Genomic DNA, 57,671 nt, shown 5'->3' with positions numbered 1-57,671 from the left:
TTTGAACAAAAAGACTTGTCGTCGGCAACGATGCATGACCTTAAAAAATGGGAGTGGCGTTACCTTCTGGGTGCCGTCAGCACGTGCGTACTGCTCGGATTGCTGTGTCTGGTCAGTATTTATGTTTTCGCAGATACTTCGGCTGCCATTACAAGCGTTGCAATTGTTGTTGCTTCTATGGTTGCGCTGGTCACGCGCCACTATGTATCGCCGACGGTTGTCATGGGCATGTCCATCGGGATTCTGGCGCCGCTTTTTCTGACATTTGTCCTGCTTGGCGGTATCTACAACTGGTTGTTGGCACTGCTGATCCTGCCTTACTTCTGGAGCAATATCCGTATCGCCTCCAAGCTGCGTCAATCGCTGTGGGATGCGCTCCTCGGCAAACAGCAATTGAGTGTTGTCGTGAGTCACTTCGATGCCGCGCTCAACGGCATGCCGCAGGGTTTGCTGATGTTCGATCGCAACCAGACCATCACTGTCGCCAATATGAAAGCGGCAAAAATGATGGGCTTTGACGACCCGGAACGGGTTCATGGCCATTCGCTGCAAAGCCTGCTGAGGCTTGCCCGCGTAAAAGCCTATTTCCCGGACGAAACCCATGCGTCGCTGTCGGGCAAAATGCAGGACCTGCTCAGCGGCCGCAAGGAGCGCGATATGTTCGTGTCTCCAACCAAGCGTCATTACGAGTTCACGGCGACGCCGGATCCGCAGCATGGGACGGTTCTCATCTTTCAGGATGTAACCCGCCGCGCGGAGGCAGAGGCGCAGATCAGCCGCATGGCTCGTTATGACAGTCTGACCGGCTTGCCCAATCGCAGCCAGTTTGCCGAAATTGCCAAGACCTATACGGACGGTATCGAGGCCGGAATGCAGGTTGCCCTGATGGTCGTTGATGTCGATGGTCTGAAACGAACCAATGATACGTTCGGCCACCGGATTGGCGATGAACTGTTGCGCGCATTTGCCGACCGGCTTGCTTCGATCGACGTAAAGCATCCGGTCATTTCCCGCTTTGGCAGTGACGAGTTCGTGCTCCTGTTTGCTGCAGGGACACGTGACGACGCGCTGGAGAGCGTTGAACGCATCATGACCGCCATCTCGGGCCAGTACAACGTATCGGGTCATGACATACTGACCGGCGCCCATGCGGGCGTTGCAATCGTTTGTACGGGTGAATTTGACCTTACCGTCATGCACATGAACGCCGATCTGGCGCTCGATGTTGCCAAGAAAGACAGCCAGAAGCATTGGGCTGTTTTCGTTGAAACCATGGACCAGTCCTTCCGCAGCAAACAGCGACTGAAAGGCGATCTGCGCAAGGCTATTGCCGACGGCACCCTGTCGGTCGCCTACCAGCCCATCATCAACGTGCGCACTCTGCGCATGGTTGGCTGCGAAGCATTGTCGCGATGGAATCACCCGGATTTCGGCCCGATTTCCCCGGCGGAGTTCATTCCCATGGCGGAAGAGATGGGATTGATTTCTGATCTGACCCAAAACGTTGTTGAACGGGCCATCAAGGATTGCAGTCTCTGGGGTTGCCGCATTGCCGTTTCCATCAACCTGTCGTCGCACGATCTGCAGAATATGGACATGGCTGATATTATCCGGTCAGCCTTGCTCCGCCACAATGTGGACCCGGCGCTGATCGAGGTGGAAGTGACCGAAGGTGCTATTATCACGGACCGCGAGGCTACAGGCGGCGTTCTCCAGAGCCTGAAGGCCATGGGGCTGCAAGTTGCCATCGATGATTTCGGCACGGGTTACTCCAGCCTGAGCTACCTGAAAGACTTGCCGGTTACCAAGGTCAAGATTGATCGTTCCTTCATCACAGACATTACGGACGAAGGGCGCTCACTGAAACTTCTGCGTGGCATCGTGCAGATGACCCATGAACTGGGTCTGTCGGTAACAATCGAAGGCCTGGAAACGCGCGAGCAGTTTGCCCTGATCAATCGCTGGATCGGGGCTGAATATGTGCAGGGCTTCCTTTATGGCGCGGCCACGACGGCAGAAAATATTGCCAAGAACTTTGATATCGAGATGGTGCAACTTCCGGTCAAATCCAAGAACAGCGAGATTGCCACTGTTCATTGACCGGGGACCAGTTGCACACGATGTTCTGCGTTCCTGCCTTGACCTGACTCGAATCTTGTCGAAAACTCCCCATGTCGACAAAACCAGATTCACTAGGGAAGAACCGCTGTCATGATCGCACAAATCGCCATTGCGCCGCTCGTTGCGCTGATCGCCGGAATCATCATCCTGATCGCACCGCGCCTGCTCAACTATGTTGTCGCGCTCTATCTGATCATCATTGGAGTGACTGGACTTTTCCCGCATTTGCTCAGCTGAGTAATGCGAAGAGAAATACTTGATCGATAAAATCAGCGCAGGCGGCAATTTTATCGATTGAGACGCTTCTCAGCGACTATCTGCGCATTGCACTGATGCAGTGTTTTCGCTATTGCCAATAGGACTTAGACTTTAAGAGGTTTGAAGATGGCTGAACATCACGATACAGCGCCTGCAGAACTGGGCGCACCCATGGATTACACCGAGCACGAAAAGACCTACAATCTGTTTCTGTCGCTCTCCAAATGGGGTGTGGTTACCTGTGTAGGTCTGGTGGCTGCCATGGCATTCGGCTTTTTCGCCGGCGGGTTCTTCTCCGCAACCATTCTGTTTATTCTTATTTGTGTGGCTGCCTGGTTCGTTCTCTGAAACACGCCCATCAGCGTTGTTCATGAACCGGGCGGATAATCCTGTTGAAATCCGCTTGCATGAGCGGGCCCATCATCAGTGGAACGAATTTGACATTCGCAACCCGTTTGACATCACGCGGCACATGCGAATGTCAAATTCAAAGTTCCACTGAAATCGCATACTTGCTAGCGGTCCTTTAATTCTGACATTTGCCCTTTGTTTGTATCAAGGGGTTGCAAATGCCGGAATTGGACCACTAGGATTGCCAATCGTCATGGCGGGGCAGGCGCGCTGGTCTTCGGGCCACTGTCTGCATAGTGACAACATGCTAGGGGGTGAGGGCTTGGCTCAGACACTGTTCATACCGAAAGAGACCGACATTGTTGAATCGCGGGTTGGCGGTTCGGCGGAAACGGTCAAAAAACTTATCGGTCTTGGTTTTTCAGTCGTTGTGGAAAGTGGTGCGGGCGTCCTGTCCCGTATTCCCGACCGCGAATTTGAAGCTGCGGGCGCGACGATCGGCAAGACCGCCGACATCAAGAACGCCGATGTCGTTCTGAAAGTTCGGCGCCCATCTTCGACTGAGCTCAAATCCTACAAAAAAGGCGCTGTCGTTATCGCCATGCTTGATCCTTACGGCAATGATGCTGCCGTCAAGGAACTGGCCGATGCCGGTGTCACCGCCTTCACCATGGAATTCATGCCGCGCATTACGCGTGCACAGGTTATGGACGTGCTGTCCAGCCAGGCCAACCTTGCCGGTTATCAGGCGGTGGTTGATGCTGCGGAAGAATATGACCGGGCCTTGCCGATGATGATGACAGCGGCGGGTACGGTTCCTGCCGCCAAGGTCTTCATCATGGGTGTCGGCGTTGCCGGTCTTCAGGCAATCGCCACCGCGCGTCGTCTTGGTGCCGTAGTGACGGCAACGGATGTACGCCCCGCGGTCAAGGAACAGGTCGCCTCGCTTGGTGCGAAATTCCTCGCCGTCGAGGACGAGGAATTCAAGGCGGCTGAAACCGCCGGCGGCTACGCCAAGGAAATGTCGAAGGAATATCAGGCAAAGCAGGCTGCGCTGGTTGCGGAGCACATTGCCAAGCAGGATATCATCATCACTACGGCGCTTATTCCGGGACGGCCCGCGCCGCGGCTCGTCACACGGGAAATGTATGCGCGTATGCGCCCGGGTTCGGTCATTATCGACCTTGCGGTCGAGCGCGGCGGTAACGTCGAAGGGGCAGTTGCCGGCAAGATCGTCGAGGTCGACGGTGTAAAGATCGTCGGCCATCTCAATGTCGCCGGCCGTATCGCGGCAACCGCATCACAGCTTTATGCCAAAAACCTTTTTGCTTTCGTCGAGACACTGGTCGACAAGGATACGAAGGCCATCAAGCTCAACTTCGAGGATGAACTGGTCAAGGCCACTGCACTGACCCATGACGGCAAGGTCATTCATCCGAATTTTGCGGCCGCTGCAACAAGCACGCCAACTCAGGCGGCAAAGCCTGCTGCCAAAAAGACGGCAACCAAGGCACCAGTTGTAAAGGCAGAAGCTCCAAAGGTCGCAGCCAAGGCAGAAGCCAAACCGGCACCTGTCAAGAAAGCTGCAGCCGCCAAGGCGGCGCCGAAGAAAGCTGCACCCAAAGTGACTGCCCCCAAGAAGACTGAAGGAGAGGCATGATGGCTGATACCGCACTCGATAAAGCGCTTGAGAGTCTCAATCAGGCCGCAGACCTGGTTCGTCAGGCGGCAGAAAATATGCCGGATGCTGCCGGTGCAGCGGCTCACGCCGTGACCGGCGGTGCCGTTGATCCTTTCGTTTTCCGTCTTGCCATCTTCGTTCTGGCGATTTTCGTCGGCTATTACGTGGTCTGGTCGGTAACACCGGCCCTGCATACGCCGCTCATGGCTGTGACCAACGCAATTTCGTCGGTTATCGTTGTGGGTGCACTGCTTGCGGTTGGCCTGTCGGCCAGTGGTTTTGCCACCGGCTTCGGTTTCATTGCCCTCGTACTCGCCAGCGTCAATATTTTTGGCGGCTTCCTTGTGACCCACCGCATGCTCGCCATGTACAAGAAAAAAGAAAAGTGAGACCTGAGCAATGAGCGTAAATCTCGCAGCTTTTCTTTATCTCGTCTCCGGCGTCCTGTTCATTCTGGCGTTGCGCGGCCTGTCACATCCAACCACAAGCCGTCAGGGTAATTTCTACGGCATGATCGGTATGGGTATATCGATCATCACGACACTCACCCTGGCCGAGCCAAGTTTCCGCGGTCTGGGTCTGATCGTCATTGGCCTTGCCATTGGCGGCGGCGTCGGTGCCTATACGGCCAGGCGCATTGCCATGACGGCCATGCCGCAGCTGGTTGCGGCCTTCCACTCGCTGGTCGGTCTTGCCGCCGTCATGGTGGCCGCAGCTGCAATCTATTCGCCCAACTCCTTCGGGATTGGTGAAGTGGGTTCGATCCACGGACAGGCGCTGGTTGAAATGTCGCTGGGTGTCGCCATCGGTGCGATCACCTTCACCGGATCAATCATCGCCTTCCTGAAGCTCGATGGCCGCATGTCGGGCAAGCCGATCATGCTGCCTGGCCGCCATGTGCTCAATGCGGCACTGGCTATCGGCATCGTGGCGCTTGTTGTGGCGCTGGTGATGACCGAAAGCCATTTCGTCTTCTGGCTGATCGTTCTTCTGTCTCTCGCTCTGGGTGTTTTGATCATTGTCCCGATCGGCGGTGCAGACATGCCCGTCGTGGTATCGATGCTCAATTCCTATTCGGGCTGGGCTGCTGCCGGTATCGGTTTCACGCTTGGTAATCTGGCGCTGATCATCACCGGCGCGCTGGTGGGGTCCTCCGGTGCCATCCTGTCCTACATCATGTGCAAGGGCATGAACCGTTCGTTCATCTCGGTCATTCTCGGCGGGTTCGGCGGGGAGACATCAGGTCCGGCTGCCGGCGAAGTTGAACAGCGTCCGGTCAAGCAGGGTTCTGCCGACGATGCGGCCTTCATCATGAAGAACGCGTCCAAGGTCATCATCGTGCCGGGTTATGGCATGGCGGTGGCGCAGGCCCAGCACGCCCTGCGTGAAATGGCCGATAAGCTGAAGGCTGAAGGCGTTGAGGTCAAATACGCCATTCATCCGGTCGCTGGCCGTATGCCCGGTCATATGAACGTGCTTCTGGCTGAAGCCAATGTTCCCTATGACGAAGTGTTCGAGCTGGAAGACATCAATTCCGAGTTTGCGCAGGCCGATGTGGCTTTCGTTATCGGCGCCAATGACGTCACCAATCCGGCGGCGAAGACCGATCCGAAATCACCGATCTTCGGCATGCCGATCCTCGATGTGGACAAGGCAGGCACGGTGCTCTTCATCAAGCGCGGCATGGGCTCCGGCTATGCAGGCGTGGAGAATGAACTGTTCTTCCGCGACAACACGATGATGCTGTTTGCCGACGCCAAGAAGATGGTCGAGAACATCGTCAAGGCGCTGGATCACTGATCCGATTGTCTGTGAGACATAAACTGAAAGCCCGCCAAACTGGCGGGCTTTTTCATTTCAGGATTTGTCGGATGGTTCGGACAACTCTTGCGGCGTAAATCGCGCTGGCATTAAATAGGTCGGTCCCCAAATTTTTAATAACGAATTTTGTTGGAGTTTCTGGATCTACTAATACCAGGATCTTTCGGCCAATTAGGGCCTTATCCCTAATATCAAGAGCCCCGGTATCAAGCGCGTCTTTGGTGAAGGCGATGTTATTGTAACTATATTCAACTGTTACAGCGAATCCTTCAGCATCACCGCCCGTGACAGGATAGATATTTAAAATCCTGCCCTCAACCTCCGCCCAGTAATTCGATCGGAAAACGTAATACGCCTTGATGAACCAAAAGAAGAAGACAACTATGCAGCAAACGATGAACACTTTGAGTAAATCTGGCATTTCTCATCATCCCCCTTGGCTGTGCGTTTCATAATAAACGTAGGGATGACAAAAATCATCATGCCACGAGTTGGATTGATGTTTGGTATTTAGGGACAATACTGCAGGGTGACTTCCGATTTGTTGCCCATTTCAAGTGCGCTACCGGGGCGTCTGCGAACACCAATCACGTTGTGCGGTGTTCGCAAATCGGCTCTTCAAATATCCAATTGAAAAGATGAGGGCAGATCAGGAGCGCGTGCGCGCCAGACCATCAAGAGCAGGCTTGTACTTGGGATCGAGTTGGGCTGCCTTGGAGTAGGATTTCGCGGCGCGGGCCTTGTCACCCCGATGCTCGTAGATCAGTGCCTGATTGGCCCAGCCCTCAGCAATCGTACCGTCCAGCTTGATGGCGTTGTTGAAGTCGTCAAAGGCGTTGTCGTCATCACCCAGTGCAACATAAGAGATGCCACGGCCATTATAGGGCTCGGCCGCATCGGGCTGCAGCGAGATCGCCGTTGAGAAATCCTCGATCGCCTGCTTGTGCTGGCCACGTGCCTGATAGATCAAACCGCGATTATGATAGGCGCGGGGATCTGTCGTGTTGAGCTGGATCGCCTGCTGGAAATCGCTCAAAGCCCGGTCCAATTGCCCGGAGAGGCGGTAGAGATTGCCGCGGCCGATATAGGCAGCGTCATATTGCGGGTTGATCTGGATGGCCTTGCTGTAATCTGCCGCCGCCTGGGCGGTATTGCCCATGTTGCGGTAGACCAGCGCGCGGTTCGCATAGGCCTGATAGAAATTCGGGTTCAATTGCAACGCCGTGTTGAAGTCCTTGATCGCATCGCTGTTGCGACCGGCGCGGCCGAAAGCGGATCCACGCACGTTGTAGGCTTCGGGGTCACGCGGATTGTTGCGAATCACGCTGTCAAGCGAACTGATATTCTCGGAAGAGCCTTGAGCCTTGTCGATTCCGGTCATGTCAGTGGTCGATGTCTGGCATCCGGCAACAGCCAGAGTCAGAACGGAAGCGACCACCAGTCCGGTGATGCGCAACGCCTTGAATGCCGATTGCGGGTCGCGATACGAAACCATTTCAAGTGAATGTGTCATACTCTTGGTACCCCGTTCAATCGAAAACGCAAAAAGGGCGGTGTGACGTTCGTCACTCCACCCCGTTGTTTTATCAAGGCGTCGATAAATTGCTGATCAACGAGCCGCAGAAGCGCGGACCGGTGCCTTGCGTGCTGGCATTGGCAGAAGACCTTCGCGCTGTGCCTGCTTGCGGGCAAGCTTGCGAGCGCGGCTGATGGCTTCTGCCTTCTGGCGGGCGCGCTTGATCGAGGGCTTCTCGTAGTGATCATGCATCTTCATTTCGCGGAACATGCCTTCGCGCTGCATCTTCTTCTTGAGGACGCGGAGAGCCTGATCAACATTATTTTCGCGTACGAGTACCTGCACGTTTTATCCTGTATCTCTTAGAATTTCGTTGAGCCCGGATTCTGGTCCATATCCTTGGTATACGGTCAGACATCCAAACTTCGCGACGGTCATCCATCGCAAACTGACGAGGCCATTATCAGAAAGGCAATCCAATGTCCATGGCAGAGCGCCCAAAATGGCGGATATTCTGTCAATAGGAAGCAGCAGGCTCGAACGCAATTTTAGAATAACCGGCACGGAACGCCAATCTCCGTCGCAAAATGGCAAAAGACCTTTGAACGGATGCGTTACTGATGCATAAAAGTGCGATCCTGCGCCTGGAAATCAATGTCGATTTCAGAACAGGATACTGCTCTCGAAAATCGTGGAACAAAACGCTCTGCCGAGGTCATCTGACGTGACCGGACGCTCTGCAAAGGATTGAATGATGCGGAAATATTCAGTGTTTGCTTTGGCCCGCGAGGCATTGCGTGCCCACAAGGGGTGGGACCAGCAATGGGCCTCGCCCGAACCCAAGTCGGAATATGACGTCATCATCGTTGGCGCTGGCGGACACGGTCTTGCCACCGCCTACTATCTGGCCAAGGAACATGGCATCACCAATGTCGCGGTTCTGGAAAAGGGCTGGCTTGGCGGCGGCAATACCGGCCGCAACACCACGATCATCCGCTCAAACTATCTCTATGACGAATCGGCTGGCATTTATGAGCATGCGGTCAAATTGTGGGAAGGTCTGAGCCAGGATCTCAATTACAACGTCATGTACTCGGCGCGTGGCGTCATGATGCTGGCGCACAATATTCACGACGTTCAGGTTTTCAAGCGCCATATCCATGCCAACCGATTGAACGGCATCGACAATGAATGGCTGACGCCGGAGCAGGTCAAGGAATTCTGCCCGCCGATCAATCTGTCCGCCGACGCGCGCTATCCCATCATCGGCGCGGCTTTGCAGCGGCGCGGGGGCACCGCCCGCCATGATGCTGTCGCCTGGGGTTATGCCCGCGCGGCTGCCGATCGCGGCGTTCACATCATCCAGAACTGCGAAGTGACGGGTATTCGCCGCGCAGCGAATGGCGCGGTTGTCGGTGTCGATACCAATCGCGGTCCGATCAATGCCAAGAAGGTCGGTGTGGTGGCCGCTGGCCATACCTCTGTCATCATGAATATGGCCGGTGTGCGCATGCCGCTGGAAAGCTATCCGCTGCAGGCGCTGGTATCCGAGCCGGTCAAACCGCTGATCCCCTGCGTGATCATGTCAAACACCGTCCATGCCTATATCTCGCAGTCGGACAAGGGCGAAATGGTCATTGGTGCCGGAACGGACCAGTACACCTCCTATTCCCAGACCGGCGGCCTGCACATCATCAACCACACGCTCGACGCGATCTGCGAAATGTTCCCGGTGCTGACGCGCCTGAAAATGCTGCGGTCCTGGGGCGGTATTGTTGACGTGACTCCGGACCGCTCACCAATTCTGGCCAAGACGCCGGTACCCGGCCTTTACGTGAATTGCGGCTGGGGAACCGGCGGGTTCAAGGCGACGCCCGGCTCCGGCAATGTGTTCGCCCACACGATCGCCCGCGACGAGCCGCACCGGATCAATGCGCCGTTTACGCTCGAGCGTTTCACCACCGGACGCCTGATCGACGAAGCCGCTGCCGCTGCCGTGGCGCACTGACAGATTCAAGAAACGAGACGACGACAATGCTTCTCATCAAATGCCCCTATTGCGAAGAAGAGCGCCCGGAACTGGAATTCCGCAATGCGGGTGAAGCGCATCTCGTGCGCTCCCCGGCCATATCGGAACAGTCAGACGACGACTTTGCCGCCTTCCTGTATTTCCGCCAGAACCCAAAGGGGCTCCAGTTCGAACGCTGGCGGCATATCCATGGCTGCGGACGCTTCTTCAACGCGGTGCGCGATTCAGTTTCCGACAAGTTCCTGACCGTCTACAAGGCGGGCGAGCCGCGCCCGGATGTCGAAGCGCTGCTCAATCCGGAAGCCGCTTCCGTGTCTGCCACCGCCGCTGAACCTGCAAAGAAACGCGCGCCCCGCGCCAAGAAAGCGGAGCTGTAAACCCATGAGCACCCCATCCCATTCCGGAAGCAACCGCATTGCTGGCGTTGGCCGTCTGGTCCCGGCGAAAACCGTTCGCTTCACCTTTGACGGGCAGAGCCTGACAGGCCTTGAAGGCGATACGCTGGCTTCGGCGCTGCTTGCCAACGGTATTCATCTGGTCGGCCGCTCCTTCAAGTATCATCGTCCGCGCGGTATTCTTTCAGCCGGCAGTGAAGAGCCGAACGCGCTTGTCGATGTCGAGCGGGACAAATCCCGCAAGCAGCCGAATGTGCGGGCAACCGTGCAGGAGATCTATGACGGGCTGATGGTCAAGTCGCAGAACCGCTGGCCGTCGCTGACCTTCGATGTCGGCGCGGTCAACGACGTGTTCTCGCCCATGCTGCCCGCAGGTTTCTACTACAAGACGTTCATGTGGCCGAAGTTCGCGTGGAAAACCATTTACGAGCCAAAGATCCGCGCTGCGGCCGGTCTAGGCGTTGTGCCCGGTGAAGCCGATACGGATCGCTATTCCAACCGCTTCGCCCATTGCGATGTGCTTGTGGTCGGTGCCGGTGCTGCTGGTCTCGCCGCTGCGCTGAGCGCCGCGCAGACGGGCGCCAAGGTCATCATCTGCGACGAGCAGCCGGAAGCAGGCGGTGCCTTGCGTTATGAGACCGATGTCACTGTCGACGGCAAGCCGGGCTATGACTGGGCGACGGAAACGCTGGCAACGCTGCGCTCCATGGAAAACGTCACGGTTCTCACCCGCACGACGGCGTTCGGTTACTACGCCCAGAACTTTGTCGGCCTGGTCGAGCGGATCAGCGATCATCTGAGCAATCCGGGTTCTGACATGCCGCGTGAACGCCTCTGGCAGGTTCGTGCCAAGAAGGTCATTCTGGCAACCGGCGCCATCGAGCGGCACATGGTTTTCGCCAACAACGACCGTCCCGGCATTTTGCTGGCTTCGGCGGCGCGCACCTATCTCAACCAGTATGGTGTTGCAGTCGGCCGCAACGTCGGGGTCTACACTGCCAATGATTCCGCCTATGCGGCGGCCATTGATCTGAAGCGTGCCGGTGTCGATGTTCCCGTCATTGTCGATACGCGTGACAATCCATCCTCGCCGGTTATCGAGGAAGCCCGTTCTCTCGGCATCGATGTTGTGACCGGCCATGCGGTGTTCAGGGCCGGTGGCAAGCGCCGTGTGTCCTCCATCAGCATTCGCCCGAACAAGGGTGGCAATGAGCGCAAGGTTGTTGTGGATGCGCTGATCATGTCTGCTGGCTGGACGCCCTCCGTGCATCTGTTTTCGCAGTCGCGCGGCAAGGTGGCGTGGGATGCCGCCAATGAGCGGTTCCTGCCCGGTACCTATGCGCAGGATTGCGTCTCTGTCGGTGCCTGCAATGGCAGCGATGGATTGCAGCAGGCGTTGGATGAAGCAGTTGCTGCTGGCGGCAAGCTTGCCGGTGAGGCCGGGTTCAAAGGCAAGGCCAAGGCGATCAAGGCAACCGGTGGTACGGACTGGATACTCGGCATGATCGGCTCGGCGCCGGGTGCCGGTGCCGATACGACGGTCAAGGCTTTCGTCGATTTCCAGAACGATGTGACTGCCAAGGATGTCCGTCTTGCGGTGCGTGAAGGCATGCATTCCATCGAGCACGTCAAGCGCTTCACCACCAACGGCATGGCTACCGATCAGGGCAAGACCTCCAATCTGCACGGATTGGCGATTGCCGCAGAAGCGCTCAACCGGCCGATTCCGGCCGTGGGCCTGACGACGTTCCGCGCCCCTTTTACACCGGTTACATTCGGCGCGATCGTCAATCACGCACGCCATGACCTGTTTGATCCTACTCGACGCACGCCGATGCATGCCTGGCATGCGGCGCAGGGAGCGGCTTTCGAAGATGTCGGGCAGTGGAAGCGCGCCTGGTACTATCCGCAGGCGGGCGAAGACATGCATGCGGCGGTGAATCGTGAATGCGTAGCCGTGCGCAATCAAGCCGGTATCTTCGACGCCTCGACACTTGGCAAGATCGAATTGGTTGGGCCTGATGCGGCAAAATTCCTTGAACTGCTCTACACCAATCCATGGGAAAAACTGGGTGTCGGCCGTCTGCGCTACGGTATCATGCTGCGCGAAGACGGTTTCATCTATGATGATGGTGTCGTTGGCCGCTTGGCCGAGGACCGGTTCCATGTGACGACCACGACAGGCGGTGCACCACGCGTCATGCACCATATGGAAGACTATCTGCAGACGGAATTCCCGCATCTCAACGTCTGGCTGACCTCAACCACCGAGCAGTGGGCGGTTATTGCGGTACAGGGCCCGAAAGCCCGTGAAATCATCGCACCGCTGGTTGAAGGTATTGATCTATCCAATGAAGCCATGCCGCACATGAGCGTACGGGAAGGCAAGATATGCGGTGTGCCGACGCGGCTGTTCCGCATGTCCTTCACCGGTGAAGCGGGCTATGAAATCAACGTGCCTGCCGATTATGGTCAGGCGGTTTGGGAAGCCATTTATGAGCGTGGCAAGCCATTGGGTCTGACGCCCTATGGCACCGAAGCCATGCACGTGCTGCGCGCCGAGAAGGGATATATCATCGTCGGTCAGGATACGGACGGCACTGTCACGCCGCAGGATGCGGGCCTGACCTGGGCTATCGGCAAGAATAAAACCGATTACGTCGGTATTCGTGGCTTGCTGCGCCGGGATCTGGTGGCCGATGGCCGCAAACAGCTGGTTGGCTTGAAGACCAAGGACGCGCATGTGGTTCTGGAAGAGGGCGCGCAAATCGTCGCCAACCCGAACCAGCCGGTGCCGATGACAATGATCGGCCATGTGACCTCATCCTACTGGTCGCAGAATTGCGGCCGGTCGATCGCGATGGGTCTGGTGATTGACGGAACAAAACGGCTAGGCGAAACGCTCTATGTGCCGATGCCAAACGGTGTGATCGAAGTGGAAGTGACCGGAACGGTGTTCTTCGACGAAAAGGGAGAACGGTTGAATGGCTGACCTTGCACAAACAGCGGAACGCGCACATCCCCTCCAGACCGGCTATGCCGGGGTTGGTTCCGTATCGGTGACCCTCGCGGATAATGCTACCCGCGTCTCGCTGCGGGCACGGCCGGATGCGGTGGCGGCGTTGTCCAAGGCGCTCGGACTTTCCCTGCCGCTGAAACCCAAGACAACAGCCGCGAAGGGAAACCGTATGGCCCTGTGGATCGGCCCGGACGAATGGCTGATTATCGATGCGGACGGCAGTTCGCTGGTGGCCGATCTCGCCAAGGTGAAGGTGCTGCATTCCGCCGTCGACGTCTCCCATCGCAATGTCGGGATCATTATCTCCGGCAAGGGCGCTGATGCGGTCGTGAACGGCGGATGCCCGCAGGACCTGTCATTGGGCGTATTTCCGGTTGGAGCGGCTTCGCGCACGGTTCTCGGCAAGATTGAGATCGTTCTGTTGCGGACCGGCGAGGATACATTCCGGGTTGAATGCTGGCGCTCGTTCTCGGGCTATGCTTACAGCTTCCTGCAGGAATCGGCCCGGGATGTGGCTGTCTGATCATAAGACTTACACTGGCTCAACCATCGTGCGTGGTTCGTGGTTCGACAAGCTCACCATGAGGGAGAGTGGTGCTGTAGGGCTAATCGGAAACACAGTGCTACGTTCAATCTTGCAGAACATGACTCCCTGCAGTCCTCACTCTCCCTCATGGTGAGCTTGTCGAACCACGCACGCATAAAATGCAGTGATAATTTTTCCACATGATTGGGTGGTTCTTGACAGCTTCACGTAATAATAGTGTGCAGATTGCTTCCGGGCGGAGCCGTCGATCACAATTGTGCCGTCCTTTGCCATAATGAGGATGCCGATGGCTGCCGATTCGCGCGGTCGCGTCGCGAGAGTGTTCCATGGCCGTCAAAAAGCGCCTTGTCATCAACTTCACAGGCTATGAAGGACTGCACCCCGATGCCGTGCGTGGGCGCTATCTGAACTCTTCGGCTGATTTCAATGCGCTCTGGCATGCGAAGACGAAGGCAAGCCCCATGCAGCCGGAGGGACCGAACATCGCCTCCATGCGGCTGGAGACAAAGGGCGCGAACTGGGACGTCGAAACCGAGTTCTGCCAGTACGGCACGGCCGATGTCTTTGACACCTATTCGGCGCGCAATGTCGTCACGCGTTTTGCCACCGGTCTCATGGCCTTTCTCGATATTCTGATCACGGGCACATTCGGGCGTTATCTCAGGACCAGCTGGCGCTTCTGCATCTTCTTCATGTGGCCCTTTGCGCTGACCTGTTTCATTTCGCTTGTCGCTTTGGGCGTAGGGCTGGGACCATTGTTTGGCGGTTTCAGTGCCTATCATCTGATCTGGACCATTCCTCTTTCCCTCGCCATCGCGCGTTTGCTGATCCGCTGGCCGGGGGAAAAGGTCTTTCTATCCTATCTCCTGGATGATTGGGCAGCCGCTTCTGACCGGATCTATAGCCGCAATCCGGCATTGCTGGAGCGGCGCAAGGCTTTTGCCGAACATCTCGCACGAAAGCTGCGTGAAAGCGATGCGGATGAAGTCGTCATCATCGGGCATAGCCTCGGAACGGTACCGGCGGTGGAGGCGCTTGCCGATGTCTGGCGCAATGCGCCGCAACTCATCAGGCAGCGGCCTGTTTCTCTGCTGGCAACCGGGTCGTGCCTGTTGATGATCGCCTTTCATCCGAGAGCCACGCAGCTGCGCGAGGATATCAGGGTTGTCCTGCAGGAAACGCCGGTTCTCTGGGCCGAGTATCAGACAATTGCCGATATCGTGCATTTCTACAAATCCGATCCTGCGAAAGCACTCGGGATCATTCCACGCAATGAACCCCTGATCCGGCGCATACGCTTCAAACACATTCACAGTGCCAAGCGCTATGCGCGGGCACGGAAAAACTTTTTCAAGATGCATCTGCTGTTTTTGAAGGGCGCCCAGATACGCAATGCCTATGACATGGGCATGTTCGTGCAGGGACCGTTCGCTTTTCAGGGCCTTGTGCTGAATGACAGCGCCGCGCCGCTGGACGATGCTGGCAGGCTCCCGAACGCCGCCTGAGCCGACTATCAGTCCATTTCCGGTGGATGTTCGAGCACTGCAATGGTCAGCCAGTTGGCAACCAGAGCCGGCTTGATCGAACCTTCGATCTCCAGCGTTACTTCGTAGTTGTTGAGGACACGGCCGGAGGGGCGGATATCCGCATCTATCAGCTTGAAGCGCGCACGCACCTGTTTGCCTGATTTGACCGGCGCCATGAAACGCACCTTGTCGAAGCCGTAGTTGATGCCCATCGTGGCACCCTCGATCATGGGCAGGGCTTCGTAAGCCAGTGTGGACAGCAGCGAGATGGTCAGGAAGCCGTGGGCAATGGTGCCGCCAAACGGTGTTTCCCTGGCCCGTTCCGGATCGGTATGGATGAACTGATGATCATCCGTTGCATCGGCAAACATGTTAATCATGTCCTGGCTGACCACACGCCATTCCGAACAGCCCATCTCTGTACCAATGCCAGCCTTCAACTGCTTGAGCGTGATCGGTTCTTTCATGATTTCTGGGCTTTCCGAAAATTTGGGGTCAGATCATCGATCTGGCAGTCGATAGCCTCTTATGCGGCAAAAGTCATCCCTTACACCACCGGACATAGAAACAGCCGCCATTGCACAAGCATGATACGCGGAATTTAAAACATCTGTTTTACAGGGTGGAGGTTCGGATGGTGGGCGTGACAGGGATTGAACCTGTGACCCCTACGATGTCAACGTAGTGCTCTCCCGCTGAGCTACACGCCCATCCGACAGGGGCGCATACACCATATTGATTTCAGTCCGTCAATAGGTGTTGGAAGAAGTTGTCAGGCTTTCTTCACCGGAGCGGGTGGATAGGGCCTTTGATCAGGCCGCTACCAGCATTTTTTCAATTTCATTGACAAGATCACGCAGGTGGAAAGGCTTGGAAAGCACTTTCGCATCCTTCGGAGCTTTCGAATCGGAGTTCAGCGCCACGGCAGCGAAGCCGGTGATGAACATGATCTTCAGATCCGGGTCAATTTCCGATGCACGGCGCGCCAGTTCGATGCCGTCCATCTCCGGCATGACAATGTCCGTGAGCAGCAGTGAAAACGGCTCCTCACGCAATCTGTCATAGGCACTTGCGCCATTGTCGAAAGGCGTGACGTGGTATCCTGCCTTCTCCAGCGCCTTCACAAGGAAGCGCCGCATATCATTGTCATCTTCTGCTAGAAGGATTCTCTTCATCAGTCCGTCCGAATTGTCTATCGCCTGATCATCCCCAGACAGGCGTCCCATCACTGTTAACAAGACGCTTTTTTGGTAAAGATCGCGTGAATGATTTGCTGAAAATAAGGGGGAACCCCGGAAAAGTCGAGGAAGATCGCTGTTACGGCGCTGAAGAATTCAGATCGGGGGATCGCACCATAAAAGTTCCTTCCCTTTGACGGCAGATCAATTCCCTCCGGCGCGAACTTGCTCTAAAGTAGCTGTATATTCAAGCAAACCTTCGAAGTGAATAATGACCATCGAGCGTGATTTCCCTGACAAGCTGCCCTATGAACTGCGGCGACCGGCTGAACAGCGTATTCCGTTTGTTTTCAATTCACCGCACAGCGGTCAGGTTTACCCGCCGGCTTTCCTCCAGCAGTCACAGCTGGATGCACAAACGATTCGCCGGTCGGAAGACTGTTTTGTCGATCAGCTTTTTGCCGCCAGCGTGATGCTGGGCGCGCCGATGCTTGTGGCGCATTTTCCGCGCGCCTATCTCGACGTCAATCGCGAGCCCTATGAGCTGGACGCGAAAATGTTCAGCGATTCGCTTCCTTCCTATGCCAATGCAAATTCTGCCCGTGTTGCCGGTGGCCTTGGTACAGTTCCGCGCCTTGTCGGGGAAGGTCAGGAAATCTACGCGCAGAAACTGCCTGTCGAGGAAGCGCTCGGGCGTATCAACACGATCTACAAGCCCTATCATGCACTCCTCGCCGAGGTGCTGGTGGAAACGCGCAGCCGCTTTGGCTACGGCGTGCTGGTCGATTGTCATTCCATGCCGACGGGGATCCGATTCCCGGAAAGCGGTTTGCGTCCGGATTTCATCATCGGTGACCGCTTTGGCACCAGTTGTTCACCGGAATTGTCCAATGCTGCAATCCACCTGCTGCGCGAGATGGGTTACGCGGTGACACACAACAAGCCCTATGCGGGTGGCTACATAACCGAGCATTACGGGCGCCCGCTCAAGCGGTTCCATGCGCTGCAGATCGAGGTCAATCGCGGGCTCTACCTCAACGAGCACAATTACGAGCGGAAATCGGGATTCAATCAGCTGCAACGCGACATCAGTCAATTCCTGGCCGATCTTGTGTCGCTTCCGGACTTTCATTTCCTCGATGTTCCACTCGCCGCGGAATAGCGACGTGGCGCGTTCACCCGCTTGAAAACAAAAAAAGACCGCGCAAGTGCGCGGTCCAAGTCTAGGGAGGAAACGCCCAAGGAGGGCATAGACAGGTCGCCCCGTCTGTTAACCAATCTATGCTGCATCGCACAAATGTCAAGCGATTTGTGCGGTTTTTTAAGCACGATAATTATGTGCCTAAAAAAAATGCAAAAATTTAGCCGACAATGCAGTTAAATGAGAAAATTTTGATCGTGAGGAACCACTTTGGCCATTGAACTTTCGTTTTTGAGGCAAATTGCACAGGTTGCGGCAGAACAAACGCTACCCCGTTTTCGCACCATTTCGTCCATCGACAACAAATATCAGGTCGGATTCGATCCGGTTACCGAAGCGGACAAAGAAGCTGAACGGGCGATTCGCGCGTTGATCAACAGAACCTACCCTGACCATGGAATCATGGGAGAGGAGTTCGGTTCAGAGAATCTTGCCGCCTCACATGTCTGGGTGATCGATCCCATCGATGGGACCAGGGCATTCATTTCTGGGCTTCCTGTGTGGGGCACGCTTGCGGGTCTGACCATTGACGGCGATGCGGTGGCTGGCGTTATGGCGCAGCCTTTTACCGGCGAACTCTTCATGTGCGACGGTGTAGCCTCCTACTACGAAGGGCCGGGCGGTCCGCGCCAGCTGAAAACCAGGCAGAATCCTGATATCGCTCAGGCGACGCTGTTCACCACGACGCCCGCACTGTTCAAGGACAAGAAGCGCGAGGCCTATGATCGTGTGGAGCGGAGCGTACGCATGCCGCGTTATGGTGCCGACTGTTACGGCTATGCCATGATTGCCGCCGGTTTTGTCGATCTGGTGGTTGAGACCGCCTTGCATCCCTACGATATTGTTGCGCTGGTGCCGATCATCGAAAAGGCTGGCGGCGTGATCACCAACTGGGACGGCGGTCCGGCGGAAAAGGCCGGCGATATCGTGGCGGCGGGTTCGAAGGAATTGCACGAACAGGCGCTGGAGCTTCTCAACCGCTGAGATTGGTCTAGAGCCTATCCTGCTTAAATAGAACCGTTCTGTTTAAACAGGATAGGCTCTAGGTGGCCTGTTCGTTTTCGCTTTCTGTCATATCGCCGCCGGTTCCCGGAATAAAAGCATCGAAAGCCGCAAAAAACTGTTCGCGATAGAAGTCCTTTTCCTGAAGGATTTCATGTCTTGCGCCGTCGATCGTGATCAGCGTGGCATTGCGCAATTGCAGGGCGAACCGCTCAATCGCCGGTGTGGAGACGATTCGGTCTGCGCCGGCCGCAACAACAAGCGTCGGAATGCGTATGGCCTCAATATAATCGGGCTCGGTCACCCGGCGGATCGCCTTGGCAGCGGACGCGATCCAGCCGGCTGTTGCGCCGCCAATGGCAAGTTCCGGAGCTGCTTTGAAGATCTCGTTATTGCGGACATAGCGCGCGGCGTCGGAGGTGACCTCGTTGATCGCGAAGGGTTTGGTGACCGGTTTGCCGCCGCGGATATAGACCCGGCCAAGACCGGTTGAGCGCAAGGTATTGGCGACGGCACTCAGCAGCATTTTGCCGAGGCGGCCGCCATTGACGTCGAGAAGCGGCGCCATGAGCACCAAACGGCGGATACGGTTTGCGAGAGCCGGGGCTGCGAGGAGCGCGACCAGTGCGCCGGTGGAATGCGCCAGGACATAGAACGGCCCGCGACAATCGGGCAGGAGCACACTTTCAAACAATAGTTCCAGATCACTGGCATAGTGATCGAAGCTCCTGATATGTCCGCGTGCCGGATCACGCAGCATGCGGCTTGATCCGCCTTGGCCGCGCCAGTCGAAAGCGGCAACCGTAAAGCCGCGTTTCGTAATATCGCGAACAGTCTCGAAATACTTTTCAATGCATTCGTTGCGGCCCTGCAGGATGACCACTGTGCCCTGAACAGGATGCGTGGTGGCTGGAAAGATCGCATAGCGGAGTTCCTTGCCGCTTTTGAGCGGCAATGTATCAACGCGTGCATCTTGCGGTGTCGGATTGGCGGCTGTTTCGACAAGCGGGTGGGTCATTGGTTACCGGTCAGTCCTTGTCCCGCCTGTGAGGGGATCGCACGGGTGCATTTGCATCTTTTGATAAAATGCATGGCAATAAAGGTCAAACAGGGGTTCTCATAAAAACAAAAAAATGACCGGAAACCCTTGGAAGAGCTTCCGGTCAGTACATTCCAGGCGGAAGGGACGTTACACCTGAAACGATCTTAAAATCAGTAGTCGTTCGCGGGGCGAATCTCGATGCTGAAACCATTGTCGCTGCGGCGGTCGCGGTAGCCGCGACGATCACCCATCACACGGGTATCAAGTATGTCGCCATCGCGGGACACGGTGACCAGCACCGGTGTGCCACGGCGCCATGCCTGAACAAAATAACGGCCGCGCTCAAAGTTCACATCACGGACGCGGTAACCACGGCGTTCCAGCATACGGCTCACTTCGCGGGGTCCAATCTGGTCACGGAAGCGTTCTTCGCGGCGCCATTCTTCACGGCGATCACCATAGAAGCGGCGGTCCTGAACGAGCATGCCGCCAACGTCACCACCATCATCCAGATAGACTGTCCGGTCGCCGCGATAGAACCCGTCATCGGCCATGGCCGAGGCAGAAAAGCCTGTGACCAGCAGGGCGGCGGCAGTCAGTGCAAGAACAGTCTTTTTCATCATCTCGTCCTTTGTGGTGCCGGAGTGTTTCCGGCGTTGGTTGTGTTTATAGTCAGGGACGTGTGAACGTATCCCGAAGGGCGCGTTCATATTGCGTTCATCGCTGCCGAGGGGCATTCGGCCGACTAAAAGCCGCGAAATCCAGCGGCAGAATAGGGCTTGAAATGGCTCTGGCGCCTTACCAAATACCTGATGTGACCGCCATAACGGGGTCACTGGTTCAGCGGGACTTGCCATTGAGGGAGTCTCTTAAAGAGCCAGAACACGCAACATTGTCGCTCTAAAGGAGGGCTTACTATGCGTCACGTGGATTTTTCCCCACTCTATCGTTCGACTGTCGGTTTTGACCGGCTTTTCACCATTCTTGATTCGCTGGCTCAGCCAGACGGTGCTCAGTCCTATCCGCCCTATAATATTGAGCGGACCGGCGAGAACACCTATCGCATCACCATGGCCGTTGCCGGCTTCTCGGAAGATGAAATCCAGATCGAAGCCCATCGCAACCAGCTCAAGGTGACCGGCGAGAAAGGTGCTGAAACATCGGACGACAGTGCTGAAACACTGTATCGCGGCATAGCTTCCCGCGCGTTCGAACGCCGCTTCCACCTTGCCGATTTCGTTGAAGTCAGTGGTGCCAGCCTGAAAAACGGCTTGCTGCACATTGATCTCAAGCGCGAAATTCCCGAGGAAATGAAGCCGCGCAAGATCGCTGTGACTGCCCTGTCTGAAAAGACAGCCAAGCAGATCGAAGCCAAGACGACGAACTAAGTCTTTATGGCTTGAGTGAAAGAAGCGGCGCGTTTGCGCCGCTTTTTTTATGCGATGAGGTCGCCGAAGCGGCTGATCTCTGCAGAGGTCGTGGCAAAGCTTGTGACGAAACGGGTGATTGTCTCATCCTCCGCAACGAGGCTCTTTTCGGCATGGGGCGTGTGCCAGTCATAGAAAACAGCGCCTGCAGCCTGCAGTTTCGCCGATGTCTGCTTTTTCATGATGGCGAACACTTCATTGGCACGCGGCTGCCAGGCCAGGCGCAGATCGTTCGAATTGCTGATCAGCTTCGCCAGTTCCGCCGCCTTGGCATTGGCATGCGCTGCTGTTTCCAGCCATAGCCCGTCGGCAAAATAGGCCTCGAACTGGGCCGCGATGAAGCGGGACTTGGAAAAATTCTGCGCGGACCGCATGCGGATATAGGGCAGCTGCTTTGCCTGTTCAGGATTCATGAACACCAGTGCTTCCGCACACCAGCAGCCGTTCTTGGTGCCGCCGAAAGACAGAATATCGACACCCTGTTTCCATGTCATCTCGGCCGGTGAACAGCCAAGCGAGACAAGCGCATTGGCAAAACGGGCGCCATCCATGTGCAGCGGCAGTCCATTTTCCTTGCAGATTGCTGAGATTGCCGCGATGTCGGCCAGTTCATAAATTGTGCCGCTTTCGGTCGACTGCGTAATCGAAACACTCATCGGTTGGCCAGCATGAACATGGCCCTTGGGGAAGCCGTTCATTGCTGCTTTCAGATTGTCGATAGCAATGTGGCCGGTTGGCCCATCTACTGCCTGGACCCGTGCCCCGTTCGCAAAAAAACCGGGTGCTCCTGCTTCATCCGCTATCATGTGTGCTTCGCGGTGGGCAAAGGTAATACCGCCGGGGCGGACGATGCTTGCCTGCGCCAGCGAATTCGCCGCTGTTCCTGTCCCGACAAAAAAGACGGCGACGTCGCGTTCGAAAATTTCGCTGAATGTTTTCTCGACGGCGCGGTCCAGATCGCTCGTACCGTAGGCGGAAGCGAAGCCGCTGGCATGCTTGTTCAGATTCTCGGCAATTTTCGGATGGGCTCCGGCCCAGTTATCGGATGCAAAATGCATGAAATGACCTCGGATATGGAACTGACGCCGCCACGCTTACGCTTTTCCATTCTGGCTGAAAAGAAGAAGATGGTTGCTTTCTCGCAGTTGGCGCTTGGTGAGCGCGGCGGAACTGCCTGTTTTCTCTCGTATATTTAGGGGAAACCGCCTGTTTCGCAATGAAAGGCATAATTGTGCGTACTTGGCGCAATGATATTTCGTCCAATGCTGTTATTTTTTGCTTTTCCATCTTGTTTGTTTGGAATTATTCTGGCATACGAGGATATGACAGCAATGCTGTCCTAATTTGCATGATCCGAACGTAGGACGGCAAGCAAAGATGCTTCCGTCCTCAAAATGGTGACCGCAGTTTGCTATCGGAAGATATGCCGCACCGGAAGGGGCAGGAATATATGCTATTCCGTCCTGCGAGAAATTGACCGCCCCACGGGGCCTATTTGGAGGAATTGACGATGTCGGATTTGACGCCATCTGTAACGACTGAACTTGCTCAGGCCGTACAGACTCGTGCGGTCAAAACCAATAAATCGTCTGGAATTCCCGCCCGACAAGGCCTGTATGATCCGCGCAACGAGCATGACGCCTGCGGTGTTGGCTTTGTCGCGCATATGAAGGGCGTGAAGTCCCACAAGATCATTGAAGACGGGCTGTTCATGCTCGAAAACCTGACACATCGCGGCGCCGTGGGCGCTGACCCGCTGATGGGTGATGGCGCGGGCATGCTCGTGCAGATCCCCGATGCGTTTTTCCGCGCGGAATGGGCAGAGAAGGGCGTGGAACTGCCGCCAGTCAATCATTATGCGGTCGGCTATCTCTTCATGCCGCAGGATGCCGAAGAGCGCGCCCATATTGAAACCGTCATCACGGAAGTCATCGCCTCGGAAGGTCAGACGCTGATCGGCTTCCGCGATGTTCCTGTCGACAATTCCTCCCTGTCCAAAGCGCCGCATATTGCGGCAACGGAACCTTTCCACCGTCAGGTGTTCATCGGACGCAACCCGAACATCGAAACCAATGAAGATTTCGAAGGCCGGCTCTTTATCCTGCGCAAGGTGATTTCGAACCGTATCTACCAGGAGAACGGCGGCAAGGAGAGCGATTTCTATGTCGTGTCCATGTCGGCGCGAACCATTGTCTACAAGGGCATGTTCCTCGCCTATCAGGTTGGTGCCTATTACAAGGACCTGAAGGATCCGCGCTTTGTCAGCGCGGTGGCGCTGGTGCATCAGCGGTTCTCGACCAACACGTTCCCGTCATGGAAGCTGGCGCACCCCTATCGCATGGTTGCGCATAATGGTGAAATCAACACCCTGCGTGGCAATGTCAACTGGATGGCGGCGCGTCAGGCTTCGGTCGACAGCGAATTCTTTGGCAACGACATTTCGAAGCTCTGGCCGATCTCCTATGAAGGTCAGTCCGACACGGCCTGTTTCGACAACGCGCTGGAATTCCTGTTCCAGGGTGGTTACTCGCTTGCGCATTCGATGATGATGCTCATTCCCGAGGCTTGGTCGGGCAACAAGCTGATGTCCGACGACCGCAAGGCTTTCTACGAATATCATGCCGCCCTCATGGAGCCATGGGATGGACCCGCGGCGGTTGCCTTCACCGATGGCCGCCAGATCGGCGCGACGCTGGATCGCAATGGCCTGCGTCCGGCGCGTTACCTCGTCACGGATGATGATTTTGTCATCATGGCGTCGGAAGCCGGCGTGCTGCCTGTGCCGGAGGAAAAGATCGTCAAGAAGTGGCGGCTCCAGCCGGGCCGCATGCTGCTGATCGACATGGAAAAGGGTGAGATCGTCTCCGATGACACGATCAAGTCCGAGATCGCCAACCGCCACCCCTACAAGACGTGGCTGAAGAACACGCAGCTCATTCTCGAAGAGTTGAGCCCGGTTGAGCCGCGCGCCTTGCGCAAGGATGTCAGCCTGCTCGATCGTCAGCAGTCCTTCGGCTATACGCAGGAAGACACCAAGCTCCTGATGGCGCCGATGGCTACGACGGGTCAGGAAGCCATTGGTTCGATGGGTACGGACACGCCGATCTCGGCCATGTCCGACAAGTCGAAGCTGCTTTATACCTATTTCAAGCAGAACTTTGCACAGGTCACCAACCCGCCGATCGATCCGATCCGCGAGGAACTGGTGATGAGCCTTGTCTCGTTCATCGGTCCGCGCCCGAACATTTTTGATCTGGTCGGTACGTCCCGCCGCAAGCGTCTGGAAGTGCGCCAGCCGATCCTGACCAATGGCGATCTGGAAAAGATCCGCTCCATCGGCCACACCGAAGATCGCTTCGACACGAAGACGCTGGATATCGCCTATAATGTCGAGGAAGGCGCGGCTGGCATGACCGGTGCGCTGGAGCGTCTGTGCGATCGCGCCGAAGCGGCCGTACATGGCGGCTACAACATCATCATTCTGTCCGACCGTCAGGTGGGGCCGGACCGGATTCCCATCCCGGCGCTTCTGGCGACAGCGGCTGTCCATCATCATCTCATCCGCAAGGGCCTGCGCACCTCGGTTGGTCTGGTCGTGGAATCGGGCGAGCCGCGCGAAGTGCACCATTTCTGCTGCCTGGCCGGATACGGTGCGGAAGCAATCAACCCCTATCTGGCTTTCGACACGCTGCTCGACATGCACAAGCGCGGTGAGTTTCCGCCGGAGGTTGATCCTAAGGAAGTCGTATCGCGTTACATGAAGTCGATCGGCAAGGGCATTCTCAAGGTTATGTCCAAGATGGGCATTTCCACCTATCAGTCCTATTGCGGTGCGCAGATTTTCGATGCGGTCGGTCTCAAGTCGGAATTTGTTGACCGCTTCTTCTTTGGAACGGCAACAACGATCGAAGGCGTTGGTCTCGAGGAAGTGGCCGAGGAGACGGTTCGCCGCCACCGCGATGCATTCGGCAACGATCCTGTCCTGATCAGCACGCTGGAAGTGGGTGGGGAATATGCCTACCGCATGCGCGGCGAGGCACATCTCTGGTCACCGGATGCCGTTGCCAAGTTGCAGCACGCGGTTCGCACGGACTCGGCCACGACGTTCAAGGAATATTCTGATCTCGTGAACAGCGAGTCTGCCCGGGCCCAGACCATTCGCGGTCTCTTCAAGATCAAGATGGCTGAAGATGCCGGGCGCAAGCCTGTCTCCATCGATGACGTTGAACCGGCCAAGGAAATCGTCAAGCGGTTCTCGACCGGCGCCATGTCGTTCGGCTCGATCAGCCGCGAAGCGCATACAACGCTCGCTATCGCCATGAACCGGATTGGCGGCAAGTCGAACACAGGTGAGGGCGGCGAAGAGCCGGATCGCTTTTATCCGCTGCCGGATGGCAAGCCGAACCCGGAACGTTCTGCCATCAAGCAGGTCGCATCGGGACGCTTCGGCGTGACGACGGAATATCTCGTCAACTCCGACATGATGCAGATCAAGGTTGCGCAGGGCGCCAAGCCCGGCGAAGGCGGCCAGCTGCCCGGCCACAAGGTCGATGCAACGGTTGCCAAGACCCGTCACTCGACACCGGGCGTTGGCCTGATTTCGCCGCCGCCACACCATGACATCTACTCCATCGAGGATCTGGCGCAGCTCATCTACGATCTGAAGAACGTCAATCCGGAAGCGGATGTCTCGGTCAAGCTGGTATCGGAAGTGGGCGTGGGCACAGTTGCAGCAGGCGTTGCCAAGGCGCGTGCCGATCACATCACCATATCGGGCTATGATGGCGGAACGGGTGCGTCGCCGCTGACCTCGCTGAAGCACGCCGGTTCCCCATGGGAAATGGGTCTTGCCGAGACACAGCAGACGCTGGTGCTCAACGGTCTGCGTTCCCGCATCGCCTTGCAGGTGGATGGCGGTCTGCGCACCGGCCGTGACGTGATCATCGGCGCTTTGCTCGGTGCTGACGAATTCGGCTTCTCCACGGCGCCGCTGATTTCTGCTGGTTGCATCATGATGCGCAAGTGTCATCTCAACACCTGCCCTGTCGGCGTGGCAACACAGGACCCTGTCCTGCGCAAGCGTTTCAAGGGCACGCCGGAGCACGTCATCAACTTCTTCTTCTTCATGGCGGAAGAGGTGCGGCAGTTTCTGGCGGACATGGGATACACCAGGCTTGAAGAGATCGTCGGCAAGGCCGAGCTTCTCGGAAAGCGCGAGATGATCGATCACTGGAAAGCCAAGGGCCTCGATTTTACCCGTATTTTCCACAAGCCGGAAGCGCCGGAGGAAAAGACGCGCTGGACCGAACGGCAGAACCATCCGATCGTCGATATTCTGGATCGCAAGCTGATCGAACAGGCGATGCCTGCACTGGAAAGCAAACTTCCGGTCAAGATCGAAATGCCGATCAAGAACGTCGATCGTTCGGCAGGTGCGATGCTTTCTGGCGAGGTGGCCAAGCGCTATCGGCACAAAGGCCTCAAGGAAGATACGATCTCGGTCAAGTTCACCGGCACGGCTGGACAATCCTTCGGCGCATTCCTGGCGCGGGGTATTTCGTTTGAGCTGATTGGTGACGGCAATGATTATGTCGGCAAGGGCCTGTGCGGGGGACGTATCGTCATTCGTCCGCCGGACGATACGAAAATCGTGCCCGAGGACTCCATCATCGTCGGCAATACGGTGCTCTACGGCGCCATCGAGGGTGAGGCCTATTTCCGAGGTGTCGCGGGTGAACGTTTTGCGGTCCGCAACTCAGGCGCCATTGCCGTGGTTGAAGGAACGGGTGATCATGGCTGCGAGTACATGACTGGCGGTGTCGTGGTGGTCATCGGTCAGACGGGACGCAACTTTGCGGCGGGCATGTCCGGCGGCGTGGCCTACGTCCTTGATGAAGCCGGTGACTTTGCCCAGCGCTGCAACATGGCGATGGTGGAGCTTGAACCGGTGCCGGAAGAGGACGATATCCTCGAGAAACTGCACCATCACGGCGGTGATCTGGCCCATAAGGGCCGTGTTGATGTCTCGGCCAATATGACCAGACACGATGAGGAACGCCTTGTGCAGCTCATCTCGAACCACATGCATTACACGGGCTCGGGCCGGGCAAAGGAAATTCTCGACAACTGGGAAACCTTCCGGCCGAAATTCGTGAAAGTCATGCCGGTCGAATATCGCCGCGCGCTCGAAGATATGGAGCGCATGCGGATGGGTGTCGCAGCGGAATAAAATCAACGCACTCCCTGCTTCGAGCGTCATCAGGATGATGCTCGGCATGGGGTCCAATGCTGCCCAGACCCAACGAAGGGAACGGGTGGTCCTCCAAGGGTGAGGGGAGCAGTTTTATGGGTAAGGTTACAGGTTTTCTAGAGATCGACCGGCAGGTTGGAAAGTATCAGCCAGCGTCTGACCGCATTCGCCATTTTCGGGAATTCACCATTCCCATGACTGACGGCGAAGTGAAAAAGCAGGCGGCGCGCTGCATGGATTGCGGCATTCCGTTCTGCCACGGGCCGACAGGCTGCCCGATCCACAACCAGATTCCTGACTGGAACGATCTCGTCTACAACGACAATTGGGACGAGGCGATCCGCAACCTGCATTCCACCAACAATTTCCCTGAGTTCACAGGCCGTATCTGCCCGGCACCGTGCGAGGAAGCCTGCACGCTCAATCTGGAAGACGTGCCGGTTTCCATCAAGACTGTGGAACAGGCAATTGCCGACAAGGCCTATGAAAAGGGCTTCATCATTCCGCAGCCAGCAGCGTCGAAGACAGGCAAGAACGTTGCCGTCATCGGGTCTGGCCCTGCTGGAATGGCCGCTGCACAGCAGCTTGCCCGCGCGGGCCATGAAGTACACGTCTATGAGCGTGAGAGCCGCGCCGGTGGTCTGCTGCGCTATGGTATCCCGGATTTCAAGATGGAGAAGCATTTCATCGATCGGCGCGTGGCGCAGATGGAAGGTGAGGGCGTTACCTTCTTCTATGGCGTCAATGTCGGTATCGACAAGCCGGTGCGGGAACTGCTCGACACCTATGACGCAGTGCTCTATTGCGGCGGCGCGGAAACACCTCGTCCGGCAGGCATCCCAGGGGCCGAGCTTGAAGGCGTTCACGATGCGATGAACTATCTCGTGCAGCAGAATCGCCGGGTTGGCCGCGAGAACATCGAATCCGTGGCTTGGCCGAGCGATTCCATCGTTGCTTCAGGCCGCCATGTGGTCGTGGTCGGCGGTGGTGATACGGCTTCCGACTGTGTCGGCACGGCGTTCCGTCAGGGCGCGGTCAAGGTCACTCAGCTCGATATCCGTCCGCAGCCGCCTGAGAAGGAAGACAAGCTCAGCGTCTGGCCCTACTGGGCGACAAAGATGCGTACATCCTCTTCGCAGGCTGAAGGTGCAGACCGTGAGTTCCAGGTGGCAACACTTGAATTCATTGGCGAAAATGGCACGTTGACGCATGTCAAATGCTGTGAGGTCGACGAGGCACGCAAGCCTGTTCCCGGCACGGAATTCTATATCAAGGCGGATCTGGCATTTATAGCCATTGGTTTCTCCGGTCCGTTCGAGACCAGCGTGGTCAAGGAACTCGGCGATGCACTGGAGATGCGTGCGGATCGCCGCGGCAACCGTTCGCTTGTGGCCAATGACAAGGACTACCGCACCAGCGTCGACAAGCTCTTTACAGCGGGTGATATCCGCCGCGGCCAGTCGCTGGTCGTCTGGGCGATCCGTGAAGGCCGACAGGCAGCACAGGCCATTGACGAGGCGCTGATGGGCGCATCGGTTCTGCCGCGCTGATCAAAAGACTTGACCCTTCCGCAGCGGAAGGGTCACCGCATCCACGATCATTTCGTCGTTGCTTCGGGTTTTCTGGGCCAGGAATAATCATTGATCCGGCCCGGTTGGGCTTCGGGTGCCGCACCTTGCATCAGCAGTTTGTCCTGCGCCGACTTGTCCGCAGGCGTGCCCTTTGGCGCCGCGCCGAGAAGATCGGTTCCACCATCCAGTTCCGGGTCATTCAGGCTGATCGGCGCGATACGATCGATTTTAACAGGTGCCTGCGGTGTTTCGGGCAGCGCCTGCACGGGTGAACCGGGCTTGATGGCGGCAATGGCCGGCGATGTTGCATTGCCTAGCATCTGCCGTAATGGCTTTTCCGCATAGAAGGCGAGTTTGCGTTTGCCAGCCGTAGTCAGTCCGACGCCATCATTGTTACGCAGGCGCGCGGTCTGCCCCGACACGTCGAAGCCGGACAGCGTAAAGCTGCCGCTCTGGTCGACAAAGCCCTCCCAGACGTCGACGAATTTGCCGTCGGCCTTTTCCGTTGCGCTGCGATAAAGCTCGTTGAACGCCAGCAAATCATTGGTCATGTTCTTGAATTTGAACGAAGGCTGCCCGACCCAGACAACGGGGCGACCGGTCTTCTTTACCGCTTCCAGGAATCCCTTGATCCGCGTCTGATACTGCTTTGCCCATTCTTCGCTTTGCAGTGCCGGTCCATTGACGAATTGCTGGCGGTCATTCGCACCGATCATCATCACGACGACGGCCGGCTTTTCCGCCTCGATCAGACTGCCCACCGTGGCTGGCCAGTCGCGGTGATCGCTGCGGACAAAGCCGGACGAACCATCGCTCTTGTCGACAACCCGTACGCCGGGCGAATCCATGAAGGCTGCGTCAAGCCCTTCGGCCAGCCCGCTGGCCATGAAATCGCCGATGACGAGGATGGTCTTGGCATCAGCGAGTTTGGATGGAATGACGGGTTCGGCAGCAGGCGCGGCGTTTCCACCCGCGGGTGCGGTCGGCTGTGGTTTCGGGCGTTCTGCCCGTTTGGTGGTGCGGTTCTTCGGCGGGCGGGCGGGCCGGTTGTTCTCATCAAAGATCATCCGGTCCGTATTCTCGCGATAGACCTCACGGCGCGAGCCGAACAGCATATCAAGCAGGGTGCGCTCCTGCGCTGCGGCGATGTCGGAAAAAACAAGCGCACCGGCTGCACCGAGTGACACGGATACAACAAGGCAACGAATCAGACGAGCCGGTCGCTTCATTGTACCCATGACGTTTCCAAACCTTATCGCTTGCGGATAACGGTCAATACTTCCTTGCTGGGATGACCGTCCGGATCGAGGCCCATCTTCTTCTGGAACGCCTGGATGGCATCCCTTGAACCAGAGCCGATTTTTCCGTCCACTTCGCCGTCATAATAGCCCAATGCGCGCAGATGAGTCTGCAATTCTTCGCGCTCCTTCATCGAAATCGGCGTGAACGGGCGGTTCCAATCCTGATGCAGGGCAGGTGCGCCGCCAATCTGGTCGGCGAGAAGGCCGACGGCAAGCGCATATTTGTCGGCATTGTTGTAGTTCTTCAAAACGAAGAAGTTGCGGGTCATCAGAAACGCAGGACCTTCACGGCCGTCAAGCACTTTCAGTTGTGCCTTTCCTTCGCCGCGCGGGAAGGGCTTGCCATTGGCGCGAACGACGCCGAGGCTCTGCCATTCCGCCAGGGTGCGTGAACCGGCGGGGAATTTGCGTCCTGCCGGAAGTGTCACTTCATAGCCCCACGTCTGACCGGACTGCCAGCCATTCTTCTTCAGAAGATTGGCAGCGGTGGCCAGTGCATCGGGTATCGATGTCCAGATGTCGCGTTTGCCGTTGCCGTCCATATCGACGGCATAGGCAAGATAACTGGTCGGAATGAACTGGGTATGTCCCAGCGCACCTGCCCACGAACCGGTAAGGTGACTGCGGTCAATATCGCCGGTCTGCAGGATTTTCATGGCAGCAATCAGCTGGGTGCGGGCATATTTTGCGCGGCGCTCGTCGGCATAGGCCAGTGTCGCAAGGGAGCGCACGGCATCGCGCATGATATCGTTGCGCTGCATTGCCTCACCGTAATTGGTCTCCATGGACCAGATCGCCAGCAGAACATTGCGGTCAACGCCGAAGGATTTCTCGATCGCGGCGAGCCAGCGGCTGTACTTGCGCGCCATTTCGCGGCCAGTGGTGATGGAATGTTCGTTGACGCGATTGTCGACGTAGTCCCATACCGGCGCGGTGAATTCCGGCTGAAATGACGCTTTCTGCAGGACTTCAGGATCAATCTCCGTAACACCCGCAAAAGCACGCTGGAACGTTGACGCGGAAATGCCGCTCTGCATGGCAGTTGTGCGGAAGCCGGCGATCCAGCCCTGGAATTTTGCATCGGCGGAGGCATTCGTGGCCGTTACTGCAAAAGCCAGGCTCGCGGTTGCGGCCAAAATCATGATGCGCTTTGCGAAAGCCGACGGACTCTCAAACATGTTGTCTCCTTGAACTGTGCTGCCACCTATTCCGATCAAACGATAAATTACGCACATCAAAGTTAGTAATTAGTTTACCATGGTCTCCGGGCAAGACCTATTCATATGATGGGAAGCTGCCTGACCGCATCGGGTGCCCAATATCTGGTCATCCATGCGGGAACATTACCGAGCGAAAAAAATCTTTATTGCGCCGCACAAACTATTTTCATTCTTTGCGGTTCTAATGTCCATTACCAATGTTAACTGACTATTGTGTAGAGATGGGGAGCATATTGTGACTACAGCGAAAAAAATCCGCAAAGCCGTTTTTCCAGTCGCAGGTTTTGGTACCCGCGTTCTTCCGGCAACCAAGTCCATTCCGAAAGAAATGCTGACTGTTGTCGACAAACCGGTCATTCAGTATGTGGTGGATGAGGCCCGCGAGGCCGGTATCGAACACTTCATTTTCGTGACTGGCCGCAACAAGGCGGTCATCGAGGATTATTTCGATGCCCAGTACGAATTGTATTCAACCTTGGCCGAGCGCGGCAAGACGGCATTGCTCGACGAACTGCAAAGCATCCAGCCGGGGCCCGGCACGACCAGTTTCACCCGTCAGCAGGTGCCGATGGGCCTCGGTCATGCGGTGTGGTGCGCCCGCGATATCGTTGGCGACGAGCCGTTCGCGCTGCTTCTGCCTGACATGATCATGCAGCCGGAGAAGAATGGCTGCCTCGCCGATATGGTGGAGCTCTATAATCAGGCAGGCGGCGGCAATATCGTCGCCGTGCAGGAATGCGATCCGGAAGAAGCGCACAAATACGGTATTGTCGGCAAGGGCAAGGATGTCGGCAACGGTTTCGAACTGACCGAGATGGTGGAGAAGCCAGCCAAGGGTACGGCGCCTTCCAACCTCTACATCAATGGCCGCTATATCCTGCAGCCGGAAATATTTGACATTCTGGAGCATCAGGAACGCGGTGCCGGCAATGAAATCCAGCTGACCGACGGCATGCTGAAACTGACCAAGGAGCAGGATTTCTACGGATATCATTTCCGCGGCCGTACCTATGATACGGGTTCGAAGGAAGGTTTCGTCGAGGCCAACGTGGCTTTCGCCCTGTGGCGCAATGACATCCGCAACGGTGTCATCGACAATATCGGCAATATGCTGAAGACCATCCAGCCGCGCAAGGATTGAGATGTTTGAGGAGGGACGGGATGCAGAAAACAGCTGGTTCTTCACCCCCCTCTGTCCTGTCGGACATCTCCCCCACAAGGGGGGAGATCACATCGACATTGACTATCTCACTCAAAATTCAACTCTCGAAGATTAGCTGAAACAGCCATGAAGGCTGATCTCCCCCCTTGTGGGGGAGATGCCCGACAGGGCAGAGGGGGGTGAATATCTATCTAACATATACATAATCACGCGCACGGGTCATGCGACCTGACTTGCTGAACCGCCAACAGTCTTTCTACCGCTGCAGCGTCAGCCCCATATAGACGCTGCTTTCAGTTGTCTGACGGGTATCGACCTCGCTGCGTGTTATGCGGTGACGGGCACTGACATCAAGGCCAAGGAAGCGGTTGAACCAGTAGGTCGCGCCGACTTCCGCGCCGAAGCCCTTGTCGAGACCGCTGCCATCCTTGTTGTCGCGCAGCGACGCCGTCAATTCCGCATTGACGCTCAGATTGGACCGGATCTGCCGTTTGACCCCCAGCCTTCCCTCGTAAAAGATGGAGCCGCTGTCATTGGGTGCCGTGGCACCCTCGACGCGGGTGAGCAGACCGAGATTGACATCCGTACCGCGCTGCGGCGACCACTTGATCGCTCCATCCACGCTGAAGCCGTCTACATCCGACAGCCTGTTGTCATCAATGCCCTGACGCAGATAACCCAGCGCCAGTTCACCTGACAGTTTCTCACCGAAATCAGCCTCGATGCCGCCGCGCAGCGCCGTGCGCATGCCGGAGCGGCGATAGCCGTTCGAGTCCTCGGTCAGGTCATACATCAGCTTGCCGATTTCAACTTCGGCGAATGGCTTGATGGCCGGTGACATTTCAAAGCCGCCACGCAGGGCGACGCTGGCGAAGGTGTTGTCGCGATCTTTCTGGCTGATCGTCGTCCCATCAGGAAATTCAGCCCGCCCATAGGTGGTGTGGTCGACCTTGCCTTTGACCTCGCCAAAGAACCGGCCGAACTCGTGCCGTACGCCCAATGTGGCATCCAGTTCCTGCACGGCAGGCCGGTTCGATGCGCCGGTAACGGCAGTCGGCGCGCTGGCGTCCTCCTGCCTGTAGCGATAGCCGCCTTCACCGGTGACAGTCGTCCGCTCGCCAAGATCAAGCTTGAAGCCGCCGCGTAACCCGATATTGGGTGCCGAATAATCCTGGCCAGACAGCGTCTTGTCATAGGTGCCATCGAAGTCAAGAAACGCGGAATGGCGCGACCAATCGGTCGTGGCGCGCATCCTTAGCCGGGTTTCCGAGAGGATCGCACTCTTGCCGTCCGAACTATCATCGGCATTGGTCGTGGCCCGAATGCCCTGGGAGATGGACGGACGCAGCGTGACCGTCCCGGCTCTGATACCGAGCGGTGCAAAGGGTTCAGGATCCGGTTTTACAAAGCGGCGCTCAAGAGCCGGCTCAGGCAGATTGTCCTTGTCCGTACGCTGAGCCTTGGGATTGCTGCCTGTCTCGTCCTCCAGTGCGCCTGTAGTGAGTGCATCCGGCGTCTGCCCAGCGCGCAGAGACGGCTGAGCCGGGCGTGTCCGCTGGGTTGCCGCTGTCGCGCGATCAGCGGGAAGCGGTATGTCGGTCGGGACCGTCGCGGGTGGAGGATTGAGACCGCCACTGTTGTCCACGGGCCCGGATGGCGGCGAACCATCATTCACCGGCACACCGTTCAAACCAAGGTTTCCGGCATCCGCATCGGGCAGGGCGCCGGGGCTGATGGGCTGATAGGGATCAGACGGAATGCCGGCATCACCGGTACCAGCGAGCGCCGGGGCACTAACTGCAGGCCGGGGAGCCGGGCGGGGCGGAGTATTCTGCTGGGTCTGCAGGACATTTTCGTCCACCGATCCGCGCAGCGGCGTTGCCTGCTGGGAAAATGCTGTTCCACCTGAAACAAACGCAACGCCGCTCATCAATCCCGTCCACAGACAGAGATTGATCACAGATTTGAAGCTGCCGCGGTACGGCGGTGCTTCGATGCGTGGTTGCCGATGATGCATGAAATAGCATTGCCAATGAGTTCGAACCTTTATGGAGCGTAAACTGTCATGGTTAATGACTAGTTTCCGGTTGCACCACGCGGCCTGTTTCAAAGCTGCGTTGCAACAAAAAATGGACAGCGCGCCAGCAAAGCGCTAACGGTTCTGGCCATGCAGGCAATAAACGACACTGAACTCGACAAAACCGCGGCGGTCGATTCCGCAAAGCGGACAATTTCAACCGAAAAAGACGGGCTGAGCGCATTGCGCGAAGCGCTGGACGGCGATCTGGCTGAAGCCTTTGGCAGAGCCATTGAAAGCATCGCGTCGGTCCGTGGCCGAATTATCGTGACCGGCGTGGGCAAGAGCGGCCATATCGGCTCGAAGATTGCCGCGACCTTCGCCTCGACAGGCACACCCGCCTTCTTTGTCCATCCATCGGAAGCCAATCATGGCGACCTTGGCATGATAGCCGCCGATGATGCCATTCTGGCGATCTCCTGGTCGGGCGATACTGCTGAACTCAAAGGGATCGTCAGCTATTCCAGACGGTTTCGTATTCCGCTGATTGCTGTCACGGCAGGCGAAAACTCGGCGTTGGCGACAGCGGCCGATGTCGTGCTGCTGATGCCGAAAATCACCGAAGCCTGCCCGCATGGACTTGCCCCGACAACATCGACGCTGATGCAGCTGGCCATGGGTGATGCCATTGCCGTGGCGCTTCTGGAAGCGCGCGGCTTCACCGCATTTGATTTCAAGACATTCCATCCCGGCGGTTCACTGGGTGCGAGCCTCACACATGTGCGCGAGATCATGCATCGCGGTGACAAGATTCCGCTGGTTCCGCTCGGAACGTCCATACCTGACGCCATGAAAGTCCTGTCCGACAAGCGCTTCGGTTGTATCGCCGTTCACAATGACGACGGGTCATTGGCAGGAATCATCACGGATGGTGATCTGTCCCGCAACCTTCACCGCAATCTGGTCGGGATGAAGGTTGAGGAAGTGATGACACGCAACCCGAAGACTGTGCCGACAACCATGCTGGCGAGCGCCGCACTCGCGTTGCTCAACGAATATAATATCGGCGCGCTGATTGTCACCGAGAACAACTTCCCGGTCGGTATCGTGCATTTCCATGATCTGTTGCGGATTGGCGCTGCCTGATTTTATGGGTTGCATGGAAGGTGTGTGTGGTTCGCCCTTCGACAGGCTCAGGAAGCTCACCATGAGGGAGATGGGTGGCTGCACGCCAATCGGAAACATTGGAGTTTGAACATTCTTTCAGAACAGAACTCCATGCAATCCTCACTCTCCCTCATGGTGAGCTTCCTGAGCCTGTCGAAGGGTGAACCAAGCACAATATCCATGCAGTCAGATTAAACCGCCTCGACCACCAGTGTTCCCTGATCGGTTCCCGTTATCCTGACCCGGCTTCCCGCAGCAAGATCCGGACCTTTGACACGCCAGAGGCTGTCACCGATGCGGGCGCGTCCGCGTCCATTGACAGTTGCCTCCTCCAGCACGACGATCTGACCGATCAGCTGTTCGCTGCGCCGGTTGAGCAGCGGCTCGTCGGTAGGCACATCCGTTGCGCCCATCAGCCGCCGTCCGATGAACACCGTTATGACGGACAGAATCAAAAACAGGATGATCTGCAATTGCCAGCTGACGGCGAGCAGGGGCCCCAGCACGAGGATCGTCAGGAAGCCGACGATGATGGCGGCAATGCCAAACCACAGCAGGAAAATGCCGGGAACCGCCACTTCGAAGATGAGCAGGATAAAGCCGAGCACGACCCAGTTCCATGGGCCGAGTTCCTGAAAGAGATGTTCCAACATCAGTGCAACTCCTCTAACCGGCGGTCAGGACGATTGGCCGGAACCGCCGCTGGTTCCCGGGACGGTGCGTCCGCGGGCTGGCTGCGCCGGAACGGATGGCCGCTCCGCCGTCTGGGCCGTATCACCAAAGACTTCCCGGGCAATGGCGCCAATACCGCCGAGCGTGCCGACCAGCGAAGATGCTTCCATCGGCATAAGAATGAGTTTCTGGTTGTTGCTCGTGGCAAACTTGGCAAAGGCTTCGGTGTATTTCTGTGCAACGAAATAGTTGATCGCCTGCACGTTGCCGTTGTTGATCGCGATGGAAACCAGCTCGGTTGCCTTGGCTTCCGCCTGGGCAAGACGTTCACGGCCCTCAGCCTCGCGGTACGCGGCTTCCCGCTTGCCTTCCGCTTCGAGAATCTGTGCCTGTTTCAGGCCCTCGGCGCGCAAAATCTGCGCCGCACGGTTGCCTTCTGCTTCCAGAACCAGCGCGCGCTTTTCGCGTTCGGCCTTCATCTGACGTGCCATGGAATCAAGCAGGTCCTTGGGTGGATTGATATCCTTGATCTCGACGCGGGTCATCTTGATGCCCCAGGAATGCGCAGCTTCATCCACCACCCGCAGCAGACGATCATTGATCGCGTCGCGGTTGGACAGGAGTTCGTCGAGGTCCATCGAGCCCATGACCGTACGGATATTGGTCATGGTGAGATTGAGAATGGCGTTCTGCAGTCCACTGACCTGATAGGCTGCCTGCGGCGCGTTGAGGATCTGATAGAAGGCAATGCCATCGACAGCGATATTGGCGTTGTCCTTGGTGATGACTTCCTGAGTCTGAACGTCGAGCACCTGTTCCATCATGTTCAGCTTGGCGCCGATACGATCAAAGAACGGAACGATGAGGCTGAGACCGGGTGACAGCGTGCGGGTATATCTGCCAAAACGCTCGATTGTATAATTGTAGCCCTGGGGAACGGTCTTGACGCCTGCGAACAGGACAACCAGAACCAGAACAACCAGTACCGGAATGGTAAAATCGAAACCGCTGAACGGCATTATACTCCCCCTTGCCTAGGGTCAAGACCCATTAATATGGTTGAAATGGTATGAGGCTTTTCGTTCGGATACAAGGAGCAAAGGCGAAGGCAATGTGGTTCATTGTCAAGCCTTCGCGACGATGTAGCCGGGCGAAAAGACCATATCCTTCGGACGCCGAAACGGCTGCAAGCTGCAGTGTCGAGCCGCTCGGCCGGGGGAAAGGCCCCGCCCTTCGCATCTCTCCTCGCATCTTCTTGCCGTTTCAGGCGCCATTTCGATCATATTAATGAGTCTTGACCCTAACATCAGGATCAAATGTCATCTCGTATCATCGTCCTTTATACGGACGACGCCAAGATAGACTAAAGTCTTGATCTCAGAAAGACTTAAGCGGGGATTTATACATGCGCTGGCTTGACTCAGATCCAGCCCTGCAATTCGCGCCGAACCAGTTCTTCGATCACCTGCATGCCTTCGTCTGAATCATTCAGGCAGGGTATATGGGTGAAGTTGACGCCGCCACTTTCCCGGAAAGTGTTCCCGGCTTCAACCGCGATTTCCTCCAGCGTTTCCAGGCAGTCCGAGACGAACCCCGGATTGAACACGGCAACGGATTTCACGCCGTCCCGGGCGAGCTTTTCCATCGTCTTGTCCGTATAGGGCTGCATCCATTCTTCCGGTCCAAAGCGTGACTGGAAGCAGGTGATCAGTTTTTTCTCGTCCCAACCGAGGCGCTCACGCAGGAGACGTGTCGTCTTCCAGCAATGGCAGGGATAGGGATCGCCGCGCTTGAAATAGCTTTGCGGAATGCCGTGATAGGAGGCCACGACCACTTCTGGTTCGAAATCGAGCGTGGCAAAATGCTTTTCGATGGAGACGGCAAGCGCGTCGATGTAGACCGCCTCGTCCTGATAGGATGGCACAGTGCGGGTGGCCGGCATGAAGCGCATCTTGATCAGTGCTTCAAAGAACTTGTCGTTGACCGTTGCAGTGGTCGTTGCGGAATATTGCGGATAGAGCGGGAACATGACGATCCGCTTGCAGCCCTGCTTGTCGAGCCGTTCCAGAGCGTCTTCGATGGATGGCTGTCCGTAGCGCATGCCCCAGTCGACGATCACGTCAGGATGAGAGGCGAGGCTGGCGGCCAGCTTTTCGCTTTGCGCGCGGGTATAGGTGCGCAGCGGTGATTCATTGCGCTCGCGGTTCCAGATCTTGTCGTACAGCGCACCGGATTTCTTTGGCCGGGTGTTGAGCACGATGCCGTAGAGCACCGGCAGCCAGATGGCGCGCGGCCATTCGATGACGCGCTTGTCGGAGAGGAATTCCTTGAGATAACGGCGCATGGATGTCACATCAGTGCCGTCGGGCGTTCCAAGATTGACAAGGAGAACGCCGATACCAGACGTTTCGATGCGCGGATGGTCGCTTGGCTTCTTCACTGCCACACCAACCTCACCAGACATCGTCATCTCTTTCAACTCCTGCTTTGCGGTTGGAACCTAGTGGTGAAGGGCGGGATTGCAAGGGCGCGAAAAGACGCAGCAAAAAGCGGTAAATTGCAATCCGGCATGCAAAATCCGGGCAGATATGAAAGAACCCGGCACAACATTCAAGTTGTGCCGGGCCGGAATTCGCGTCCCTAGGACCGTTTGTCCTAGGGTGGTTTACTTCGGCGGTATTTTCATTTCGCTGCCGATCGGCAGTTTCTTGATGATCATCTCCGGATTGGCGGCCGCGAGTTTCTTCCAGTCGAAACCATCGCCATAGACGTCCTTGGCGATGTTCCAGAAATTATCACCGCGTTTGATTGTATAGGTCGATGGCGTGGCGGAGGCTGCCGCCGGTGCCGCTGCTTCTGCGGCGGGCTTGGCTGGCGGGGTTGGATCCGATGCGACGGGCGTAATCGCTGTGGCAGCGGCAATGACGGAGATCCGGCCATCGGTATAGGGTTTGTAGGGCGTGTTCTTGGCAAGATAATCGGAAACCACAGCTTCAAGGCCCGGACCGTAGTCATAGGCATTGACCGCATTGGTGGCGAAAATCTTGTAGCCATCACCACCGGCGCGCATGTAGTTGTTTGACACCACACCATAGGTTGCCGCCGTATCAATCAGCTTCCAGCCGTCACCGTTACGCACTTCAACGGAAGACACCCGCTGTCCGACCGGCTTCGATACATCGAAGGCGTATTTCAGGCCGGAAACCTGAGCGAAACGTCCGGCGCCCTGATCGATCTGGCTGACGCCGTTTTCCAGCGCGGCAACCACATCGGCGCCCTTAAGCTGAAATGTTGACAGCGTGTTCTGGAATGGCAGGACCGTGAGAACTTCGCCCATGGTCACATCGCCAGCGTCAATGGATGCACGCAGGCCGCCACCATTGATGATGGCGATGGTCATGCCCTGATCCTTGACCCGGTCGACCATGGCGTCGGCAACGAGATTGCCCATGGAGCATTCCACCGCGCGGCACACTTCCCGGGCGGCCTCGATGACGCCGCTCGATTCGGCCACCTTCCTGGCCTTCAGTTCCTCGATTGGCTTGGCCAGTTCCTTGACCCGCGCAAGATAGGCCGGGTCGGGAACGACGGAAGAATCGAGCAGGATCGGCGCACCCTCGCTCTTCGTGACATTGCCGTCATCGTCAAAAGTGACTTTCAGTTCGCCGAGATATTTGGAATAGGATTTTGCCTGCACGATCGGCACATCCCGGCCAGAGGGACCCTTGACAAGGGTCGGATAGGGTCCGAGCGCCTGCGGGTCGGTATTAGACAGAAGTGTGTGGCTGTGTCCGCCGACAATCACGTCGATGCCATCCACCGCCGCGGCAATTTCCTTGTCCTTGACGTAGCCGTCATGATTGAGGGCGATGATCTTGTTGACACCCTCGGCCTTCAGCGCCTCGACTTCCTTCTTCAGGGTCTCGATTTCATCGGCAAACTTGACCGTCGGTCCAGGGGTTGAAATCTCTGCGGTGTCGGTGGTCAGTGTCGATACAATGCCGATCTTCTGTCCGCCGATGTCCTTGATGACATAGGGCTTGTATTTACCCGCAATGGGCGAGCCCTCAGCCGCCTGCGTATTGGCGGAGATGACAGGGAATTTCACCTTGTCCAGGAATTTTGCCAGCGTATCAACGCCGTCGTCGAATTCATGATTGCCCAGCGCCATCACGTCATAGCCGATGCCGTTCATGAATTCGGCGGTGTCGTCGCCTTTGTAGGTTGTGTAGAACAGCGATCCCTGAAACTCGTCGCCTGCATTGAGCACGATCACATTGCCGCCGTCCTTGGACAGGGCAGCGCGGCGCTCGTCGATCTTGGCTTTGACCCGGGCAATGCCGCCAAAGCATTCGTTCTTGCTTTCCTCTTCGGCGGAACAGGTCGAATCATACTTGTTGATCGATTCCTGCCGTGAGTGGAAATCGTTGATGTGCAGAATGTTGAGCGTGTAGTCAGCCATTGCCGCTCCCGCCGTCATGGTGAGGGCGGAGGAGGTGAGCAGAATTCCGGCGAGGATTTTTGACATGAATTGTTCCCCTGTTGCGATCGCCTGATGCTGTCACCGGTCATTGGCACCCGTGTGACAGATGCGCCGATGCTTTCATTACTTGGCGCGGCATGCAAGGGAACTGCGACAGTTTTGCCGCTTAAAACAGGGAAGATAGCCAGCGCTGATATCCACGCCGGCCTTTCGCTTGTCTATATCAGCCTGTCTGGCCGCCGCGGCGTGTCAGCGAGAATTGCTGCCCGCTTGACGAAGTACAGTTGAGCTGGCCCTGGTTCACGAGTGCGCAATTGACCTTGGACTGGGTGCCCCGGGCAAGAGAGCGCAGGTTGATTTCGATCAGGTTGGCAGACGAAAAGCGATAATTGCCTTCAGCCAGCTTTTCCTTGGTGTCATTGGCGCGGGTTTCGAAAACGCCACCGTTGAAATTCGAGAAAGCGACGCCCGAAGTATCGAACCATTGGCCCTGCACGGCATCCGTCGGGCGGGACGCCTGTTCTGATCCGCCGTCCTGAATGGGGCCGCCTGTCTGGCAAGCAGCAAGTGCCACTGCCATGGTCGCTGCGCTGAAGGCCAGTGAAATACGTTTCATCCGATCAATCTCCTGATTGGGTTGCCCCTTTAAATGCCGCGAAAACCAAGCAAAAACAAGATACAAGTTTAATAAAGCGGCGAACACAGCGTGATCAGATCAATGCGATGAAGGCTGTTGCCGCTATGATACTCCCCATTGTAATATTGAGAAGGCGCTCGGAGCGGGCGGTCATGCCAGCCTTTTGAATGATCACACCCAACCACAACCAGAGAATGTCGACGACAACCATAACGATCACACAGACCAGCCATTTGACTGTGACGTCGGCGGAGGCATTGGTGTTGATGATCGGATAGGACGCCATCAGGGATACGAAGGCGATGTAGGATTTGGGATTGGTGACACCGAGCAGGAAACCACCAAGAGCAGTACCGGCAAACCTCTTGCTTGTGCTGCCGGGTTCGATGCCGACGGGCGCCGTCACGATACTGTAGGCGAGATAGAGCAGATACAGCGTCGCGAGAATCGTCATGATTGTCATCGCCACGGGCAGCGTCTGGATGACGGAAAACAGTCCGGCGGCGCTGATCCCGGCGGCAAAAGCGAGGCCGATCTGCAGGCCGCTGTAGAACTTCAGCCCTCCCGTAAAGCCCTTCTCACGGCCAACGGCAATCAGCGCCGCAATTCCGGGGCCGGGCGATCCCAGCAGGACGATGGCAGCGAGAGAAAACAACCCGGCGTTGAGAATATCCATGATATGTCCCCATAATCATATAATGATCTCTTTATATCAGGATATGTACAAATTGTTATATTGTCAATTGGGAGTGCGGATCGCGGGGGATGAAAGGATACTGGATATCCAGTATCGCTCTGTAGTGTTTCCGTTGGGAGAACCTTGTGCGCGGTTGGGCAAGCTTGCATGTGCTGTAGTGCATGGTTCGCCCTTCGATAAGCTCAGGAGGCTCATCATGAGGGAGATGGGTGGGCTGCAAGACCATTGGAACCTTGTCAGCGTGAACAATCTTGCAGAACTTGACCCCCCAGCAATTCTCACTTTACCTCATGGTGAGCCTCCTGAGCTTGTCGAAGGGCGAACCACCCAAGCTTGTTATGCAGAGTTTGCCCATGTTCTCACCCCCCCCTCTGCCCTGTCGGGCATCTCCCCCGCAAGGGGGGAGATCACATCACCATCGACCATCTCGCGTAATTTTCAACTCTTGAAGATTGGCTGAAATGAACATGAAGGCTGATCTCCCCCCTTGCGGGGGAGATGTCCGACAGGGCAGAGGGGGGTGAAAAGCTATCAAGTTATTGTTCTGAAAGAGATATAGCTGAAACTTATCCAACACTTCCCATCATCCCTTATTCTACTCGTGTCCTTTCCGGCGGGAATGCTTCCGGAAACTTTCGAAAGTCGGGAAAGGATCGGCGCTTCGGCCTCGTGGGGAGAAAACCCATGGGACGGGGAGGTTTCGCTGAAGTTGCAGTTTCATCTGGCCCAGCAGCCGGATGACAAGGCAGAACAGGCGGAAACGTAAAATCGCCGGGGCGGGTGGTCCTTGGATCGCAAGCATCGCATACCAGAATACCCAAGACCCGCGTTCCAAGGACCGCCCGTCATTCTCTTCTTTCAACAGCCAGACGCAAATGCGGGCGTGGCAACGGGGAGAACTGGTTCCACAATGAGCCTGTCGAAGGGCGAACCACGCACGATAGGCATGCAAATGTCAGAGGAGCACGGGGGCAGCGATGTGACCCACGCCCCATGCACACCAGCAGATATGAAAACGGCAACCCGTGGGTTGCCGTTTTTGATCAATGCACGAGGATGTTGCGGAACTGCCAGGGATCGCTGGTGTCGATGTCTTCCTTGAAGAAGCCAGGGCGATTTTCCAGCGGCGTCCAGTCCGTATAGTGCCCCTTGAGCGGTCCGAGATAGGGCTTCTGGATTTCAAGGCAGCGGCGGAAATCAATCTCGTCGGTCTCGACAATGCCAGCTTCCGGATTTTCCAGCGCCCAGACCATGCCCGAGAGAACGGCCGAACTGACCTGCAGACCCGTCGCATTCTGGTAAGGAGCCATTTTGCGGGCTTCCTCGATGGTCAGCTGCGAGCCATACCAATAGGCGTTCTTGTCATGGCCGTAGAGCAATACACCGAGTTCATCCGCGCCATCGACGATCTCGGATTCTTCGAGAACGTGATGGATGGGCTGCGGCTGACCGGCGGCCCCGAACATTTCATCGAGTGAAAGCGTTGCCACGTTGGACGGGTGATAGGCGTAATGACAGGTCGGCCGGTAAGCAGCCTTGCCCTTCTTGTCAAAGACTGTGAAGAAGTCGGCAATCGAAATGGCCTCGTTGTGCGTGACCAGCAGGCCGAACTGTGGTCCCTCAGTCGGGCACCAAGTGCGGATACGGGTATCGGCGCCGGGCTGTTCCAGGAAGATTGCGGCCTTGTTGCCCTTCTTCTGCTTGCGGGCATTCTTGGGCAGCCACTTTTCATGGGTACCCCAACCGAGTTCCGCCGGTTGCAGGCCCTCGGAAATGAAGCCATCAACGGACCATGTGTTCCAGAAAACGCCGAAAGGCTTGGGCTCACCCGCGCGCTGCGTATCGCGCTCGGCAATATGAATACCCTTGATGCCGGTCTCACGCATAAGGCGCGCCCAACCGTCGCGGTCATTGCGCGCTGGTTCGGTGTGCTCGATACCAAGATCCTTGGCGAGATTGACGACGGCCTGTTTGACAAACCATGACACCATGCCGGGATTGGCACCGCTACAGGAGACGGCGGTCGTACCGCCGGGCTTGCGGCGCTTCTCGGCCAACAGCGTTTCGCGCAGCGCGTAGTTGGTGCGTTTCGCATTGTCGCCGCCCGCATAGTAAAATCCGGCCCATGGCTCGATTACTGTGTCGATATAGAGCGAGCCGACCTTGCGGCACAGGCGCATGATATCGACGGAGGATGTATCGACCGACAGATTAACGCAAAATCCCTGTCCCTCGCCGGCAGTCAGCAAAGGTTTCAACAGCGTCTTGTAATTTTCCTTGGTAACGGCTTCCTGAATGAAGCGGATGCCGCGCTCGTCGAGCAGCTTCTTGTTGGCATCACTCGGGTCGATGACGACCAGGCGGGACTTATCGAATTTGAAGTGGCGCTCTATGAGGGGCAGGGTACCCCGTCCGATGGACCCGAAACCGATCATCACGATCGGACCAGTAATTTCTCCATGTACAGGCCAATTCGCCTTCGCCATTTTTTTGCTACTCCTAATTTTTTAATCTCCATCAATGAGGGCAGCGGTTATTTCACCGCTTCAAAGAAACCATAGAGCATAGTGATGACAAAGAGCAAACAACCGTTCACTCAGAAGGGGTCAAAACTGCAACTACTGTTAATTGAAATGATCTAAAGGGTCTTCAGCGCGTCGATCAGCCGGTCACGGACCGCCATAATGCCTTTATATTGGGCTTGCGCTTCGTTCAATGACTGAAGCTGCGCGGCAAAAGCTTCGGCCACGGCGCGGCATTCCGGGTGCTTTTTCAGGGCAGTGACCGGATCGAGATGAATGCGGATGGTGAAGAGAATGTCGCCGGATGCGGGCAGCTTGCGCAGGGTCTGGCGCTCGACACGGACAAAGCTCTGGGCGATGATGTCCTCATCCGTATAGCGTGCGCCCTTCTGGTGGCTCGAGAGGGGATGATAGAGATCGCCGTCGGGTTGCAGCGACCAGTTCATGCGATAGACCGACCGGTCCGGCCGCAGATTGTCGAACATCCGGCTGATGAGACCCGCATTGCGTGTGCCCGTGCCGAAATCCGGCACGGGCGCATGAATATCCTCCATGGACCGTCCGAATTTTTCCAGCAGCGTCCACGAGGAGGGGAAGGAGAGCGACGCCGCCGCCAGATGCCAGCCGCGCGGCTCATCCTTGCGCATCAGAACGAGGTCTTCCTGAACGAGACTGGCGGCGCGATGCAGAAAGGAAGAACCGGCGTCGCCGAGCGGAACCTGTTCTTCCCAACCAGTGATTGCGATATTCCCGCCGTCCCTGCGGTAGAGCGCCGGGTAATGTTCCACGAGATGAGCGCTCAAAAGGTCGAGCACTTCCTTTTGAGCATCGCGTGTGCCGAGCTCCTCGACGACAATCTTTCCAGCGTGCAGCCCGAACAGCCGTCGCTTTTCCCTGAGGTAAGGAACGAGATTGCCGTCAATTTCGATCCAATCCTTCAGGTCAAGCTGGTGCAACCCTATGGTGAAGGGTTGGGCCGAACCATCATAGGGTGTGTGGGCGGGAGCAGTCATTCCGGCCTATCCATTTCAGGCGTCCATCGCCTCCAGCTCGTCGATGATGCCTTCGATGACGGAAAGGCCTTTCTGCCAGAAGGCCGGGTCCGTGGCGTCGAGACCGAACGGTGCCAGCAGTTCCGAATGGTGCTTTGTGCCACCGGCTTTCAGCATGTCGAAATACTTCTCCTGAAACCCCGCATCGGCATTCTGGTAGACCGCATACAGCGAATTCACCAGGCAATCGCCGAACGCATAGGCGTAGACGTAGAAGGGCGAATGGATGAAATGCGGAATATAGGTCCAGAAGGTTTCATAGCCGGGGCCGAAGCGGATTGCCGGTCCGAGGCTTTCCTTCTGCACGTCGAGCCAGATCTCGCCGATCCGGTCGGAGGTCAATTCGCCATTGGCACGCTCGGTGTGCACCCGACGCTCGAAGAGGTAGAAGGCGATCTGGCGCACGACCGTGTTGATCATGTCCTCGGCCTTCTGGGCCAGCATGGCCTTGCGCTCGCGCTTGTCCCTGGTTTTCTCCAGCAGCGAACGGAACGTCAGCATTTCACCGAAAACGGAGGCGGTTTCGGCGAGTGTCAGTGGTGTTGATGCCATCAGCGCACCCTGATCACCGGCAAGTACCTGATGCACGCCATGGCCGAGTTCGTGGGCGAGGGTCATCACGTCACGCGGCTTGCCCATGTAGTTGAGCAGCACATAGGGATGAACGGACGGCACGGTCGGATGGGCAAAAGCGCCCGGCGACTTGCCGGGGCGGGTGGGCGCATCGATCCAGTTCTTGTCGAAGAAAGCGCGGGCGATGTCGGCCATTTCTGGGGCAAAACCTCTATAGGCCGACAGCACGGTGTCCTTGGCTTCGGTCCATGGGATCACCGCCTGCGGCGTCTCGGGCAGCGGTGCGTTGCGGTCCCAATTGTTGAGGTATTCGAGGCCGAGCCACTTGGCTTTCAACGCATAATAGCGATGTGACAGGCGCGGATAGGCGGCCTGCACGGCTTCGGCCAGCGCATCAACCACTTCGCGCTCGACACGATTGGCGAGATGGCGGCTGTCGGCAATATCCTGAAAACCGCGCCAGCGATCGGAGATTTCCTTGTCTTTGGCCAGGGTATTGGTGATCAGCGTGAACGTGCGCAGATTTTCCTTGAAGGTTTTTGCCAGTGCGTCGGAGGCCTTTTTGCGCACGGCTCCGTCAGCATCCTGCAGCATGTTGAGCGTCGGTTCGAGGGCGAGGTCTTCGCCGTCGACGTCAAAGCGCAGCGCCGTCATGGTTTCGTCGAACAGGCGGTTCCACGCGCCGCGCCCGGTGATCGACTTCTCATGGAAGAGCTGTTCGATCTTGTCGTCGAGCTGGTAGGGCTTGTCCTTGCGCAGGTCGACCAGCCATGGCCGGTAGTGGCCGATCGCCGGATTGTCGTCCATCGCCTTTTCGATGACCGCGTCGTCGATACGGTTGAGTTCAAGGCTGAAGAAGATCAAATGCGCGCTGGCATTGGTCATCTTCTCCTGGATGTCGCCGTAGAGCTTGGCGCGTTTCGGATCGGAGGTATCTCCCGCATAGACGAGCCCGGCATAGGAGACGATCTTTCCGATCAGCTCTTCCAGAGCCTCAAATTCCCGGATTGCTTCGGCGAAGCCGCCGCCCTTTGGCTTGACGGTTTCCGCAGCCAGATTGCCTTTCCAGCGATTGGCGAACAGAACGGCAAGTTCATCGGCCCTTTTCAGGTCTGCCTTGAGCTCACTGCTTTCCGCCGAGGGGTAGAGATCGGCAAGATTCCATTCGGGCAGGATGCCAAGTGCGGCCTGTCCGGACTTGGCAGCTGCCGCGCCGGACTTTGCCGATGGAGTATAGTTCTTGAGATTGAAATTCATTTTGGCACCGTTTTTTGACAATCGACTGCTTGTTCAAACGCGAATCATGGGGGATAGTTTGAGAGATCGAAAGCTTAAAAGTTCATTGGTATTTGTTCCAGTTGCGTATTCGTTGGTTACAAAACGTGCGTGGGTAAGACTTATGAGGGGTGGATTCTATCACCAAAAGGTCTTAATTGTGCTGTTAACCACCCGTTGACCATGTCTCAAATCAGCTCTTTGCGTCTTGGTTTTTGCCATGCTCTCAACGTATTTGTTCTTCAATAAGTGACCATTAACCATTAAATCGGATAATCCAGATATTCGGGGACTGGAAAAACGGTCAAGGTTGGGACGACATTGTCAAACATGATTCATGCACAGAACGGCAAATCAACGGCAGGTTCTTTTGTACGCGCCAGCTGGTTTGTGTTCCTCATGGTCTTCGGCTCGATGCTCTTTGCATCGGCTCAGGCTTCCGCGGAGACACGCACTCTCAAGCTCTATTTCATCCATACGAAAGAGCGTGCTGAAATCACGTTCAAGAAGAATGGACGGTATCAGCAGGACGGCCTGAACAAGCTCAATCGCTTCCTGCGTGACTGGCGCCGCAACGAGCCTACGAACATGGATCCCCGCCTGTTCGATCTGGTCTGGCAGGTTTACCAGAGTGTTGGCGGTTCGGATTATATCCATGTGGTTTCCGCCTACCGTTCTCCCGCTACCAATTCCATGCTGCGCTCGCGCAGCCGCGGCGTCGCCCAGAAAAGCCAGCACATGCTTGGCAAGGCAATGGACTGGTATCTTCCGGGTGTGAAACTATCGACACTGCGCGTTACCGCGCTGAAGTTCCAGGCTGGCGGCGTTGGTTACTACCCTACGTCAGGCTCACCTTTCGTGCACACGGATGTCGGCAATGTCCGCATGTGGCCGCGCATGAGCCGCCGCGAACTGCTCGCCGTATTCCCGGATGGCAAGACAATGCACATTCCGGCAGACGGCAAGCCGTTGCCCGGATATGAGCAGGCCGTTGCCGCCTATGAATCGCGCAAGCGCAGTGGCGGTTCCATTCAGGTTGCAAGCAATTCGTCCAGCTCCGGCCGTCGCGGCAAGACCCTGTTCGGTCTGCTCTTTGGCGGCGGCGGTGGAGCCGACGACGAGGAGGATTCCAGCGAAGGCGGCGTTGCCGTGGCTTCAGCCCCAACCCCGTCGCGCACTGTAGCACGTGCTGCGCCCGCGGCAGCTGCTTCGGATGATGACGAAGGCGGCGCGTTGCCCGGTGTTGCCGTTGGACAGTCTGCACCTGCAGCTGCGCCGATCACGCCTTCATTGCCGACGCGCAATGCACCAGCGCCTCTCAATGCGCCACGTCCTGAGGAGCCGGTTGTTGCTGGTCCGGAAGACAATGCTGCGCTGGCATTTGCCGTTCCTGTACCATTGCGCCGTCCAGATTATGCGCCGACACCGGAAGCAGGCGCTCCGGCCACACTTAATGCGCTGGCGGAAGATCAGTCGACCGTTGTGGCCGCTCTGCCGACACCGCGTCCGACCGACAGTGCAAGCGCTATCCGTGATATGATCGCTGCCAATGTGAACACGCCTGCCAGCGAGCCGGCACCCGCTCAGCCGGAAATGGTCAATGCGCTGGTTCCTGTTCCCTTTGACAAACCGCAGACCGGTCCGAAGCACAGCGACATGATGGTTGCATCGGTTGTGCCGAACCCGCGTCCGGCCATGCCTGCCGCCGAAGTCGCCGCTGCCCCCGAGCATGATGTCATTCCGGTACCGAATGATGATCTGGAAACGATCATCAAACAGTCCGATGCGACTCATGGCAAGGCACCCGCCGTTGCAACGGTACAGCCGGCGCAAGCCATGCCGAACCTGCCTGCGACCACCGGCGGCCGCGTTGTCCGCAACAAGCCTGCACCGGCACAGAACACGCAGATGGCCTCTGCCGAGCCTCAGCCTTCGCTGCGCCGCACGATGCTGGATGCCGGTGGCTCTGCCGATCCGGTTGCCATGCTGGACAGCGGTGTGATCACGACCAGCAAGACATCCAAGCCGCGCCGTCAGGCCCAGAATCAGGGTGCCAAGGCCATCCAGGTATCCTCGGATGTGTCGGATCGCGCATTGTCGAACCAGCAGGTTGCCGATACGTCGCCGAATGTTGAACCGGCAGTCCTGCGCAACGAAGCAATGCGTGCGGCTCCGACGACTGTCTACACGGCCGGCTTCCAGCAGGCACTGCCAGTATCCGATGCCAACAAGTTCACGGGCAAGGCTGTTACCTTCCTGTCGATTGCAAAGTTTACGGCAACCAACTGATTGCCTGTCAGATATGATCCAAGAAAAAGGGCGGCCCGTTTCGGAGCCGCCCTTTTTCTTGAGTTCTTTGATGCCCGCGAGCCGGCGAATGCAGTGGAGAAGCGTCCTATGCCTTTGCCAGTTTGGCGGCTTCGGCCGCGAGCCGGGTGATTTCGTCCCAGTTCCCAGCCTGTACAAGATTATCGGGTGCGACCCATGAGCCGCCGACACACACAACGTTCGGCAGATCAAGATAGGTTTTTGCATTGGCGGCACCGATACCGCCCGTCGGGCAGAACTGGATTCCTGCAAAGGGCGAAGACAGGGATTTGAGGAAGGGCGCACCGCCTGCCTGTTCCGCCGGGAAGAACTTCAGCATCGTATAGCCTTCTTCCCGCAGGGTCATGATTTCTGCTGGTGTGATGGCGCCGGGCAGCAGGGGAACCTTGCCGGCACTTGCGGCCTTCAAAAGCTGCGGTGTGGCGCCGGGGCTGACGATGAAGCGCGATCCGGCGGCGCTGGCTTCTTCGTACTGGCGTGCATTGAGAATGGTGCCGGCGCCGACGATGGCTTCAGGCACTTCATTGGCAACGGCGCGGATCGCGTCGAGCGCGGCAGGCGTGCGCAATGTGATTTCGATGGCCGGAAGACCACCGGCAGCCAGCGCACGGGCCAGAGGCACCGCATCGGCGACGTTGTGGACGAGAATGACCGGAATAACCGGCTGGCCTTTCAGAACGGGTAATAGCAAATCGATCTTCTGGGCCATGTCAAACTCTCCGCTGTTTATGGGTTCAATCGATTTAGTCATACGCGACCGCTTTGTCCACCGGTTGCTGTCGTATGATTGGTTTCAGCCGCGGCATACCGGCGCCAGGCCAGTGACAATTTCGTATCATAACGGTTTTGTGTGAACTTTGGTCCATTATAGGCACGCGCAAATTTCTTCCAGTCATGCCGTGCCAATGCGGCGGCAAGACCGCTCTTCTCGATGAAACAGATCATCAGGTGCAGCTGCCCTTTCAACGAACCGCGCGCCTCTGTCACCAGCGTGTCGACGGTATCATATCCAAGCCATTTCCAGTGGGCTCCCATGACCTGACCTATACCCCAGGATGTGGACTCATAGGCAGCCTGCCGGTTGATGGCGGCAGCCGCCTCCAGCAGTTGCCAGCGCCGCGACTGGGATAGCGGGTTGCGGATCACCCCGGCCACGGGGCTTGCAAGGCCCTTGATGCGTGCGTTCTGCCGCTGGTCGCCTGAAAGCCGCTGATCGAAGTAGTGCCCTTCGAAGCGGATCGAGGGCTCGTTGCGGTCGCCAATCCTGTAGAGGCAGACGCCGCCGCTCTCCACCTGCGCCACCGCTAGAAGCACTGCCGGCTCAATTCCGGACCGCTTCGCCTCATCCTGAATGTCGCGTATATCCTGCTGTGAAAACATATCCTGTCCCTCGTGAATCGGCCTGTACACGTGGAATTATCGGACGCTTTGGCGGGTGGTGGATAAGTTGATTCAGAGTCTGTTCAAAGGACTGCATGTCTGTGTTCGTGGTTCGACAAGCTCACCATGAGGGAAAGTGAGGATTGCAGGGAGTTCTATTCTGCAACGCCAGTGGCTAGCTTTGCAGCTAACCCATCTCCCTCATGGTGAGCTTGTCGAACCATGCCACAATGGTCATGCAGTTGCCCCGGCGTCCTGCATCAGGGTCCATAAATCCCCGGTCCCGAAGCAAAACTCTTGAAATCATCGCTTGGGAGCAGTAGTTGCAGGGGATCATGACCGATCATACAGCAAACTTGCCCTTCAAAGTGGCAGCACTCTATCGTTTTGCCCGCCTGGAGCACTATCAGTCGCTGCAGGAGCCGCTGGCGCAACTGTGCTGCGGCTCAGGCATCAAGGGCACGCTGCTGCTGGCTGCCGAAGGCATCAACGGCACGGTGGCCGGATCGGTTGAAGCCATCGACAAGCTGGTTGCGTTCCTCGAAGCGGAGCCTGCCATTGCGGGCATGGAACTGAAATATTCCTATGCGGGCGAAATGCCGTTCAAGCGCATGAAAGTGCGCTTGAAAAAGGAAATCGTCACCATGGGTGTCGAGGACATTGACCCGCTCCAGAGTGTCGGCACCTATGTCCCGGCACAGGACTGGAACGCGCTGATCTCCGATCCCGATACGATCGTCATCGATACGCGCAATGATTATGAGACGGCGATCGGCACCTTTGCCAATGCGGTCGATCCGCAGACAAAGACGTTTCGCGAGTTTCCGCAATGGGTGGAAAATCACCGGGAAGAGCTTGAAGGCAAGAAGATCGCCATGTTCTGCACCGGCGGTATCCGCTGCGAAAAGGCGACGGCCTTCGTCAAGGGGCTCGGCTTTGACGATGTTTTCCACCTGAAGGGCGGCATCCTCAAATATCTCGAGGACGTACCGGCTGAGGAAAGCCGCTGGGAAGGCGAATGTTTCGTCTTTGACGAGCGTGTATCGGTCGGCCATGGTCTGGTGGAAGGCGAGGCGGAGCTTTGCCACGCCTGCCGCAATCCGATTGCTCCCGAGGACAAATTGTCCCCGCTGTTTGCGGAAGGCGTTTCCTGCCCGAAATGCTATCACGAACGCACCGAAGAAGACCGTGCGCGCTTTGCTGAACGGCAAAAACAGGTGAAACTCGCCAAACTGCGCGGCGAAAAGCATCACATCGGTTCCTGATCACAAAAAATCCGTCTGTCATTGCAATGACGCGATGCCGACCCTAACTAGGTCGGAACGCATTCGTGCAGCCATGAGGAGATTTGCATGTTCGACCCGAAGAAGATTCTTGATGATTTTCTGGGAAGCAGTGTTCCCGGAACTGGAACCTCCGTTCGAGATACGGCCGGCAAGGCAACACAAATGGCCAAGGACAATCCGCTGGCTGCAGGCGCTCTGGCAGCGGTGTTGCTGGGCACAAGTACCGGCCGGGGAGTCGCCGGCGGCGCCCTGAAGCTCGGTGGCCTTGCTGCTGTGGCAGGGCTCGCCTACAAAGCTTATCAGAACTACCAGTCGGGCAAGGCACCGGCGGAAACGGCAAAGACCGACCAGCCGGAATTGCTGCCGCCACCTGATGATTCAAGTTTCCATCCCGCTACAGCGCCGCAGGGTGAACACGAGTTCGCGCTTGTATTGGTCCGCGCCATGATTGCCGCTGCCCGCGCTGACGGTCACGTGGATGATGCGGAGCGTGCACGCATCGCCGAAAAGCTCTCGCTGTCCGGCATGAACAGCGATACGCAGGAATTCCTGGCCACGGAACTCAATGCGCCTGTGAACGTGGATGCACTGGTTGCCGCCGCGGTGACCGATGCGCAAAAAGTGGAACTCTATACGGCATCGCGTCTCGCCATCGAGGCGAAGACCCGCGCAGAACGCGGCTATCTTGATCTTCTGGCTGGCCGTCTCAACCTGCCTGATAATCTTGTCGATCACATCGAGGCGACGATCGCCAATGTGAAAGCGCCGATACCCCAGGCGTAACGGCGACCGGAACGAACATCGAAAACACCCGCCCTGACAGGCGGGTGTTTTGTCTCTCGACAAGACAAACAACTCCAGTCTAGTTTGACGCGTTCTGACTCGGGGCCGAGGGCTCTTTCAGTACATTCTGGCAGTGCCGATGGCTGCCGCTGCGTCAAGGGTTTAGAGAGCGTCCGGGTGGCGTGCGCTTTGTTCGGACCCACCATCATGTCTGTATAATGCAACTGGATTCATGGCCGGTATGAGACCGTCATGGATTCCTGGACAGGGGTGGACCTCATGAAAAAAATTCTCATTCTGGGCTTTATGGTTCTGGCGGCGCTGACGGGCATCAATGGTGCCTATGCTGCCGAAAAAGTAACGGTGTTTGCGGCTGCAAGCATGAAGGAAGTGATCGAGCAGGCGGCTGCCAAATTCGAAGCAAAGACCGGCACGAAAGTGACATCCTCGTTCGCGGCTTCATCGGTCCTGGCCAAGCAGATCGAGCAGGGCGCGCCTGCGAATATCTTCATTTCAGCCGATCTTGACTGGATGGATTATCTTGAGCAGCGCAACCTCATCGACAAGCCGTCACGCAAGATCGTTGCGGGCAATGCACTTGTTATCCTGACCAAGAAGGATAAGGGTGACGCGGCAGCCATTCTGAAGGCCGGGCGCTTCGCCATGGGGGATCCCAGCAATGTTCCTGCCGGCAAGTATGGCAAGAGTGCGCTGGAAACGCTTAAAATTTGGGATGAGGTCAGCAAGAATGCTGTCTTTACCGAGAATGTGCGCGCTGCACTGGAATTCGTCAGCCGTGGTGAGGCCAATGCGGCCATCGTCTATGCATCGGACCATACCGCGGCACCTGATCTCGTGGAGGCCTATCGTTTCGCCGGTTCGACCCACAAGCCAATTCTCTATCCGGCTGCACTGGTCGGCAAGGAAGCTTCGGCTGAAGGCAAGGCATTCCTCGACTTCCTCGCCAGCGATGAAGGCCAGGAGATCATCAAGTCGAAAGGCTTCGTCGGCGCCTCCGACAAGGCAGGCTGATCGTGCTGGGTGAGACAGAATGGGCCATTGTTCTTCTGTCGCTGAGGGTCGCGCTGGTTGCGATCCTCGTCGCCCTGCCTTTTGCCTTTATCATCGCGTGGATTCTCGCACGCTTTTCCTTCTGGGGTAAAAGCCTGCTGCAGGCGCTGATCACCATGCCGCTGGTCATCCCGCCCGTGGTGACGGGATATCTGCTGTTGGTATGGTTCGGCGCGCGCGGCACGCTGGGCGGCTTTTTCAACGACGTATTCGGACTGACCTTTTCCTTCCGCTGGACTGGTGCTGCGCTGGCGGCTGGCGTGATGGCGTTTCCTCTGTTGGTGCGGCCCATGCGGCTTTCCATTGAAAGCCTTGATCGTGGCCTTGAGGAAGCGGCACGCTCCCTTGGAGCCGGGCGCATCGTGGTGTTCTTTACGGTGACGCTGCCGCTTTTGCTGCCGGGCATTCTCGCCGGTGCCGTGCTGGGCTTTGCCAAGGCACTGGGCGAATTCGGGGCGACGATCACCTTCGTTTCCAATATTCCCGGCGAGACACAGACCTTGTCCCTTGCGATCTATTCGCTGCTGCAGAGCCCGGCCGGTGATGCCGCCGCCCTGCGTCTCATTCTCGTCTCGGTCGTGATTTCAATTGTCGCGGTTGTTGCGTCGGAATGGTTGCAACGCCGCCTCAGCGGAGGCAGGACATGAGCGATACGCTGTTTGTTTCCGTTGAAGGGCAGGTGGGGTCGTTCCCCATCGCCGCTGCGTTTACCGCTGGCAGCGGTGTCACGGCGCTGTTCGGTGAATCCGGTGCGGGCAAGACAACACTTCTCAAAATGATTGCCGGGGTGACGCGCCCGGTGAAAGGCCGGATTGCTATCCGGGACCACGTGCTGTTCGACAGCACGAATGGCATCTATCTCCCGCCGGAACAGCGCCGGATCGGTTATGTCTTCCAGGATGCGCGGCTGTTTCCGCATCTCTCGGTCAAGAACAACCTGACCTATGCGCGTTGGGCCGGACGGCGCAGCGCGGGCCTGTCCTATGACAGGGTGGTTGCCCTGCTCGGGCTCGGCCATCTGCAGCAACGCGCACCGGCAACATTGTCGGGCGGAGAACGGCAGCGCGTCGCGATCGGTCGGGCGTTGCTGTCCAATCCGGCATTGCTTCTGATGGATGAGCCCCTGTCATCGCTCGACCATTCCCGGCGTCAGGAAATCCTGCCCTTCCTTGAAACCCTGCGCGATGAGACGAAACTACCGATCCTCTATGTCAGCCACGAGGTTGACGAGGTGGCGCGGCTGGCGGACGAGATCGTGCTTCTGCAGGCAGGCCAAGTGACAGCGAGCGGACCGGCCGAGACGATCTTCTCCCGGCTTGGAAGTCATGACGATGCCGGAGCGCTGGTGACAGGTGTGGTTACGGCAAGCGACGATGCTTTCGGGCTGACGTCGCTCGATATTGGCGGGCAGCCGTTCCAGATCGCCAAGCTTGGCTTTGCGGCAGGAACAAAGCTGCGGTTGCGGATACGGGCGCGGGATGTCTCGATTGCCCGCACGCTGCCTGATGCCATCAGCGTTCGCAACATCCTGCCCGCGCGCATTACCGGTATAGAGACCAATGACGGGCCTGACTGTGATCTCAGCCTCGACATTGGCGGCCAGACCATCGTTGCACGGCTGACGCGCAAGTCGGCCAGTGAACTTGCACTCAAGCAGGGCGAGAATGTCTTCGCCCTGGTGAAGGCTGCATCGGTGGATCGCGGCGTGATGCGCGGCTGATCGCCTATTTGGAAAGGAACCGCTCGATGCGCTCGATAGCGCGCAGGATGTTTTCCTCCGAATTGGCGTAGGAAAGCCGGATATAGCCTTCGCCAAGAATGCCGAAATCCGGGCCGCCGATCAGGGCAACGCCCGCCTCATCCAGCAATGCCGCCGCCAGCTGCTTGGCCGGCCATCCCGTCTGCTTGATGTTGGGGAACGCATAGAATGCGCCCTTCGGCGTGGCACAGCTGATGCCGGGCAGGCTGTTGAGACCATCGACGACGATCTTGCGGCGGCTGTCGAAGGCACGGCACATTTTCTCGACATCATCCTGCGGCCCGTCAATGGCGGCGATACCGGCAAACTGGCTCGGAGCATTGACGCAGGACCAGCAGTTGACCGCGAGCTTGCGTACCTTGTCGTAGAGACTGTCCGGCCAGATCGACCAGCCCATGCGCCAGCCGGTCATTGCCCACGTCTTGGACCAGCCGTTGAGCACAATCAGCCGGTCACGGATCGAAGGGAAGGTCAGGAGCGAGCAATGTTCCTCGCCGTCATAGGTCATGACGTCGTAAATCTCATCGGACATGATGGCGACATGCGGATGGGCCTCCAGTCCCTTGACCAGCTTTTCAATCTCGGTTTTCGGGGTAACACCGCCTGTCGGATTGGCCGGTGAATTGAGGATCAGCAATCGCGTTTTGGGTGTGATCAGGGCAAGCGTTTCTTCGGCGGAAAAGGCAAAGGCATTCTCCTCGCGGATCGGCACGGGAACCGGAGTGGCACCGGTGAATTCGATCATCGAGCGATAGATCGGGAAGCCGGGATCGGGGTAAAGAATTTCCGCGCCGGGTTCACCGAAAATCAGGATCGCCGCGAACATGGTCACCTTGCCGCCAGGAACGATGATGACGTTCTCCGGCGAGACCTCTACGCCCGTCGTGGTGAGTGTACGGCGCACCACTGCCTCGCGGGCGGCAAGCAGCCCAGTTGCAGGCGTATAGCCATGGTGGCCGTCCCTGAGCGCTTTGATGGCGGCTTCAACGATATGGCCGGGTGTTTTGAAATCCGGCTGGCCGATGCCGAGATTGATGATGTCCTTGCCCTGCGAGGCGAGTGCGGTGGCGCGGGCGAGAACGGCAAAGGCATTTTCTTCGCCGATACGGTCGAAACCGGAGATGGTATGCAGCATTATCTTGTCTCACACACAATTTATGTCTTCTGCTTTGTGCGGTTCCGATTGTATGGAGTCAAATACTCATATGCAAAACAGGTCCGCTAACATGACTGATCTCAAAGACTGGACACCGCGCCCTCTCCCTGCCCGCGAAACGATCGAAGGACGCTATGTCACCCTTGAGCCGCTGGATGCCGCCAGACATGGCGACGGGCTGTACGAGGCGTCGAG

At 57.2% G+C, this 57,671-nt stretch carries 49 protein-coding genes and 1 tRNA gene (2 of these 50 running past the window's edge); 26 read left to right on the top strand and 24 right to left on the bottom strand.

Annotated features, from left to right (window positions below; genetic code table 11):
• From FHW16_RS24015 to FHW16_RS23990, 6 genes are all read left to right on the top strand, one after another.
• Window positions 1-2,100: the 3' portion of a putative bifunctional diguanylate cyclase/phosphodiesterase gene (locus tag FHW16_RS24015; RefSeq protein ID WP_182551816.1), read on the top strand. The gene continues 207 nt to the left of window position 1, outside the view; only the last 2,100 of its 2,307 coding nucleotides appear in the window; its start codon lies beyond the left edge, outside the window; it ends in the stop codon at window positions 2,098-2,100.
• Window positions 2,101-2,211: 111 nt separating this feature from the next.
• The gene (locus tag FHW16_RS24010) at window positions 2,212-2,358 is read left to right on the top strand and encodes a DUF3096 domain-containing protein (protein ID WP_091878304.1); all 147 of its coding nucleotides are present in this window, start codon (window positions 2,212-2,214) and stop codon (window positions 2,356-2,358) included.
• Between the two features lie 147 nt (window positions 2,359-2,505).
• A complete protein-coding gene (locus tag FHW16_RS24005) occupies window positions 2,506-2,727 on the top strand; it encodes an aa3-type cytochrome c oxidase subunit IV (RefSeq protein WP_182551815.1) in 222 nt (73 codons plus the stop codon).
• Window positions 2,728-3,052: 325 nt separating this feature from the next.
• Complete coding sequence (locus FHW16_RS24000; protein WP_182551814.1) at window positions 3,053-4,390, top strand: Re/Si-specific NAD(P)(+) transhydrogenase subunit alpha; 1,338 nt, start codon at window positions 3,053-3,055, stop codon at window positions 4,388-4,390.
• A complete protein-coding gene (locus FHW16_RS23995) occupies window positions 4,390-4,800 on the top strand; it encodes an NAD(P) transhydrogenase subunit alpha (protein ID WP_182551813.1) in 411 nt (136 codons plus the stop codon). Before FHW16_RS24000 ends, FHW16_RS23995 begins: the two co-directional genes overlap by 1 nt.
• Window positions 4,801-4,810: 10 nt before the next feature.
• Complete coding sequence (locus FHW16_RS23990; protein WP_182551812.1) at window positions 4,811-6,211, top strand: NAD(P)(+) transhydrogenase (Re/Si-specific) subunit beta; 1,401 nt, start codon at window positions 4,811-4,813, stop codon at window positions 6,209-6,211.
• Window positions 6,212-6,263: 52 nt separating this feature from the next.
• On the opposite strand, the gene FHW16_RS23985 is transcribed toward FHW16_RS23990, so the two are convergent.
• The 3 genes from FHW16_RS23985 to rpsU form a co-directional block, all read right to left on the bottom strand.
• Entirely contained in the window at window positions 6,264-6,653 is a 390-nt protein-coding gene (locus tag FHW16_RS23985) for a DUF3592 domain-containing protein (RefSeq protein WP_182551811.1), read from the bottom strand.
• 228 nt (window positions 6,654-6,881) lie between these two features.
• Entirely contained in the window at window positions 6,882-7,727 is an 846-nt protein-coding gene (locus tag FHW16_RS23980) for a tetratricopeptide repeat protein (protein WP_246711933.1), read from the bottom strand.
• 114 nt (window positions 7,728-7,841) lie between these two features.
• Complete coding sequence (gene rpsU, locus FHW16_RS23975; RefSeq protein ID WP_099997993.1) at window positions 7,842-8,093, bottom strand: 30S ribosomal protein S21; 252 nt, start codon at window positions 8,091-8,093, stop codon at window positions 7,842-7,844.
• A gap of 409 nt (window positions 8,094-8,502) precedes the next feature.
• Between rpsU and FHW16_RS23970 the strand changes: the two genes are divergently transcribed.
• The 5 genes from FHW16_RS23970 to FHW16_RS23950 all read left to right on the top strand — a co-directional run bounded on the left by FHW16_RS23970 (window position 8,503) and on the right by FHW16_RS23950 (window position 15,243).
• Window positions 8,503-9,756: a sarcosine oxidase subunit beta gene (locus FHW16_RS23970; RefSeq protein ID WP_182551809.1), complete on the top strand. Its 1,254-nt coding sequence runs from the start codon at window positions 8,503-8,505 to the stop codon at window positions 9,754-9,756.
• 26 nt (window positions 9,757-9,782) lie between these two features.
• On the top strand, window positions 9,783-10,154 hold the full coding sequence (locus FHW16_RS23965) for a sarcosine oxidase subunit delta (RefSeq protein ID WP_182551808.1): 372 nt from the start codon (window positions 9,783-9,785) through the stop codon (window positions 10,152-10,154).
• Window positions 10,155-10,158: 4 nt separating this feature from the next.
• On the top strand, window positions 10,159-13,164 hold the full coding sequence (locus tag FHW16_RS23960; RefSeq protein ID WP_182551807.1) for a sarcosine oxidase subunit alpha: 3,006 nt from the start codon (window positions 10,159-10,161) through the stop codon (window positions 13,162-13,164).
• Window positions 13,157-13,714, top strand: coding sequence for a sarcosine oxidase subunit gamma (locus FHW16_RS23955; protein WP_182551806.1), 558 nt, complete (start codon window positions 13,157-13,159; stop codon window positions 13,712-13,714). Before FHW16_RS23960 ends, FHW16_RS23955 begins: the two co-directional genes overlap by 8 nt.
• Window positions 13,715-14,064: 350 nt before the next feature.
• A complete protein-coding gene (locus FHW16_RS23950) occupies window positions 14,065-15,243 on the top strand; it encodes an alpha/beta hydrolase (RefSeq protein ID WP_182551805.1) in 1,179 nt (392 codons plus the stop codon).
• An 8-nt stretch (window positions 15,244-15,251) separates the two neighbouring features.
• Here the strand turns inward: FHW16_RS23950 and FHW16_RS23945 are convergent, their stop codons facing one another.
• The 3 genes from FHW16_RS23945 to cpdR all read right to left on the bottom strand — a co-directional run bounded on the left by FHW16_RS23945 (window position 15,252) and on the right by cpdR (window position 16,439).
• Window positions 15,252-15,731 carry a MaoC family dehydratase gene (locus tag FHW16_RS23945; protein ID WP_182551804.1) on the bottom strand — a complete coding sequence of 160 codons (480 nt, stop codon included), beginning with the start codon at window positions 15,729-15,731 and terminating at the stop codon, window positions 15,252-15,254.
• A gap of 168 nt (window positions 15,732-15,899) precedes the next feature.
• Window positions 15,900-15,974, bottom strand: a tRNA-Val gene (locus FHW16_RS23940).
• A gap of 102 nt (window positions 15,975-16,076) precedes the next feature.
• Window positions 16,077-16,439 (bottom strand): cell cycle two-component system response regulator CpdR, encoded by a 363-nt coding sequence (cpdR, locus tag FHW16_RS23935; RefSeq protein ID WP_091878276.1) that lies wholly within the window; start codon window positions 16,437-16,439, stop codon window positions 16,077-16,079.
• Window positions 16,440-16,713: 274 nt separating this feature from the next.
• On the opposite strand from cpdR, the gene FHW16_RS23930 reads away from it, so the two are divergent.
• Together FHW16_RS23930 and hisN are read left to right on the top strand one after the other, a co-directional pair.
• Window positions 16,714-17,604, top strand: coding sequence for an N-formylglutamate amidohydrolase (locus FHW16_RS23930; RefSeq protein WP_182551803.1), 891 nt, complete (start codon window positions 16,714-16,716; stop codon window positions 17,602-17,604).
• Between the two features lie 249 nt (window positions 17,605-17,853).
• Window positions 17,854-18,627: a histidinol-phosphatase gene (gene hisN / locus FHW16_RS23925; RefSeq protein ID WP_182551802.1), complete on the top strand. Its 774-nt coding sequence runs from the start codon at window positions 17,854-17,856 to the stop codon at window positions 18,625-18,627.
• Window positions 18,628-18,685: 58 nt separating this feature from the next.
• Here the strand turns inward: hisN and FHW16_RS23920 are convergent, their stop codons facing one another.
• Window positions 18,686-19,663 (bottom strand): alpha/beta fold hydrolase, encoded by a 978-nt coding sequence (locus FHW16_RS23920; RefSeq protein WP_182551801.1) that lies wholly within the window; start codon window positions 19,661-19,663, stop codon window positions 18,686-18,688.
• 194 nt (window positions 19,664-19,857) lie between these two features.
• On the bottom strand, window positions 19,858-20,307 hold the full coding sequence (locus FHW16_RS23915; protein ID WP_182551800.1) for a hypothetical protein: 450 nt from the start codon (window positions 20,305-20,307) through the stop codon (window positions 19,858-19,860).
• Window positions 20,308-20,604: 297 nt separating this feature from the next.
• Here FHW16_RS23915 and FHW16_RS23910 point away from each other — a divergent pair, with 297 nt between their 5' ends.
• Complete coding sequence (locus FHW16_RS23910; protein ID WP_182551799.1) at window positions 20,605-21,075, top strand: Hsp20 family protein; 471 nt, start codon at window positions 20,605-20,607, stop codon at window positions 21,073-21,075.
• A gap of 47 nt (window positions 21,076-21,122) precedes the next feature.
• Here the strand turns inward: FHW16_RS23910 and FHW16_RS23905 are convergent, their stop codons facing one another.
• On the bottom strand, window positions 21,123-22,172 hold the full coding sequence (locus FHW16_RS23905) for a threonine aldolase family protein (protein WP_182551798.1): 1,050 nt from the start codon (window positions 22,170-22,172) through the stop codon (window positions 21,123-21,125).
• Here FHW16_RS23905 and FHW16_RS23900 point away from each other — a divergent pair.
• The 3 genes from FHW16_RS23900 (at window position 22,167) to FHW16_RS23890 (ending at window position 28,914) form a co-directional block, all read left to right on the top strand.
• The gene (locus FHW16_RS23900) at window positions 22,167-22,310 is read left to right on the top strand and encodes a hypothetical protein (protein WP_182551797.1); all 144 of its coding nucleotides are present in this window, start codon (window positions 22,167-22,169) and stop codon (window positions 22,308-22,310) included. The genes FHW16_RS23905 and FHW16_RS23900 overlap by 6 nt on opposite strands.
• Before the next feature lie 314 nt (window positions 22,311-22,624).
• The gene (gltB, locus tag FHW16_RS23895) at window positions 22,625-27,343 is read left to right on the top strand and encodes a glutamate synthase large subunit (RefSeq protein WP_182551796.1); all 4,719 of its coding nucleotides are present in this window, start codon (window positions 22,625-22,627) and stop codon (window positions 27,341-27,343) included.
• A 116-nt stretch (window positions 27,344-27,459) separates the two neighbouring features.
• Window positions 27,460-28,914, top strand: a complete 1,455-nt coding sequence (locus tag FHW16_RS23890) for a glutamate synthase subunit beta (protein WP_182551795.1) — start codon at window positions 27,460-27,462, stop codon at window positions 28,912-28,914.
• Between the two features lie 47 nt (window positions 28,915-28,961).
• On the opposite strand, the gene FHW16_RS23885 is transcribed toward FHW16_RS23890, so the two are convergent.
• Together FHW16_RS23885 and FHW16_RS23880 are read right to left on the bottom strand one after the other, a co-directional pair.
• Window positions 28,962-30,164 carry a DUF459 domain-containing protein gene (locus tag FHW16_RS23885; RefSeq protein ID WP_182551839.1) on the bottom strand — a complete coding sequence of 401 codons (1,203 nt, stop codon included), beginning with the start codon at window positions 30,162-30,164 and terminating at the stop codon, window positions 28,962-28,964.
• Window positions 30,165-30,187: 23 nt separating this feature from the next.
• Window positions 30,188-31,414 (bottom strand): lytic murein transglycosylase, encoded by a 1,227-nt coding sequence (locus tag FHW16_RS23880; RefSeq protein ID WP_182551794.1) that lies wholly within the window; start codon window positions 31,412-31,414, stop codon window positions 30,188-30,190.
• A gap of 277 nt (window positions 31,415-31,691) precedes the next feature.
• Between FHW16_RS23880 and galU the strand changes: the two genes are divergently transcribed.
• The gene (gene galU, locus FHW16_RS23875) at window positions 31,692-32,597 is read left to right on the top strand and encodes a UTP--glucose-1-phosphate uridylyltransferase GalU (protein WP_182551793.1); all 906 of its coding nucleotides are present in this window, start codon (window positions 31,692-31,694) and stop codon (window positions 32,595-32,597) included.
• Between the two features lie 277 nt (window positions 32,598-32,874).
• Here galU and FHW16_RS23870 read toward each other — a convergent pair whose 3' ends face one another.
• Window positions 32,875-34,548 (bottom strand): outer membrane beta-barrel protein, encoded by a 1,674-nt coding sequence (locus FHW16_RS23870; RefSeq protein WP_182551792.1) that lies wholly within the window; start codon window positions 34,546-34,548, stop codon window positions 32,875-32,877.
• A 237-nt stretch (window positions 34,549-34,785) separates the two neighbouring features.
• Here FHW16_RS23870 and FHW16_RS23865 point away from each other — a divergent pair, with 237 nt between their 5' ends.
• A complete protein-coding gene (locus FHW16_RS23865) occupies window positions 34,786-35,781 on the top strand; it encodes a KpsF/GutQ family sugar-phosphate isomerase (RefSeq protein WP_182551791.1) in 996 nt (331 codons plus the stop codon).
• Window positions 35,782-35,993: 212 nt separating this feature from the next.
• Here FHW16_RS23865 and FHW16_RS23860 read toward each other — a convergent pair whose 3' ends face one another.
• The 9 genes from FHW16_RS23860 to FHW16_RS23820 all read right to left on the bottom strand — a co-directional run bounded on the left by FHW16_RS23860 (window position 35,994) and on the right by FHW16_RS23820 (window position 47,695).
• Window positions 35,994-36,455, bottom strand: coding sequence for an NfeD family protein (locus FHW16_RS23860; protein WP_182551790.1), 462 nt, complete (start codon window positions 36,453-36,455; stop codon window positions 35,994-35,996).
• A 24-nt stretch (window positions 36,456-36,479) separates the two neighbouring features.
• Window positions 36,480-37,493: an SPFH domain-containing protein gene (locus FHW16_RS23855; protein ID WP_182551789.1), complete on the bottom strand. Its 1,014-nt coding sequence runs from the start codon at window positions 37,491-37,493 to the stop codon at window positions 36,480-36,482.
• 401 nt (window positions 37,494-37,894) lie between these two features.
• A complete protein-coding gene (hemH, locus tag FHW16_RS23850) occupies window positions 37,895-38,944 on the bottom strand; it encodes a ferrochelatase (protein ID WP_182551788.1) in 1,050 nt (349 codons plus the stop codon).
• Between the two features lie 195 nt (window positions 38,945-39,139).
• Window positions 39,140-41,002, bottom strand: coding sequence for a 5'-nucleotidase C-terminal domain-containing protein (locus FHW16_RS23845; protein ID WP_182551787.1), 1,863 nt, complete (start codon window positions 41,000-41,002; stop codon window positions 39,140-39,142).
• A gap of 178 nt (window positions 41,003-41,180) precedes the next feature.
• Complete coding sequence (locus FHW16_RS23840; protein ID WP_182551786.1) at window positions 41,181-41,573, bottom strand: hypothetical protein; 393 nt, start codon at window positions 41,571-41,573, stop codon at window positions 41,181-41,183.
• 94 nt (window positions 41,574-41,667) lie between these two features.
• Window positions 41,668-42,270, bottom strand: coding sequence for a LysE family translocator (locus FHW16_RS23835; RefSeq protein ID WP_182551785.1), 603 nt, complete (start codon window positions 42,268-42,270; stop codon window positions 41,668-41,670).
• A 1,064-nt stretch (window positions 42,271-43,334) separates the two neighbouring features.
• Window positions 43,335-44,777: a homospermidine synthase gene (locus FHW16_RS23830; RefSeq protein ID WP_182551784.1), complete on the bottom strand. Its 1,443-nt coding sequence runs from the start codon at window positions 44,775-44,777 to the stop codon at window positions 43,335-43,337.
• A 152-nt stretch (window positions 44,778-44,929) separates the two neighbouring features.
• Window positions 44,930-45,826 (bottom strand): heme-dependent oxidative N-demethylase family protein, encoded by an 897-nt coding sequence (locus FHW16_RS23825; RefSeq protein WP_182551783.1) that lies wholly within the window; start codon window positions 45,824-45,826, stop codon window positions 44,930-44,932.
• A 15-nt stretch (window positions 45,827-45,841) separates the two neighbouring features.
• Entirely contained in the window at window positions 45,842-47,695 is a 1,854-nt protein-coding gene (locus FHW16_RS23820) for a M3 family oligoendopeptidase (protein ID WP_182551782.1), read from the bottom strand.
• A 432-nt stretch (window positions 47,696-48,127) separates the two neighbouring features.
• Between FHW16_RS23820 and FHW16_RS23815 the strand changes: the two genes are divergently transcribed.
• Complete coding sequence (locus FHW16_RS23815; protein ID WP_182551838.1) at window positions 48,128-50,002, top strand: DUF882 domain-containing protein; 1,875 nt, start codon at window positions 48,128-48,130, stop codon at window positions 50,000-50,002.
• A 106-nt stretch (window positions 50,003-50,108) separates the two neighbouring features.
• Here FHW16_RS23815 and FHW16_RS23810 read toward each other — a convergent pair whose 3' ends face one another.
• A complete protein-coding gene (locus tag FHW16_RS23810) occupies window positions 50,109-50,750 on the bottom strand; it encodes a 2-dehydro-3-deoxy-phosphogluconate aldolase (RefSeq protein ID WP_182551781.1) in 642 nt (213 codons plus the stop codon).
• A gap of 38 nt (window positions 50,751-50,788) precedes the next feature.
• Window positions 50,789-51,421 (bottom strand): N-acetylmuramidase family protein, encoded by a 633-nt coding sequence (locus FHW16_RS23805; protein WP_182551780.1) that lies wholly within the window; start codon window positions 51,419-51,421, stop codon window positions 50,789-50,791.
• A gap of 335 nt (window positions 51,422-51,756) precedes the next feature.
• On the opposite strand from FHW16_RS23805, the gene FHW16_RS23800 reads away from it, so the two are divergent.
• From FHW16_RS23800 to modC, 5 genes are all read left to right on the top strand, one after another.
• A complete protein-coding gene (locus FHW16_RS23800; protein WP_182551779.1) occupies window positions 51,757-52,686 on the top strand; it encodes a rhodanese-related sulfurtransferase in 930 nt (309 codons plus the stop codon).
• An 87-nt stretch (window positions 52,687-52,773) separates the two neighbouring features.
• Window positions 52,774-53,490 (top strand): tellurite resistance TerB family protein, encoded by a 717-nt coding sequence (locus FHW16_RS23795; protein ID WP_182551778.1) that lies wholly within the window; start codon window positions 52,774-52,776, stop codon window positions 53,488-53,490.
• A gap of 279 nt (window positions 53,491-53,769) precedes the next feature.
• Window positions 53,770-54,522 carry a molybdate ABC transporter substrate-binding protein gene (gene modA / locus FHW16_RS23790; RefSeq protein WP_182551777.1) on the top strand — a complete coding sequence of 251 codons (753 nt, stop codon included), beginning with the start codon at window positions 53,770-53,772 and terminating at the stop codon, window positions 54,520-54,522.
• Window positions 54,519-55,208, top strand: a complete 690-nt coding sequence (gene modB / locus FHW16_RS23785; protein WP_432652082.1) for a molybdate ABC transporter permease subunit — start codon at window positions 54,519-54,521, stop codon at window positions 55,206-55,208. Before modA ends, modB begins: the two co-directional genes overlap by 4 nt.
• Complete coding sequence (modC, locus tag FHW16_RS23780; RefSeq protein WP_246711926.1) at window positions 55,205-56,281, top strand: molybdenum ABC transporter ATP-binding protein; 1,077 nt, start codon at window positions 55,205-55,207, stop codon at window positions 56,279-56,281. The genes modB and modC overlap by 4 nt, the downstream gene beginning before the upstream one ends.
• Before the next feature lie 4 nt (window positions 56,282-56,285).
• Here the strand turns inward: modC and FHW16_RS23775 are convergent, their stop codons facing one another.
• The gene (locus FHW16_RS23775) at window positions 56,286-57,455 is read right to left on the bottom strand and encodes a pyridoxal phosphate-dependent aminotransferase (protein WP_182551775.1); all 1,170 of its coding nucleotides are present in this window, start codon (window positions 57,453-57,455) and stop codon (window positions 56,286-56,288) included.
• A 91-nt stretch (window positions 57,456-57,546) separates the two neighbouring features.
• On the opposite strand from FHW16_RS23775, the gene FHW16_RS23770 reads away from it, so the two are divergent.
• Window positions 57,547-57,671, top strand: partial view of a GNAT family N-acetyltransferase gene (locus tag FHW16_RS23770; RefSeq protein ID WP_182551774.1) — the beginning only. The gene runs 550 nt beyond the window's last position; the window shows 125 of its 675 coding nt (coding positions 1-125); the start codon lies at window positions 57,547-57,549; its stop codon lies beyond the right edge, outside the window.

The sequence above is a fragment of the Phyllobacterium myrsinacearum genome (assembly GCF_014138285.1).
Taxonomy (GTDB): domain Bacteria; phylum Pseudomonadota; class Alphaproteobacteria; order Rhizobiales; family Rhizobiaceae; genus Phyllobacterium; species Phyllobacterium myrsinacearum_A.
Note: the sequence above shows the minus strand (reverse complement) of the source record. Positions and strands in the feature narration are given on the sequence as shown.

Coding starts and splice junctions, on each gene's coding strand:
- FHW16_RS24010 (WP_091878304.1), top strand. CDS start 2,212: ATGATCGCACAAATCGCCATTGCGCCGCTCGTTGCGCTGATCGCCGGA.
- FHW16_RS24005 (WP_182551815.1), top strand. CDS start 2,506: ATGGCTGAACATCACGATACAGCGCCTGCAGAACTGGGCGCACCCATG.
- FHW16_RS23995 (WP_182551813.1), top strand. CDS start 4,390: ATGGCTGATACCGCACTCGATAAAGCGCTTGAGAGTCTCAATCAGGCC.
- FHW16_RS23990 (WP_182551812.1), top strand. CDS start 4,811: ATGAGCGTAAATCTCGCAGCTTTTCTTTATCTCGTCTCCGGCGTCCTG.
- FHW16_RS23985 (WP_182551811.1), bottom strand. CDS start 6,653: ATGCCAGATTTACTCAAAGTGTTCATCGTTTGCTGCATAGTTGTCTTC.
- FHW16_RS23980 (WP_246711933.1), bottom strand. CDS start 7,727: ATGGTTTCGTATCGCGACCCGCAATCGGCATTCAAGGCGTTGCGCATC.
- FHW16_RS23970 (WP_182551809.1), top strand. CDS start 8,503: ATGCGGAAATATTCAGTGTTTGCTTTGGCCCGCGAGGCATTGCGTGCC.
- FHW16_RS23965 (WP_182551808.1), top strand. CDS start 9,783: ATGCTTCTCATCAAATGCCCCTATTGCGAAGAAGAGCGCCCGGAACTG.
- FHW16_RS23960 (WP_182551807.1), top strand. CDS start 10,159: ATGAGCACCCCATCCCATTCCGGAAGCAACCGCATTGCTGGCGTTGGC.
- FHW16_RS23955 (WP_182551806.1), top strand. CDS start 13,157: ATGGCTGACCTTGCACAAACAGCGGAACGCGCACATCCCCTCCAGACC.
- FHW16_RS23950 (WP_182551805.1), top strand. CDS start 14,065: ATGGCCGTCAAAAAGCGCCTTGTCATCAACTTCACAGGCTATGAAGGA.
- FHW16_RS23945 (WP_182551804.1), bottom strand. CDS start 15,731: ATGAAAGAACCGATCACGCTCAAGCAGTTGAAGGCTGGCATTGGTACA.
- cpdR (WP_091878276.1), bottom strand. CDS start 16,439: ATGAAGAGAATCCTTCTAGCAGAAGATGACAATGATATGCGGCGCTTC.
- FHW16_RS23930 (WP_182551803.1), top strand. CDS start 16,714: ATGACCATCGAGCGTGATTTCCCTGACAAGCTGCCCTATGAACTGCGG.
- FHW16_RS23920 (WP_182551801.1), bottom strand. CDS start 19,663: ATGACCCACCCGCTTGTCGAAACAGCCGCCAATCCGACACCGCAAGAT.
- FHW16_RS23915 (WP_182551800.1), bottom strand. CDS start 20,307: ATGAAAAAGACTGTTCTTGCACTGACTGCCGCCGCCCTGCTGGTCACA.
- FHW16_RS23910 (WP_182551799.1), top strand. CDS start 20,605: ATGCGTCACGTGGATTTTTCCCCACTCTATCGTTCGACTGTCGGTTTT.
- FHW16_RS23900 (WP_182551797.1), top strand. CDS start 22,167: ATGCATGAAATGACCTCGGATATGGAACTGACGCCGCCACGCTTACGC.
- FHW16_RS23905 (WP_182551798.1), bottom strand. CDS start 22,172: ATGCATTTTGCATCCGATAACTGGGCCGGAGCCCATCCGAAAATTGCC.
- gltB (WP_182551796.1), top strand. CDS start 22,625: ATGTCGGATTTGACGCCATCTGTAACGACTGAACTTGCTCAGGCCGTA.
- FHW16_RS23890 (WP_182551795.1), top strand. CDS start 27,460: ATGGGTAAGGTTACAGGTTTTCTAGAGATCGACCGGCAGGTTGGAAAG.
- FHW16_RS23885 (WP_182551839.1), bottom strand. CDS start 30,164: ATGAAGCGACCGGCTCGTCTGATTCGTTGCCTTGTTGTATCCGTGTCA.
- FHW16_RS23880 (WP_182551794.1), bottom strand. CDS start 31,414: ATGTTTGAGAGTCCGTCGGCTTTCGCAAAGCGCATCATGATTTTGGCC.
- FHW16_RS23870 (WP_182551792.1), bottom strand. CDS start 34,548: ATGAGCGGCGTTGCGTTTGTTTCAGGTGGAACAGCATTTTCCCAGCAG.
- FHW16_RS23865 (WP_182551791.1), top strand. CDS start 34,786: ATGCAGGCAATAAACGACACTGAACTCGACAAAACCGCGGCGGTCGAT.
- FHW16_RS23860 (WP_182551790.1), bottom strand. CDS start 36,455: ATGTTGGAACATCTCTTTCAGGAACTCGGCCCATGGAACTGGGTCGTG.
- FHW16_RS23855 (WP_182551789.1), bottom strand. CDS start 37,493: ATGCCGTTCAGCGGTTTCGATTTTACCATTCCGGTACTGGTTGTTCTG.
- hemH (WP_182551788.1), bottom strand. CDS start 38,944: ATGACGATGTCTGGTGAGGTTGGTGTGGCAGTGAAGAAGCCAAGCGAC.
- FHW16_RS23845 (WP_182551787.1), bottom strand. CDS start 41,002: ATGTCAAAAATCCTCGCCGGAATTCTGCTCACCTCCTCCGCCCTCACC.
- FHW16_RS23840 (WP_182551786.1), bottom strand. CDS start 41,573: ATGAAACGTATTTCACTGGCCTTCAGCGCAGCGACCATGGCAGTGGCA.
- FHW16_RS23835 (WP_182551785.1), bottom strand. CDS start 42,270: ATGGATATTCTCAACGCCGGGTTGTTTTCTCTCGCTGCCATCGTCCTG.
- FHW16_RS23830 (WP_182551784.1), bottom strand. CDS start 44,777: ATGGCGAAGGCGAATTGGCCTGTACATGGAGAAATTACTGGTCCGATC.
- FHW16_RS23825 (WP_182551783.1), bottom strand. CDS start 45,826: ATGACTGCTCCCGCCCACACACCCTATGATGGTTCGGCCCAACCCTTC.
- FHW16_RS23820 (WP_182551782.1), bottom strand. CDS start 47,695: ATGAATTTCAATCTCAAGAACTATACTCCATCGGCAAAGTCCGGCGCG.
- FHW16_RS23815 (WP_182551838.1), top strand. CDS start 48,128: ATGCTCTTTGCATCGGCTCAGGCTTCCGCGGAGACACGCACTCTCAAG.
- FHW16_RS23810 (WP_182551781.1), bottom strand. CDS start 50,750: ATGGCCCAGAAGATCGATTTGCTATTACCCGTTCTGAAAGGCCAGCCG.
- FHW16_RS23805 (WP_182551780.1), bottom strand. CDS start 51,421: ATGTTTTCACAGCAGGATATACGCGACATTCAGGATGAGGCGAAGCGG.
- FHW16_RS23800 (WP_182551779.1), top strand. CDS start 51,757: ATGACCGATCATACAGCAAACTTGCCCTTCAAAGTGGCAGCACTCTAT.
- FHW16_RS23795 (WP_182551778.1), top strand. CDS start 52,774: ATGTTCGACCCGAAGAAGATTCTTGATGATTTTCTGGGAAGCAGTGTT.
- modA (WP_182551777.1), top strand. CDS start 53,770: ATGAAAAAAATTCTCATTCTGGGCTTTATGGTTCTGGCGGCGCTGACG.
- modC (WP_246711926.1), top strand. CDS start 55,205: ATGAGCGATACGCTGTTTGTTTCCGTTGAAGGGCAGGTGGGGTCGTTC.
- FHW16_RS23775 (WP_182551775.1), bottom strand. CDS start 57,455: ATGCTGCATACCATCTCCGGTTTCGACCGTATCGGCGAAGAAAATGCC.